At 73.1% G+C, this 57,671-nt stretch carries 47 protein-coding genes and 1 pseudogene (1 of these 48 only partly in view); 29 read left to right on the plus strand and 19 right to left on the minus strand.

The window, feature by feature from the left end; genetic code table 11:
- The first annotated feature begins 85 nt into the window (after positions 1-85).
- The gene (locus D1J60_RS26415; protein ID WP_125822760.1) at positions 86-658 is read left to right on the plus strand and encodes an HPP family protein; all 573 of its coding nucleotides are present in this window, start codon (positions 86-88) and stop codon (positions 656-658) included.
- A 70-nt stretch (positions 659-728) separates the two neighbouring features.
- Here the strand turns inward: D1J60_RS26415 and D1J60_RS26420 are convergent, their stop codons facing one another.
- From D1J60_RS26420 to D1J60_RS26430, 3 genes are all read right to left on the minus strand, one after another.
- Positions 729-1,154 carry a hypothetical protein gene (locus D1J60_RS26420; protein WP_125604784.1) on the minus strand — a complete coding sequence of 142 codons (426 nt, stop codon included), beginning with the start codon at positions 1,152-1,154 and terminating at the stop codon, positions 729-731.
- A gap of 216 nt (positions 1,155-1,370) precedes the next feature.
- Entirely contained in the window at positions 1,371-2,033 is a 663-nt protein-coding gene (locus D1J60_RS26425) for a response regulator transcription factor (protein ID WP_125822761.1), read from the minus strand.
- The gene (locus tag D1J60_RS26430; protein ID WP_125822762.1) at positions 2,030-3,205 is read right to left on the minus strand and encodes a sensor histidine kinase; all 1,176 of its coding nucleotides are present in this window, start codon (positions 3,203-3,205) and stop codon (positions 2,030-2,032) included. The genes D1J60_RS26425 and D1J60_RS26430 overlap by 4 nt, the downstream gene beginning before the upstream one ends.
- A 208-nt stretch (positions 3,206-3,413) precedes the next feature.
- Here D1J60_RS26430 and D1J60_RS26435 point away from each other — a divergent pair, with 208 nt between their 5' ends.
- The 3 genes from D1J60_RS26435 (at position 3,414) to D1J60_RS26445 (ending at position 6,106) form a co-directional block, all read left to right on the plus strand.
- Complete coding sequence (locus D1J60_RS26435) at positions 3,414-4,331, plus strand: ATP-binding cassette domain-containing protein (protein WP_206436573.1); 918 nt, start codon at positions 3,414-3,416, stop codon at positions 4,329-4,331.
- On the plus strand, positions 4,331-5,155 hold the full coding sequence (locus tag D1J60_RS26440) for an ABC transporter permease (protein WP_125822764.1): 825 nt from the start codon (positions 4,331-4,333) through the stop codon (positions 5,153-5,155). Before D1J60_RS26435 ends, D1J60_RS26440 begins: the two co-directional genes overlap by 1 nt.
- A gap of 126 nt (positions 5,156-5,281) precedes the next feature.
- Complete coding sequence (locus D1J60_RS26445) at positions 5,282-6,106, plus strand: serine protease (RefSeq protein WP_125604786.1); 825 nt, start codon at positions 5,282-5,284, stop codon at positions 6,104-6,106.
- A 53-nt stretch (positions 6,107-6,159) separates the two neighbouring features.
- On the opposite strand, the gene D1J60_RS26450 is transcribed toward D1J60_RS26445, so the two are convergent.
- Complete coding sequence (locus D1J60_RS26450; protein ID WP_125822765.1) at positions 6,160-6,711, minus strand: SMI1/KNR4 family protein; 552 nt, start codon at positions 6,709-6,711, stop codon at positions 6,160-6,162.
- A gap of 198 nt (positions 6,712-6,909) precedes the next feature.
- Between D1J60_RS26450 and recA the strand changes: the two genes are divergently transcribed.
- The 3 genes and pseudogenes from recA to D1J60_RS26465 all read left to right on the plus strand — a co-directional run bounded on the left by recA (position 6,910) and on the right by D1J60_RS26465 (position 11,380).
- Positions 6,910-8,019 (plus strand): recombinase RecA, encoded by a 1,110-nt coding sequence (gene recA, locus D1J60_RS26455; protein WP_125604791.1) that lies wholly within the window; start codon positions 6,910-6,912, stop codon positions 8,017-8,019.
- Positions 7,929-8,594: pseudogene (gene recX, locus D1J60_RS26460) on the plus strand (recombination regulator RecX); the annotation flags it as partial. The gene recA and the pseudogene recX, both read left to right, overlap by 91 nt.
- Before the next feature lie 242 nt (positions 8,595-8,836).
- Positions 8,837-11,380 carry an FtsX-like permease family protein gene (locus tag D1J60_RS26465; protein WP_125822766.1) on the plus strand — a complete coding sequence of 848 codons (2,544 nt, stop codon included), beginning with the start codon at positions 8,837-8,839 and terminating at the stop codon, positions 11,378-11,380.
- A gap of 296 nt (positions 11,381-11,676) precedes the next feature.
- On the opposite strand, the gene D1J60_RS26470 is transcribed toward D1J60_RS26465, so the two are convergent.
- From D1J60_RS26470 to D1J60_RS26500, 7 genes are all read right to left on the minus strand, one after another.
- Positions 11,677-12,060 carry a rhodanese-like domain-containing protein gene (locus tag D1J60_RS26470; protein ID WP_206436574.1) on the minus strand — a complete coding sequence of 128 codons (384 nt, stop codon included), beginning with the start codon at positions 12,058-12,060 and terminating at the stop codon, positions 11,677-11,679.
- Entirely contained in the window at positions 12,057-12,593 is a 537-nt protein-coding gene (locus tag D1J60_RS26475) for a cysteine dioxygenase (RefSeq protein ID WP_125602864.1), read from the minus strand. The genes D1J60_RS26470 and D1J60_RS26475 overlap by 4 nt, the downstream gene beginning before the upstream one ends.
- Positions 12,594-12,789: 196 nt before the next feature.
- Positions 12,790-14,361 carry an FAD-dependent monooxygenase gene (locus tag D1J60_RS26480; RefSeq protein ID WP_125822768.1) on the minus strand — a complete coding sequence of 524 codons (1,572 nt, stop codon included), beginning with the start codon at positions 14,359-14,361 and terminating at the stop codon, positions 12,790-12,792.
- A 200-nt stretch (positions 14,362-14,561) separates the two neighbouring features.
- Positions 14,562-15,452 (minus strand): amino acid ABC transporter permease, encoded by an 891-nt coding sequence (locus D1J60_RS26485; protein ID WP_125822769.1) that lies wholly within the window; start codon positions 15,450-15,452, stop codon positions 14,562-14,564.
- Complete coding sequence (locus D1J60_RS26490) at positions 15,449-16,123, minus strand: amino acid ABC transporter permease (protein WP_125822770.1); 675 nt, start codon at positions 16,121-16,123, stop codon at positions 15,449-15,451. The genes D1J60_RS26485 and D1J60_RS26490 overlap by 4 nt, the downstream gene beginning before the upstream one ends.
- An 84-nt stretch (positions 16,124-16,207) precedes the next feature.
- Entirely contained in the window at positions 16,208-17,062 is an 855-nt protein-coding gene (locus tag D1J60_RS26495) for a glutamate ABC transporter substrate-binding protein (RefSeq protein ID WP_125822771.1), read from the minus strand.
- 98 nt (positions 17,063-17,160) lie between these two features.
- Entirely contained in the window at positions 17,161-17,946 is a 786-nt protein-coding gene (locus tag D1J60_RS26500; RefSeq protein WP_125602859.1) for an amino acid ABC transporter ATP-binding protein, read from the minus strand.
- Between the two features lie 277 nt (positions 17,947-18,223).
- Between D1J60_RS26500 and D1J60_RS26505 the strand changes: the two genes are divergently transcribed.
- Positions 18,224-18,928 (plus strand): response regulator transcription factor, encoded by a 705-nt coding sequence (locus tag D1J60_RS26505; RefSeq protein ID WP_125822772.1) that lies wholly within the window; start codon positions 18,224-18,226, stop codon positions 18,926-18,928.
- Positions 18,929-18,940: 12 nt separating this feature from the next.
- On the plus strand, positions 18,941-20,353 hold the full coding sequence (locus D1J60_RS26510; RefSeq protein ID WP_125602857.1) for a HAMP domain-containing sensor histidine kinase: 1,413 nt from the start codon (positions 18,941-18,943) through the stop codon (positions 20,351-20,353).
- Here the strand turns inward: D1J60_RS26510 and D1J60_RS26515 are convergent.
- Together D1J60_RS26515 and D1J60_RS26520 are read right to left on the minus strand one after the other, a co-directional pair.
- The gene (locus D1J60_RS26515) at positions 20,350-22,452 is read right to left on the minus strand and encodes an endo-beta-N-acetylglucosaminidase (protein ID WP_125822773.1); all 2,103 of its coding nucleotides are present in this window, start codon (positions 22,450-22,452) and stop codon (positions 20,350-20,352) included. The genes D1J60_RS26510 and D1J60_RS26515 overlap by 4 nt on opposite strands.
- Positions 22,453-22,553: 101 nt before the next feature.
- Positions 22,554-23,789, minus strand: a complete 1,236-nt coding sequence (locus D1J60_RS26520; RefSeq protein ID WP_125822774.1) for a glycosyl hydrolase — start codon at positions 23,787-23,789, stop codon at positions 22,554-22,556.
- A 334-nt stretch (positions 23,790-24,123) separates the two neighbouring features.
- On the opposite strand from D1J60_RS26520, the gene D1J60_RS26525 reads away from it, so the two are divergent.
- Positions 24,124-25,047 carry an ROK family protein gene (locus tag D1J60_RS26525; RefSeq protein WP_125824195.1) on the plus strand — a complete coding sequence of 308 codons (924 nt, stop codon included), beginning with the start codon at positions 24,124-24,126 and terminating at the stop codon, positions 25,045-25,047.
- Here the strand turns inward: D1J60_RS26525 and D1J60_RS26530 are convergent.
- A complete protein-coding gene (locus D1J60_RS26530) occupies positions 25,037-26,032 on the minus strand; it encodes a TAXI family TRAP transporter solute-binding subunit (RefSeq protein ID WP_125602845.1) in 996 nt (331 codons plus the stop codon). The genes D1J60_RS26525 and D1J60_RS26530 overlap by 11 nt on opposite strands.
- Positions 26,033-26,136: 104 nt before the next feature.
- Between D1J60_RS26530 and miaB the strand changes: the two genes are divergently transcribed.
- Positions 26,137-27,657, plus strand: coding sequence for a tRNA (N6-isopentenyl adenosine(37)-C2)-methylthiotransferase MiaB (miaB, locus tag D1J60_RS26535; RefSeq protein ID WP_125822775.1), 1,521 nt, complete (start codon positions 26,137-26,139; stop codon positions 27,655-27,657).
- A gap of 34 nt (positions 27,658-27,691) precedes the next feature.
- The gene (locus D1J60_RS26540; protein ID WP_125822776.1) at positions 27,692-28,414 is read left to right on the plus strand and encodes a hypothetical protein; all 723 of its coding nucleotides are present in this window, start codon (positions 27,692-27,694) and stop codon (positions 28,412-28,414) included.
- Positions 28,415-28,505: 91 nt separating this feature from the next.
- Here the strand turns inward: D1J60_RS26540 and D1J60_RS26545 are convergent, their stop codons facing one another.
- Positions 28,506-28,751: an antitoxin gene (locus D1J60_RS26545; protein ID WP_125822777.1), complete on the minus strand. Its 246-nt coding sequence runs from the start codon at positions 28,749-28,751 to the stop codon at positions 28,506-28,508.
- A gap of 22 nt (positions 28,752-28,773) precedes the next feature.
- Complete coding sequence (locus D1J60_RS26550) at positions 28,774-29,025, minus strand: hypothetical protein (protein WP_125822778.1); 252 nt, start codon at positions 29,023-29,025, stop codon at positions 28,774-28,776.
- A 185-nt stretch (positions 29,026-29,210) separates the two neighbouring features.
- On the opposite strand from D1J60_RS26550, the gene miaA reads away from it, so the two are divergent.
- The 6 genes from miaA to hflX all read left to right on the plus strand — a co-directional run bounded on the left by miaA (position 29,211) and on the right by hflX (position 37,571).
- Positions 29,211-30,149, plus strand: a complete 939-nt coding sequence (gene miaA, locus D1J60_RS26555; protein WP_125822779.1) for a tRNA (adenosine(37)-N6)-dimethylallyltransferase MiaA — start codon at positions 29,211-29,213, stop codon at positions 30,147-30,149.
- A gap of 198 nt (positions 30,150-30,347) precedes the next feature.
- The gene (locus D1J60_RS26560) at positions 30,348-30,863 is read left to right on the plus strand and encodes a hypothetical protein (protein WP_125602847.1); all 516 of its coding nucleotides are present in this window, start codon (positions 30,348-30,350) and stop codon (positions 30,861-30,863) included.
- A gap of 94 nt (positions 30,864-30,957) precedes the next feature.
- Positions 30,958-31,833, plus strand: coding sequence for a diaminopimelate epimerase (gene dapF, locus D1J60_RS26565; protein WP_125602840.1), 876 nt, complete (start codon positions 30,958-30,960; stop codon positions 31,831-31,833).
- Positions 31,834-31,973: 140 nt separating this feature from the next.
- Complete coding sequence (locus D1J60_RS26570) at positions 31,974-34,052, plus strand: HD domain-containing protein (RefSeq protein ID WP_125822780.1); 2,079 nt, start codon at positions 31,974-31,976, stop codon at positions 34,050-34,052.
- Between the two features lie 234 nt (positions 34,053-34,286).
- On the plus strand, positions 34,287-35,801 hold the full coding sequence (locus tag D1J60_RS26575) for a M1 family metallopeptidase (protein WP_125822781.1): 1,515 nt from the start codon (positions 34,287-34,289) through the stop codon (positions 35,799-35,801).
- Between the two features lie 264 nt (positions 35,802-36,065).
- Positions 36,066-37,571, plus strand: coding sequence for a GTPase HflX (hflX, locus tag D1J60_RS26580; protein ID WP_125603890.1), 1,506 nt, complete (start codon positions 36,066-36,068; stop codon positions 37,569-37,571).
- Between the two features lie 136 nt (positions 37,572-37,707).
- Here the strand turns inward: hflX and D1J60_RS26585 are convergent, their stop codons facing one another.
- Positions 37,708-38,883: a hypothetical protein gene (locus D1J60_RS26585; RefSeq protein WP_125603891.1), complete on the minus strand. Its 1,176-nt coding sequence runs from the start codon at positions 38,881-38,883 to the stop codon at positions 37,708-37,710.
- 510 nt (positions 38,884-39,393) lie between these two features.
- On the opposite strand from D1J60_RS26585, the gene D1J60_RS26590 reads away from it, so the two are divergent.
- The 5 genes from D1J60_RS26590 (at position 39,394) to D1J60_RS26615 (ending at position 48,358) form a co-directional block, all read left to right on the plus strand.
- A complete protein-coding gene (locus D1J60_RS26590; protein ID WP_125824196.1) occupies positions 39,394-40,671 on the plus strand; it encodes a diaminobutyrate--2-oxoglutarate transaminase family protein in 1,278 nt (425 codons plus the stop codon).
- 1,006 nt (positions 40,672-41,677) lie between these two features.
- A complete protein-coding gene (locus D1J60_RS26600; RefSeq protein WP_347147198.1) occupies positions 41,678-43,627 on the plus strand; it encodes an IucA/IucC family protein in 1,950 nt (649 codons plus the stop codon).
- A 31-nt stretch (positions 43,628-43,658) separates the two neighbouring features.
- A complete protein-coding gene (locus D1J60_RS26605) occupies positions 43,659-44,330 on the plus strand; it encodes a GNAT family N-acetyltransferase (protein WP_125822782.1) in 672 nt (223 codons plus the stop codon).
- A 142-nt stretch (positions 44,331-44,472) separates the two neighbouring features.
- A complete protein-coding gene (locus D1J60_RS26610; protein WP_125822783.1) occupies positions 44,473-46,335 on the plus strand; it encodes an IucA/IucC family protein in 1,863 nt (620 codons plus the stop codon).
- A gap of 52 nt (positions 46,336-46,387) precedes the next feature.
- Positions 46,388-48,358 (plus strand): ATP-dependent DNA helicase, encoded by a 1,971-nt coding sequence (locus D1J60_RS26615; protein ID WP_125602042.1) that lies wholly within the window; start codon positions 46,388-46,390, stop codon positions 48,356-48,358.
- A gap of 117 nt (positions 48,359-48,475) precedes the next feature.
- Here D1J60_RS26615 and lexA read toward each other — a convergent pair whose 3' ends face one another.
- Positions 48,476-49,267, minus strand: coding sequence for a transcriptional repressor LexA (lexA, locus tag D1J60_RS26620; RefSeq protein WP_125602045.1), 792 nt, complete (start codon positions 49,265-49,267; stop codon positions 48,476-48,478).
- Between the two features lie 555 nt (positions 49,268-49,822).
- On the opposite strand from lexA, the gene nrdR reads away from it, so the two are divergent.
- The 6 genes from nrdR (at position 49,823) to D1J60_RS26650 (ending at position 56,702) form a co-directional block, all read left to right on the plus strand.
- Entirely contained in the window at positions 49,823-50,338 is a 516-nt protein-coding gene (gene nrdR, locus D1J60_RS26625) for a transcriptional regulator NrdR (protein WP_125602048.1), read from the plus strand.
- 137 nt (positions 50,339-50,475) lie between these two features.
- Positions 50,476-53,367, plus strand: a complete 2,892-nt coding sequence (locus D1J60_RS26630) for a vitamin B12-dependent ribonucleotide reductase (RefSeq protein WP_125822784.1) — start codon at positions 50,476-50,478, stop codon at positions 53,365-53,367.
- Positions 53,368-53,562: 195 nt separating this feature from the next.
- Entirely contained in the window at positions 53,563-54,405 is an 843-nt protein-coding gene (locus D1J60_RS26635; RefSeq protein ID WP_125822785.1) for an arylamine N-acetyltransferase, read from the plus strand.
- A 32-nt stretch (positions 54,406-54,437) separates the two neighbouring features.
- On the plus strand, positions 54,438-55,043 hold the full coding sequence (locus D1J60_RS26640) for a YdbC family protein (protein WP_125602057.1): 606 nt from the start codon (positions 54,438-54,440) through the stop codon (positions 55,041-55,043).
- 73 nt (positions 55,044-55,116) lie between these two features.
- Complete coding sequence (locus D1J60_RS26645; protein WP_125602061.1) at positions 55,117-55,776, plus strand: histidine phosphatase family protein; 660 nt, start codon at positions 55,117-55,119, stop codon at positions 55,774-55,776.
- Between the two features lie 11 nt (positions 55,777-55,787).
- Positions 55,788-56,702, plus strand: a complete 915-nt coding sequence (locus tag D1J60_RS26650; RefSeq protein ID WP_125822786.1) for an ADP-ribosylglycohydrolase family protein — start codon at positions 55,788-55,790, stop codon at positions 56,700-56,702.
- A 134-nt stretch (positions 56,703-56,836) separates the two neighbouring features.
- Here the strand turns inward: D1J60_RS26650 and D1J60_RS26655 are convergent, their stop codons facing one another.
- Positions 56,837-57,671: the 3' portion of an MFS transporter gene (locus tag D1J60_RS26655; RefSeq protein ID WP_125603346.1), read on the minus strand. Its footprint extends 719 nt past the window's final position; 835 of the gene's 1,554 nt are visible here — the last part of the coding sequence; its start codon lies beyond the right edge, outside the window; the stop codon is at positions 56,837-56,839.

A 57,671-nucleotide genomic window follows, 5' to 3' on the forward strand; every position in this document is an offset into this window, starting at 1 on the left:
AGGGGTGTCAACCGTTGGTTGTCACCTGGCGGTGCGTGGCTCGCGTATAGGGCCGTGATGCGGAGGGTGCGTAGACCTGGCCCTCATGAGTGTGGACACGAGTGACACGCGTACGGGCCGGGCCGCGAAGGCGGCCGGCCGCGCCCGCCCGGCCCTCCCGAACGCGCTGGCGGGACGCGCCCCGGCGCCCGCGTCGCCCGCCCGGGCCACCGCCCTGCACAGCGGCGGGGTCGCGGCGGCCGCGCTGCTCGCGCTCGTCGGCATCGGTGCGCTCCTGCACGAGCCGGTGCTGATCCCGCCGATCGCGGCGAGCGCGGCGATCGTCTACGGCGTGCCCGCGCTGCCGCTGGCCCAGCCGCGCAGCGTCGTCGCCGGGCACCTGCTGTGCGCGGCGGTGGGCTATCTCGGGCTGGCCCTGGCGGGGGACGCGCCGTGGGTGGCGGCGCTGGGGGCGGGGGTGGCGGTGGGGGTGATGACCCTGGCCCGGACCCCGCATTCGCCGGCGGCGGCGACCACCGTGGTGGTGGTGCTCCAGGCGCCGGATCCGGTGGTGTTCGTACCGCTGCTGGCGGGGGCGGCGCTGCTGCTGGTACTGGCCGGGATGGCCGCGTCGCGGGCCCGGCGGGGGGCGGTGCGCTACCCCGTGTACTGGTGGTGAGCCCGGTGGGCCGGGGCCCGGCGGGGAGGGAGCTGGGGACGGGTCCCCTCCGCCGCCGGGCCGTCAGGCGTCAGGCGGTGGGCTGGGTCTGATGCGTCAGCAGGCCGAGCAGCTGGTCCATCTCGCCGCGCCAGATGCGGTGCACGTTCATCCGGGTCGGTGCGGCCTGGCCGGGGAGCTGCATGCGGAAGGAGCTCCAGACGGCGTTGCGCTTGACCTCGGTGATGCTGCCGACGGCCTCGGCGGGCGATATCGCGAAGACGATCTCCTGGGGGCGGTTGCTCATCCGGCTCGCCTTGTGGAGCACCACGGCCTGCTCGGTGACGGTGACGAAGTAGTAGGAGAGGAACGCCTGGCCGATGAGGCCGAGCATGCTCATCAGCCACACGCTGGGGCCGGCGATGGCCTGGATCGTGACGATGGGCTTGTCGGTGGGGTTGGCCTGGGCGAGGGCTTCTGCCACCTGCTGCTGGATCGTGGCCTTCTTGATGGCCATGGGTCCTCCTGAGCGGAATTTTCACGGCCCCCGTCGTCGGGGGCACCGCAGGGTACCGGCCGTTCGGAGACCGCTCGACCCCAGCCCGGGGCGGCGGCCCATGCGCCCCGGTATGGGTTTCGGCGCCCGCCTCGTGGGGTGTTGGAATGGTTGATTCCTCTTCTGTGCCAAGCCGTGGGCGGGGCTGCCCGGTGCTGGGCGTCGACCAGGCCGCCGTCAGCGAGGCGGCGTGATGAGCCCCGTCTCGTAGGCGGTGATGACGAGCTGGACCCGGTCCCGGGCACCCAGCTTGGTGAGCAGCCGTGACACGTGCGACTTGGCGGTGGCCACGGTGATGAAGAGGTCCTCCGCGATCTCGGTGTTCGACCGGCCGTGTCCGACCAGGGCCAGCACTTCCCGTTCCCGTTCGGTGATGCCCTCGACCGGCCGTGCAGAGCGCTCCGGGACCGCTTCGGGGCGCCCGACGAAGTCGGCGATCAGACGGCGCGTCACGCCCGGCGCGATCAGTGCGTCACCGGCGGCGACCACACGGACCGCCGCGAGGATGTCGTCCAGAGCCATGTCCTTGACCATGAAGCCGCTCGCGCCGGCCCGGAGTGCGCCGTAGACGTTGTCGTCCTCGTCGAAGGTGGTCAGGACGAGCACCCGCGTCGTCGCCCGGTCGGCTGTGATCAGTCGGGTTGCCTCGATCCCGTCCATGCCGGGCATCCGGATGTCCATCACCACGACGTCCGGGTCGACGTCCTTGACCAGGCGGACCGCCTCGGCACCGGTAGCGGCTTCACCGACCACCTCCAAGTCGGGCTGGTCGGCCATGAGTACGCGCAGCCCGGACCGTACCAGCGGCTGGTCGTCGGCGAGCAGGATCCGGACGGTCACCGGGCCTCCACCGGGACTCCGACGGGTGCGGGCAGCGGCAGCCGGGCCGCCACCCGGAACCCACCCCCGGGGCGCGGGCCGGCGCTGAGGTGGCCGTGCAGCAGGCCGACCCGCTCCCGCATGCCGACGATGCCGAAGCCGTGGGTCGAGCCGTTCTCGGTGGCGCCGCGGCCGTCGTCGACGACCTCCACGGACAGCTCCTCGTCTCCGTAGCCGATGGCCACCCGGCAACGCCCGGTGCCCGCGTGGCGCACCACGTTGGTCAGCGCCTCCTGCACGATCCGGTAGGCGGACAGATCGATGTCGGCCGGCACGGGACGCTGCTCTCCGCTGCGGCGCACCTCGACGCACACCCCTGCATCCGCGGTCGCCGCCGCCAGCCGTTCGACGTCGGCCAGCCCCGGCGAGGGTGCGTGCGGTGACTGCTCCGAAGCGGTCGCGTCCCGGTCGGCCCGACGGAGCGAGACCAGCGTGCGCCGAAGGCCCGACAGGGTCTCCCTGCTGGTGGCCTCGATGGCGCGCAGGGCTTCGCGCGCCTGGGCCGGCTGGGTCTGGATGACCCGGCTGCCCACACCGGCCTGGATGGCGATGATGCCGATGCTGTGCGCGACCATGTCGTGCAGTTCCCGTGCGATCCGCAGCCGTTCGGCGGTCACCGCCTCGGCCACCTCCTGCGCACGCAGCGCCACCGCGTGCTCGCGTCGCTCGCGGCTCAGCAGACCGGCCATACAGCATGCGGCCATCGCCAGGACCGCGATCACCCCGTTGACGGTCAGGTTGTCCCCGTGCGCGAAGGCGCCGATCACCAGCAGTTGCACCGCGAAACACACGGCCACGGCGACGATCGAAGCCCGCCGTGCGCAGGTGGCGACGATGACGCCCAGCACGAGGTCCACCGCCACATACGACAGGAACTGGCCCTGGTACGACGGCGCGAGGCCCTCATGGACGGAGTCCGCAGTGCCCGCCACCACGGCCGTGGATCCGAAGAGTGCCATGGCCAGGGCCAGCTGAGGCATCCGCCGCACCACGCCGGCGAGCAGGCTCACGGCCAGGAGTGACCCGACAGCGTGGAGCGTGCCCGACGCCCGCGTCGCGCCCCCCACCAGCAGACCCACCATGAGGAGGTAGGAGGCACCCCCCGCCCAGGCCACGGCCTTCGTTCTCGTCATCGGCGGTGTGCCCTCTCGGGAACAAGGCCTCGGTGCGCGGCATGCGCGGGCAACGGAGTGATCGTTTCGGGGTTCACGCCGCGAGACTAACCGGCCGCCGCGGGCGCGGCATCGGCCTGGGGACTTACGCCCAGGGGCTAATCCGGACGCGCGATTGCCGCCCACGGCCCCATGCCCGGACGGGGGTCCTCTCGGCAGTGTGGGTGCCGTGATCGAAGTCAACGAACTCACCAAGCGCTACGGCAGCAAGACGGCCGTCGACCAGCTGTCCTTCACCGTGCGGCCCGGCCAGGTCACCGGGTTCCTCGGCCCCAACGGAGCCGGCAAGTCCACCACCCTGCGGATGATCCTCGGCCTGGACGCACCCACCACCGGCGCCGCAACCGTCAGCGGTGTCCCCTTCCACCACCACCCGCGCGGACTGCGGCACGTCGGCGCCCTCCTCGACGCCGGACAGGTCCACGGCGGACGCAGCGCCGCGGCCCACCTGTCCGCCCTGGCCCGCAGCAACGGCATCCCGCTGCGCCGCGTGGGCGAGGTGCTCCAGGAGGTGGGGCTGGCCGAGGTGGCCAAACGCCGCATCGGCGGTTTCTCCCTCGGCATGAAGCAGCGCCTCGGCATCGCCACCGCCCTGCTGGGCGACCCGCCCGTGCTCATGTTCGACGAGCCGATCAACGGCATGGACCCGGAGGGCGTGCTCTGGGTACGCCGGCTCTTCCGGCGCCTGGCCGGCGAGGGGCGCACGGTCTTCCTCTCCAGCCACCTGATGGCGGAGATGGAGAACACCGCCGACCATCTGGTCGTCATCGGCCGGGGCCGCCTCATCGCCGACGAGCCGCTACGGGACTTCGCGGCCCGCGGCACCCGCCGCAGCGTGGTGGTCGGGACACCGCAGGGCGCCGAGCTGGCAGCCGTGCTGACCGCGGCGGGCGCCTCGGTCGAGCCGGAGGGCTCGGCGGGCGCAGAGAAGCTCGCCGTGACCGGGCTGCCGGCGGACCGCATCGGAGCGCTCGCCTTCGAGAACCGCATCCGGGTGGACGAACTGACCACCCGTACCGCCTCGCTGGAGGCGGCCTTCATGGAACTCACCGCCGACAGCGTCGAATACCAGGCAGGACAGCCCTGATGACCACACTCGCCTCCGTCGCCCCGACCACCCCCGTCGTCGGCCCGCCCGTCCGCTTCCGGGACCTGATCGCCTCCGAGTGGATCAAGATGCGGTCCCTGCGCTCCACCCCGTGGACGATCGCGTTCACCGTCCTGTTCGTCATCGGGTCCGCCGCCGTGGCCACCCTTGCGGACAAGGCCGCGCGCTCCGGCCCCGCTGACTTCCTGCCCTTCGACGCCTACCCGGCGGCCGGCTACTGGACCCTGGTCCTCGTCGCCGGCAGCATGGGCGCCCTCACCATCGTCAGCGAGTACGGCAGCGGGCTGATCCGCACCACCACCGTGGCCGTCCCGGCCCGCGGCTCGGTGGTGCTGGCCAAGGCGGCCGTCACCGCCGCGTTGTGGACGGTGGTCGGCACGGCCGCCTCCACCGGTTCCCTCCTGGTCTCCCAAGCCATCCTGGACGGGCGCCATGCCGGTGTTCCGATCAACCACCCCGGGGTGTTCCGGGCGCTGGTGGCCTCCGCGTTGCTGGCTCCGGTCTGTGCCCTGGTCGGGCTGGGCCTCGGCGTTCTGCTCCGGCATGCCGCCGGGACCATGGTCGCCAGCGTCTTCACCCTGCTGATGCTGCCCACCATGTTCTCGGAGAGCAACCGCTGGTCGGCGGACGTCAAACACGCGCTGGTGTCGGCCGCCTGGCACCGCCTGGTCCAAACCTGGGAGCCGGATCCCGGCTCCCTGGGCTACTCCGCCACGATCCCCGGCTCCTGGATCGTGTACGCGCTCTGGCCCCTGATCACGGTCGCACTCGCCGTTCTCGTCGTGAGGCGCCGCGACGTGTGACCCTGCCCCCGGTGTGGCGGCCAACCGGGGAGGCCCTCTTGTGGGTTGGGGTCCAGGGTTTGAGAATGCGCATGACAATCGGAAGATCTTCGGTCGTCGCATCCTTCTCCAGAGGGGACCCCCCACATGAACAAGCCTCTCGCCGCCGTCGCGCTCTCCTTACTCCTGACCGGAGTGGCAGCGGCCCCGGCCATGGCCTCGGACGCCGCGCCCGCCGTCGCGGTCACGTACGCGGGCACGGTCGCGCTCAGCAACTGTTCCGGCTCCGTCGTGCGCACCCCGAACTCCCAGCCCGGCGACCCCGCACTCGTCCTGTCCAACGGCCACTGCCTGGAGACCGGCTTCCCGGCGGCCGGCGAAGTCCTCGTCAACCGGGCGTCCAGCCGTACGTTCTCCCTGCTCAACGCCTCCGGCTCGAAGGTCGCCACGCTGCGCGCCAGCAAGATCGCGTACGGGACGATGACGGACACGGACGTCTCGCTCTACCAGCTCACCAAGACCTACGCGCAGATCCAGAGCCAGTACGGGATAGCCGCCCTCACCCTCAACGACGCCCGTCCGACCCAGGGTTCGTCCATCAAGGTGGTGTCCGGGTACTGGAAGCGCACCTACAGCTGCAACGTCGACGGGTTCGCGTACCGCCTCAAGGAGGGCGCCTGGACCTGGAAGGACTCGGTCCGCTACACCTCGTCCTGCAACACCATCGGCGGCACCTCCGGCTCGCCGGTGATCGACACGACGACGGGCAAGGTCGTCGCCGTCAACAACACGGGCAACGAGGACGGCCAGCGCTGCACGGACAACAACCCGTGCGAGGTGGACGAGAGCGGCAACGTGACGGTCCGCCAGGGCATCAACTACGCCCAGCAGACCTACACCCTCGTCCCGTGCATCGGCCCCGGCAGCCAGATCGACCTGAACCGCCCCGGCTGCGCCGTCCCGAAGCCGTAACCCCTGCCCGTCGCCGGGGCCCGCGCGCGGGGCGGGCCCCGGTCGCGGTACCGCTACGGGCTCTCCAGCCAGGCCGTGTACCAGGAGCGGAAACCGGTGCTCACCGGGACGAAGCCGCCCCAGTCGGGGTCGATCTGCCAGACCTCGCCCCGGCGGGGGCCGTTCAGGACCAGCCTGAGGAACATGCCGCAGCCTTGTTCGGCGAGCGTGAGCGTGCCTGCCGTCAGCGCGCTCTGCGGGCCGCGGATGGGGCCGGGCAGGGGAGCGGTGAGGGGGAACGGCAGGGCGAGCCGGCCCGGCAGCCGGTCCTCCTGCCACTCGTCGTCCACGGCCCACTCCTCGCCGGCCTCCGGGCGGGGGGCGGTCAGCGGCAGCACCCCGTGACAGGGTCCTGCGGGGCCGTCGCCCACCTCCGCGACGAAGGACCGGTACTCCCCGGGCAGCCCGATGCCGTGGGACTCCTCGAACGCCCGGATCTCCGCCTCCGGCACCGGCGGCGCCAGCCCGTACCGGTGCGTGTCCGCCCCGAAACGCTCCCGCCCCGGGTCCCCCGCCGCCATCTCCCGTATCCGTGCGCGTACGCCGCGCGCGTCCCAGCCGCTCATCCCGGGACCGTAGCAGCGGGGCCGCGCCCGGCGCGGAACGGTGCCCGCCGGGCTGGGCGTGGCTCGCTTGACACGGAAATCGAACATCCATTCTGATGGGTTATCCACAGCCGATACGGGCGTGGGAGCGCATTGTCAGTGGCAGGCGTTAGCGTCAATGGCGTGAAGCGATCGACTCAAGCAAACCGGGTGGAACCCATGGCAGGCACCGACCGCGAGAAGGCTCTCGACGCCGCGCTCGCGCAGATTGAACGGCAATTCGGCAAGGGTGCGGTCATGCGCCTCGGCGACAAGCCGAACGACCCCATCGAGGTCATCCCCACCGGGTCGACCGCGCTGGACATCGCCCTCGGCGTCGGCGGTCTGCCGCGCGGCCGCGTGGTCGAGATCTACGGCCCGGAGTCCTCCGGTAAGACGACCCTGACCCTGCACGCCGTGGCCAACGCGCAGAAGGCCGGCGGCACCGTCGCCTTCGTGGACGCGGAGCACGCGCTCGACCCCGAGTACGCCAAGGCCCTCGGCGTCGACACCGACAACCTCATCCTGTCCCAGCCGGACACCGGTGAGCAGGCCCTCGAGATCGTCGACATGCTGGTCCGCTCCGGCGCGCTCGACCTGATCGTCATCGACTCCGTCGCGGCGCTCGTGCCCAAGGCGGAGATCGAGGGCGAGATGGGCGACTCCCACGTCGGTCTCCAGGCCCGTCTGATGAGCCAGGCCCTCCGCAAGATCACCGGTGCGCTGAACCAGTCCAAGACCACCGCGATCTTCATCAACCAGCTCCGCGAGAAGATCGGTGTGATGTTCGGCTCGCCCGAGACCACGACCGGTGGCCGCGCGCTGAAGTTCTACGCCTCCGTGCGCATCGACATCCGCCGCATCGAGACGCTCAAGGACGGCACCGAGGCGGTCGGCAACCGCACCCGTTGCAAGGTCGTCAAGAACAAGGTCGCGCCCCCCTTCAAGCAGGCCGAGTTCGACATCCTCTACGGCCAGGGCATCAGCCGCGAGGGCGGCCTGATCGACATGGGCGTGGAGCACGGCTTCATCCGCAAGGCCGGCGCCTGGTACACGTACGAGGGCGACCAGCTGGGCCAGGGCAAGGAGAACGCCCGCAACTTCCTCAAGGACAACCCCGACCTCGCCAACGAGATCGAGCGGAAGATCAAGGAGAAGCTCGGCGTGGGCGTCCGCAAGGACAGCGAGGGCACCGAGCCCGCCGCTGCCGCCGCACCGGCCGACGCCTCGGTGCCCGCCCCGGCGTCGAAGGCCAAGCCCGCGGCCAAGGCCGCCGTGGCCAAGAGCTGACCGTGCGGGAAGAGCAGGAGAGGGGCGGCAGAGCGAGGAGCGGCGGCCGTGAAGGCCGCCAGCAGCTGCCGCCCCAGAGTCCCGAGGAGCAGGCGCGGGCGATCTGCCTGCGCCTGCTCACCGGGATGCCGCGCACCCGGCGGCAGCTGGAGGATGCCCTGGCGAAACGGGGCATCCCCGAGGAGGTGTCGCAGGAGGTCCTCTCCCGGTACGAGGAAGTGGGCCTGATCGACGACGCCGCCTTCGCCGGGGCCTGGGTGGAGTCCCGGCACCGCGGCCGGGGCCTGGCCCGCCGGGCGCTCGCGCAGGAGCTCCGGACCAAGGGGGTGCACACCACCCTCGTCCAGGAGGCGCTGGAACAGCTGGACTCCGAGCAGGAGGAGCAGACCGCCCGGGAACTCGTGGAGCGCAAGCTCCGCAGCACCCGCGGCCTGGAGCGGGACAAGCGGATCCGGCGCCTCGCCGGCATGCTCGCCCGCAAGGGATACCCGGAGGGCATGGCCCTGCGGGTGGTCCGGCGCGCACTGGAGGCCGAGGGCGAGGACGCCGACGACCTGGGGTACCCCGGGGACTGAGCCGGGCCCCCGGGCGGGGGGCCTGAGCGGCGGGGCCGAGCGGGGGGCCTGAGCGGCGGGGCGAGCCGCGGGCCTGAGCCACGGCCCCGGGCGGCGGGGCCGAGCGGCCGCCCCGAGAGGCAGGGCCGGGCGGCGGGCCCGAGCGCGGGGACGGCCGGGCCCCGGGGGTGGGGGTAGCCCCCGCACGAGGACGCCGGAGCGCTCCAGTGCCCGAAAACCGGGGCGCGGCCAGAGTTGACCGCATGATGCTGCGCTACGCCCTTCAGACCGTCCGGGACCGCAAAGCCGGCTTCCTCGGCGCCTTCGTCGCGCTCCTGTGCGCGGCGGCCCTGATCACCGCCTGCGGCACCCTCCTGGAAACCGGACTCCGAGGCCGGATCGCCACCGAGCGCTACGCGGCTACCCCGGTGGTCGTCTCCGCCGACCAGAACGTCCACCAGACGACGGTCAAGGAGAAGAAGGGCAAGACCAAGACGAAGCACAAGGCCAAGCCCGTCGCCGAGCGGGCCTGGCTCCCGGCCTCCGCCCTGGAGACCGTACGTGCCGTCCCCGGCGTCGAGCGGGCCGTGCCCGAGCTGACCTTCCAGGCCGTCCCGGTGCTGGGGGCCCCGGCCGACCCGGCCAGGCCCTCGTACGGGCACGCCTGGACCTCCGCGGTCCTCACCCCCTTCACCCTCGCCGAGGGCCGCGCCCCCCAGGGCGGCGACGAGGTCGTCGTCGACCGCACCCTCGCCACCCGGGCGGGACTGGCCGCCGGAGCGCGGCTGACCGTACAGGCCACCGGCGAGCCGAAGACCTACACCGTCAGCGGCATCGCCCGGACCGCCCACGGCGACCTCCGCCGGCAGACCTCCCTGTTCTTCAGCGACACCGAGGCCGAGCGGCTCGCCGCCCGCACCGGCCAGGTCACCGCCATCGGCGTACTGCCCCGGCCCCGAACCGACGCCGGCCGGCTCGCCGGACAGGTCCGGGAGGCACTGGCCGCCACCCCGCAGGGCGCCACCGCACAGGTCGCCGCCGGGGACGACCGCGGCCCCGTCGAATTCCTCGACGCCGCAGGCGCACGCGTCAAGCTCGTCTCCATGGGCGGGGCCATGGGCGGCACCTCGCTGCTCGTCGCGGTCCTCGTGGTCGTCGGCACCTTCGCCCTCTCCGTCCAGCAGCGCCACCGCGAACTCGCCCTGCTGCGCGCCATCGCCGCCACCCCGAAGCAGCTGCGCCGCATGATCGGCCGCGAAGCCCTGCTCGTCGGGCTCGCCGCCGGCCTCGCCGGCTCCCTCGCCGGACTGCCCCTCGCCGCCTGGCTGCACGGACGCTTCGTCACCAGCGGAGTCGTCCCGGCCACCCTGGAGCGCACCGCCGGGATCTTCCCGATGTTCGCCGCCGTCGCCGCCAGCCTGCTCGGCGCCTGGGCCGCCGCCCGGATCACCGGCCGCCGCATCGCCCGCATCCGCCCCGCCGAAGCACTGGCCGAAGCCGCCGTCGAACGACCCCGCCCCTCCTGGATCCGGACCCTCGCGGGCCTGCTCCTGCTGGCGGGCGGAGCGGTGCTGGTCGTCGTCCTCGGCTCGCTGCGCACCGAACCCGCCGCCACCCCGGTGACCTTCCTGGCCGTCGTGGTACTCGCCGGCGCGGTGTCGTTGCTCGGCCCGCTCCTCGTCCGGCTCGCGACCGCGCTGCTCGCCGGCCCGCTGCGGCTGGCCGGCCCCGGCGGCCGACTGGCCACCGCGAACCTGCGCGGCAACGCCACCCGCATGGCCTCCGCCGTCACCCCGCTCACCCTCCTCATCGGCATGACCTGCACCGTGCTCTTCGTCACCCCGACCCTCGGCGACGCCGCCCGCGCCCAGGCCCGCGAAGGGGTCCGCGCCCAGTGGGTCGTCACCGCGCAGGGCCCCGGTGTGAGCCCCGCCACCGCCGAGCGGATCCGCCGCACCCCGGGCATCACCGCCGCCACTGAGATCGTGCACACCTCGGTACGGGTCGGCCTGACCAAGTACGCGGCCCAGGGCGTCACCCCGGCCGGCCTGACCCGTACCTGGGACCCGCGAGTCACCCGCGGCAACCTGGACGGCTTCGGCGAGAACAGCGCCGCCGTCAGCGAACTCGCCGCCGACCAGCTGGGGCTGAAGCCCGGCAGCCCGCTGAAGCTGACGCTGGGCGACGGGACCCCGGTGACGCTGACGGTGTCCGCCGTGTACGGGCGGGGCCTGGGCTTCGGCGACCTGACGCTGCCGCACGCACTGGTGGCCGCGCACGTGGACAACCCCCTCGCCGGGAACGTGCTCGTCGCGGCGGAACCCTCCGTCGGCCGGGAGCGGCTGGCCGCGCCGGGCCTCGCGGTGCTGTCCGCGGCGCAGGCCGACGCGGCCCGGGCCGAACGGCAGGCCGCCGGAGCCGAGATCAACCTGCTGGCCATGGGCCTGGTGCTGGCCTTCACCGCCATCGCGGTCGTCAACACCCTGGCGATGTCCACCGCCGAGCGGTTCCGGGAGTTCGCGATGCTGCGGCTGGCCGGGGCGAAGCGGCGCCAGGTGCTGAGGATGCTGCGCACGGAGGCCCTGGCCGTGCTGCTGATCGGGGCGGTGCTCGGGTCGGGGATCTCGCTGGCCGTGCTGACCGCGTTCAGCGTGGGCATGACGGGGGCGGCCGCGCCGGCGGTGCTGCCGCTGGTGTACGGCGTGGTGGTCGGCGCGGCCGGGCTGCTGGCCCTGGCCGCCACCGCCCTGCCGGGCCGGGCCGCGCTGCGACTCCGCCCGGTGGACGTGGCCACGTCCAGGTCCTGACCGGGGCCGCGGGCGCCTCTCGGCCGGGGGCCGGCGCGGGTGCCGGGGCTGCGGGGCCGCTGCGCGGGGCTGGTCCCCTACCCGCCCTTCGCCCGTTCCCCGGGGCTGCGCCCCGGCCCCCTGGGGGCTCCGTCCCCAGACCCCCGCGCCTCAATCGCCGGCGGGGCTACAAGTAGCCCCGCCGGCGATTGAGGCGACGGGCGCGCAGCGCCCGTACGGGGTCAGGGGCAGCGCCCCTGGGAACGGTGGAAGGGCGGGCAGGGGACCCAGCCCCGCGCAGCGGTGCGAGGACCGCGTCAGGAAAGAACCGGCAGGCCCGCCGCGCGCCACGCCTGGAAGCCGCCCGTGAGGTCGGTCGCCCGCCGCAGCCCCAGCGCGTGCAACGACGCCGCGGCCAGCGAAGACGCGTAGCCCTCGTTGCAGATCACCACCACCCGCAGGTCGTGCGACACGGCTTCCGGGAGCCGGTGGGAGCCCTGGGGGTCCAGCCGCCACTCCAGTTCGTTGCGCTCCACGACCACCGCCCCCGGGATCAGCCCGTCCCGCTCGCGCAGCGCCTGGTAGCGGATGTCCACCAGCAGGGCCCCGTCCTGCGACGCCTCGTACGCCTCCTGCGGGCCGATGCGCTCGTACGTGGCGCGGACCCGCTCCAGCAGCTCGTCGATGCCCACGGCGCTCACTGCCAGTCCGCCGGACGCTCGACGTGCTCCAGCCGCAGCACCGGACCGCTGCGGCTGTACCTGCGGATCAGCGGGAGCGGCGGGTAGTACGCGTGGACGGACACCGCGTGCTCCGAGGCGGACTCGTTGAGCACCTCGTGGACGTGGTGCTCGCCGAAGGCCCGCCCGCTGCCCGCGCCGAGGCCGCGGGTGCGGTCCACTTCGGGGGCCAGCTCCAGGCTCTGCCAGCCCTCCGAGGGCAGCCGCACCGTCAGGGAGTGCTCCGTCAGCCGGCCCCGCGCCGTGGCGAAGGCGCCGCGGGACTCGGCGTGGTCGTGCCAGCCGGTGCCGGTGCCCGGCGGCCAGCCGATCAGCCAGGCCTCGCTGCCGCCCGGACCGTCGAGCCGGATCCAGGTCCGGCCCTCGGGGTCGAGGGGCAGCGAGTCGACGATCTCGGGGTCGGCGGCGGTGCGCAGGGCGAAGTCGAGGAGTTCCGCCGCCGTCGGGGCGGACGACGGGCGCGCGGGGGCGTGCGTGGGCAAGGGGGAAGGCATGGAGGTGACCGTCCTGGGTTCGCGAAGGTGCGCGCGCCGGCCGGCAGGGCTCAGGGGCGCGCGGAGGGAAGGCGAATCAGCAGGAGGGGCGACACACGCAGCCCGCGTAGCGGAGCAGGTCCATGTGAACCCTCCGCCACAGGCGTACGTCGTTGCCGGTCATGTCCGTGAGTGAACCACGTGCCCCCGAGAACGGTCAATCGATCACAGGAGCGGGTGTGGCGGGGGCGCCCGCCGGGGCGCCGGCCCGGACGGCGTCGGCCGCCGCGTAGAGCTCGGCCGGCCGGACGCCCGCGAAGGTGGCGGACAGGTGCCCGTCCGGGCGCACCAGCAGCACGGTGTGCGCGGGCGCCCCCGGGTAGGCGTCGGCCACCAGCAGGTCGGCCGGGACGGGCAGCGCGCTCACGGCCGCCGCGAGGCGGGGCATCACCCCGGCGCTCTGCCAGTGCCGCCGGTCCCAGACCCCGGTGCCCGGCGCGACCAGCAGCACCAGCAGCCGGCCGCGCCCCAGCAGGTCGCGCAGCGGGACGGTGGCTCCGTCGGGCGCGGTCACGGGCACGTTCGCCACCGGCCCACCCGGCTCGGTCGCCGTCGGGACCTCGCGTACGGCCACGGGCGGCGCGTACACGGGCTGCGCGCCCAGCGGGCCGCGCCCCAGGTGCCCGTCGGTCAGCAGGGTCTCGGCGGAACGGCCCGTCCCCGGCAGCAGGGTGCGCAGCCCGCCCCCGCCGCGCAGTACGGGCACGGCCTGGTCGGCGGCGCGGAGCCGGGCGGCGACGGCGGTGCGCCGTTCGCCCTCGTAGCTGTCGAGCAGGGCCGCGGAGGCGCCCTGGTGCCAGGCCAGGGCCAGCTTCCAGGCGAGGTTCTCCGCGTCGCGCAGCCCCTCCTCGACGCCCTGGGTGCCGACGGCGCCGAGCAGGTGCGCCGCGTCCCCGACGAGGAAGGCCCGGCCGTCGCGCCAGCGCAGGGCGAGCCGGTGGTGGAGGGTGTGCACGCCGGTGTCGATCAGGTCGTACGGGGGAGTCGTGCCGCCGCACCACAGGGCCAGGGTGTCCCGGATGAGGGTGACGAGCGCGTCGGGCGTGACGAGTTCCCCGCGCGCCGGCAGCAGCCAGTCGAGCCGCCACACCCCGTCGGGCAGCGGCCGGGCGGTGATCTCCTCGGGCCCGGACGGGGGGTTGCGGTGCAGCAACGCCTCGCCCGGCCAGGGCAGTTCGGCGCGCAGCGCGGCCACGGCGCGCCGCTCGACGGCGGTCCGGCCGGGGAAGCGGATGCCGAGCAGCTTGCGCACGGTGGAGCGGGCGCCGTCGCAGCCGGCCAGGTGGCTGCCGCGCCACCAGCTGCTCTCGGTGCCCCGGGTGCGGGCGGTGACCCCGTGGTCGTCCTGCTCGAAGGAGTCCAGCTTGGCACCGGTGACCAGCTGCACCAAGGGGTGCGCGGCGGCGGCGGCGCGCAGCCCGCGCACGAGGGCGTGCTGCGGCAGGTGCAGAGGGGGCTGCTGGTCCTCGAAGGTGATCCGCCGGGTCTCCTGGCGGCGCTTCATGGTGCGCCAGGCCGCGTACTGGGCGCCCTCGTCGCGCAGGGTCGTACAGCCCAGCCGGTGGACCATGGCGGCGGTGTCGGTGTGCAGCACGACACTGCGGGCGGGCCGTGGCTCGTCCTTGCCGGGCCCCTCGTCGAGCAGCACGCTGGGCACGCCGTGCCCGGCCAGGGCGAGGGACAGGGACAGCCCGACGGGCCCCGCGCCGACGACGATCACCGGGTCCATGATGCGGCTCCCGATGTCCGGTATGTGATCACAGAACGTATGCAACCCACTGGAGGTTCCGGCGTCAAGTGACACCCGGCCGGGACAGCACTGTGTGGTGCGGCGGAGGATTCCGCCGCACCACACGGGCTACGCACGATGACTGACCCTACGTCAGCCCTCCGGCGGCCTTCCGGCCGGGCCGGAGCGGGTTTCGACCGTCAGGCCCCGGCCGAGTTGTTCCCGGTGGCCATGTCGTTCACGTCGGCCACGCCGACCACCGCGCCGGTGCTCTTCTTCGACTTCCGCAGCCGTCCCTCCAGCCAGGAGGCGAAGGAGGTGAGGGCGAAGTTCACCGCGATGTAGATCAGGGCGATCACGACGAGCGTGGCGATGGTGTTGGCGTAGTTCGCCGAGATCTGCCGGTTCGTCGCCAGCAGCTCGGTGAGGCCGAGCAGTGAACCGCCGAGCGCGGTGTCCTTGAGGATCACCACGAGCTGGCTGACCAGGGCGGGCAGCATCGCGGTGACGGCCTGCGGGATGAGGACGTAGACCATGGTCTGGCCCTTGCGCATGCCGATCGCCTTCGCGGCGTCGGTCTGGCCGCGGGGGAGGGACTGCACGCCCGCGCGGACGATCTCCGCGATGACGGCCGCGTTGTACAGGACCAGCCCGGTGATCACGGCGTACAGCGGCCGGAGGTCCGAGGAGACGGCGGGGACGAACTTCACGAAGAAGGCCGAGCCGAAGACCATCAGCATCAGGACCGGGATGGCGCGGAAGAACTCGACGACCGCCCCGACCGGCACGCGCACCCAGGAGTGGTCGGAGAGCCGGCCCATACCCAGCAGGGCGCCGAGCGGCAGCGCGATCACCATGGCGATCGCCCCGGCCTTCAGGGTCTCCAGCAGACCCGGGATCAGGTACGTGGTCCAGATCCGGGCGTCAGTGACGAAGGGGGTCCACTTGTCGGCGTCGAGCTGGTTCTTCTCCGCCATGACGGAGAGGATCCACCACGCGGCGAGCGCGAACAGGGCCAGGAAACCGGCCGTGTAGATCCAGTTGCGGGCCTTGGCCTTGGGGCCGGGGACGTCGTACAGCACGGAGCTCATCGCTTCACCGCCACTCGCTTGGCCACCCAGCCCAGCAGCAGACCGGTCGGCAGGGTCAGCAGGCAGAAGCCGAGGGCGAAGATCCCGAACACGGCGAAGAGCGCGTCCGCCTCGTTCTCGATCATTTCCTTCATCAGCAGGGCCGCTTCGGCCACGCCGATGGCCGCGGCCACCGTGGTGTTCTTGGTGAGCGCGATCAGTACGTTGGCGAGCGGCGCGATGACCGCCCGGAAGGCCTGGGGGAGCACGATCAGGGTGAGCACCTGGAAGAAGCTCAGACCCAGCGCGCGGGCCGCCTCGGCCTGGCCGACGGGCACGGTGTTGATGCCCGAGCGCAGCGCCTCGCAGACGAAGGTGCCGGTGTACGCGGTCAGCGCGAGGACGGCGAGCCGGAAGCCGGTCTCCTTGAAGGTCTCGCCGCCGAGGTTGATGCCGAGGGTCTGGCTGAGGCCCAGCGAGCTTCCGATGATCAACAGGGTCAGCGGGGTGTTCCGGACCAGGTTGACGTACGCGGTGCCGAAGGCACGCATCAGCGGGACCGGGCTGACCCGCATCCCGGCCAGGACGGTGCCCCATATGAGGGAGCCAACCGCCGAGTAGAGGGTGAGCTGAACCGTCACCCAGAAGGCTCCGAGCAGGTCGTACTGCCCGGAATCAAGAAAGTCGAACACGTTGCCCTGCGCTCTCCCCAGGATGGCCGGTGGAGTACGCCGCCGCCCGCGGACGGGCGGGCGGCGACGCACCCCACCGGGAAATCAGCTGCCTTCGGTGATCTGCGGGGCAGGCTCGTTCTTGTAGCCGGCCGGGCCGAGGTTCTTCTTGATGGCCGCTTCCCAGGAACCGTCCGCGACCATCTTCTTGAGCGCGGCGTTGATCTTGGTCTGGAGCTCCTTGTCGCCCTTCTTCAGACCGATGCCGTAGTTCTCGTTGCTCATGCTCAGGCCGACGAGCTTGAACTTGCCCTTGTTCTTCTCCTGCGCGGCGTAGCCGGCGAGGATCGAGTTGTCCGTGGTCAGCGCGTCCACGGACTTGTTCTCCAGCGCGGTGAGGCACTCGGAGTAGCCGCCCTGCTCCAGCAGGTCGGCGTCCTTGGCCAGGTCCTTCTTGATGTTCTGCGCCGAGGTCGAGCCCGTGACGGAGCAGAGCTTCTTCTTGTTGAGGTCCTCGACCTTGGTGATCGAGGAGTCGTCGGCACGGACCAGCAGGTCCTGGTGGGCCAGGAAGTACGGGCCGGCGAAGTCGACCTTCGCCTTGCGCTTGTCGTTGATCGAGTAGGTGGCGGCGATGAACTTCACGTCGCCGTTGGAGATCAGGTTCTCGCGCTCGGCGCTGATGGCCTGCTTCCACTCGATCTGGTCCGGCTGGTAGCCGAGCTCCTTCGCCACGTAGGTGGCGACGTCGACGTCGAAGCCCTCGAACTTGCCGTCCGGGGTCTTGAGGCCCAGACCCGGCTGGTCGAACTTGATGCCGATGACGATCTTGTCCGACTTGGAGCCCCCGGAGGCACCGGCGTCGCTCGCCGTGTCCTTGCTGCCGCCGCCACAGGCGGTCGCCGTCAGGGCGAGAACGACGGCCGTGGCAACAGCAGCGCCGGTCTTGAGAACCTTCATGGTGAACTTCCCTCGGGTGAGACGTTGTTGAACGACGAGCAGGACACGTCGTGGGCGACGGCACGAGCCGTCGATCGGATCACTACCAGACGAGAGCGTCAGTGGTGCAGGATCTTCGAGAGGAAGTCCTTGGCGCGGTCGCTCTTCGGGGCGCTGAAGAACTGCTCCGGGGTGGCCTGTTCGACGATCTTGCCGTCCGCCATGAACACGACGCGGTCGGCCGCCGAGCGGGCGAAGCCCATCTCGTGCGTGACGACGACCATCGTCATGCCCTCGCGGGCGAGCTGCTGCATGACCTCCAGCACCTCGTTGATCATCTCCGGGTCCAGCGCCGAGGTGGGCTCGTCGAAGAGCATCACCTTCGGGTCCATCGCCAGCGCCCGGGCGATCGCCACGCGCTGCTGCTGGCCACCGGACAGCTGCGCCGGGTACTTGTCGGCCTGTGCGCCGACGCCCACCCGGTCCAGCAGGGCCTTCGCCTTCTCCAGGGCCGTCGCCTGGTCCGTCTTGCGGACCTTGAGCTGACCCAGCATCACGTTCTGCAGCACCGTCTTGTGTGCGAACAGGTTGAACGACTGGAAGACCATGCCCACGTCCGCGCGCAGCCGGGCCAGTTCCCTGCCCTCGGCCGGAAGGGGCTTCCCGTCCAGCGTGATGCTGCCCGAGTCGATGGTCTCCAGCCGGTTGATGGTCCGGCACAGCGTCGACTTGCCCGAGCCCGAGGGCCCGATCACCACGACGACCTCACCGCGGGCAATGCTCAGATCGATGTCCTGAAGCACGTGCAGCGCGCCGAAGTGCTTGTTGACGTTGCTCAGTACGACCAGGCCGTCCGCGGCACCGGCCGCATCCTCCACGTCCTTGGTCACTGATACTCCGCTCATCGGCTTCTTGCTCCGTCCTCCGTCGGTTGGGAGGAATGTAGTGACGAGATGAGCACACCGTCAGCACATCTGAGGGAGAATTGAGCATAACGAAACGGCCTCGCGCCGATACGCTCCGTACCCGCTACCCACGAAGGGTGCGATGTACTCGTACCGGGTGCATAACGGAAGACTCGCCAGGCCGGAACCCTCTTGACGTGGGACTCCGCCATGGGCGTGGATGCAAGGTGACCATGTGTACGGAAGCTGAAGCCGAAGAATCGGGAAGGGGGACGCCATGAGGCTGCTGCTCGTCGAGGACGACGACCACGTCGCCGCCGCCCTGGCGGCGATCCTCGCCCGGCACGGCTTCCAGGTGACCCATGCCCGCAACGGCGAGGAGGCCCTCCAGGCGCTGCTGCCGGCCGGCGCCAAGCCCTTCGGCGTGGTCCTCCTGGACCTGGGCCTGCCCGACCAGGACGGCTACGAGGTCTGCGGCAAGATCCGCAAGCGCACCTCGACGCCCGTCATCATGGTCACCGCCCGGGGCGACGTGCGCTCGCGCATCCACGGCCTGAACATGGGCGCCGACGACTACGTGGTCAAGCCGTACGACACCGGGGAACTCCTCGCCCGCATCCACGCCGTCGCCCGGCGCACCGGCGCCGCCGACGAGGCCGCCGCCACCCCCGAGACCGCCCCCGGCACGGTCCGGCTCGGCGCCGTCGCCGTGGAGCTGCCCACCCGCCGCGTCACCGTGAACGGCACCGACGTACCACTCACCCGCAAGGAGTTCGACCTGCTGGCCCTGCTCGCACAGCGTCCCGGCGTCGTCTTCCGCCGCGAGCAGATCATCAGCGAGGTGTGGCGCACCAGCTGGGAGGGCACCGGCCGCACCCTCGAGGTCCACGTCGCCTCGCTGCGCTCCAAGCTCGGCATGCCCGCGCTCATCGAGACCGTCCGCGGGGTGGGCTACCGGCTCGTCACCCCGGCCGTCCCCTAGCGGGGCCCCGCCGTGCGCACCCGGCTCCTCCCGCTCCTGGTCGTCCTCATGGCGGGCGTCCTGATCGCGCTCGGACTCCCGCTCGCCGTCAGCCTGGCCGCCGCCCAGCAGCAGCGGGTGGTGCTCGACCGCATCGACGACAGCGCCCGCTTCGCGGCCCTCGCGCAGTTCGTCATCGACGCCGAGGGCTCCGGAGCCACCGGCGCCGACGAACGCCGCAACACCCTCCAACTCGAACTCGCCCGCTACCAGGAGCTGTACGGCGTCCGCGTCGGCATCTTCTACCGCGACGACAACGCCATGGTCCGCGCCCCCGGCTGGTGGCAGCTGCCCGACTCCAAGGAAGGCAAGCGCGCCTTCGACGACGCCCTAGCCGGCCGGCGCAGCCACGACCCCGGCCAGGTCTGGCCCTGGCAGACCAACGGCAAACTCCTCGTCGTCTCCCCGGTCGTCCTCGACGGCGACGTCGTCGCCGTCGTCGCCACCGAATCACCCACCGACCAGATGCGCGCCCGGACCCTGCGCGGGTGGGCGGTCATCGCCGCCGGGCTCGCCGCCGCCATGCTGGTCGCCTTCGGCGCCGCCCTGCGCCTGACCAGCTGGGTGCTCAAGCCCGTGCGGACCCTGGACGCCGCCGCCCACGGCATCGCCACCGGACGGATGAACTCCCGCGTCGCCGCCGCGAGCGGCCCGCCGGAACTCAGACGCCTGGCCCGGTCGTTCAACGAGATGGCCGACAACGTCGAAGAGGTACTGGAGCAGCAGCGGGCGTTCGTGGCGGACGCCTCCCACCAGCTGCGCAACCCGCTCGCCGCACTGCTCCTGCGCATCGAGCTCCTCGCCCTCGAACTCCCCGAGGGCAACGAGGAGATCGCCTCCGTGCGCACCGAGGGCAAACGCCTCGCCCAGGTCCTGGACGACCTGCTGGACCTGGCGCTGGCCGAACACGCCTCCGCCGAGATCAGGCTCACCGACATCGGCGAGCTCGCCGCCGAACGGGTGGCCGCCTGGCGCCCCTACGCCGAGGAGAAGGGCGTACGGCTCACCGAGGCGGGCCGCAGCGCCGTCACCGGCTGGGCGGACCCCATCGCCCTGTCCAGCGCCCTCGACGCCGTCATCGACAACGCCCTGAAGTTCACCCCCGCCGGGGAGCAGGTCGAGGTGTCGGTCTCCGCCGAGGGGCGCAGCGCGCTCGTCGTCGTCGCCGACCGGGGGCCCGGCCTGACCGAGGAGGAGCTGCTGCGCGTCGGCGACCGCTTCTGGCGCAGCGGCCGCCACCAGAACGTGAAGGGCTCCGGTCTCGGCCTGTCGATCTCCCGCGCCCTGCTCGCCTCGGGCGGCGGATCCATCTCCTACGAGACGAACCCGCCGCACGGGCTGCGCGTGACGGTGGCCGTGCCCCGCACCGACCCCCAGGAGGGTTAGGGCCAGGGCAGTTCGGTACGGGCCGCCGGGGAGGCGGCGTACGTCTCGTCCACCGTCCGGAGTTCCAGGACGGCCGCCCGCTCCCCGTCCGCCCGGACGAGCAAGGGGACGTGGAGGGCGGCCGCGCAGGTGCCGGCCAGGTAGCGGCGGGTGCCGTCGGGGAGGAGGCGGTGGAGCTCGTAGTGCCGGACCGGCCCGGCCGCCCGGTCCCAGCGCAGGCGGAGCGCCGCACGGCCGGCGCCCTGCCCGCAGACGGCCTCCACCCTCAGGTGCGAGGGCGGGGCCGGGGGCCGCCGCGCGGTGGTGTCGCGTACCGTCAGGGCCCCCAGACGCCAGGACACCGCCGCCTTCCCGGGCGCGGTGATCCGTACGGCAAGGGCGTACGCGGTCCTCCCGGCCAGGCGCGCGAGGGGCACGCGGGAGGTCCGCCAGCCCTGGCCGGGGCCCGCCGTGCCGGCCGGCAGCCAGGTGTACGGCACCGGCGCGCCCGGGGCGGACGGCTCGCGGACGGCGACGCCGAGTTCCACGGACACCGGCCCGGCGCCGGCACCAGCGTGGACCAGCTCCGCGACCGCCGAGCCGGGCAGGGGCAGGCGCGTCGAGTGCAGGCCCACGGCCACCGGGGCGGTGAGCGCCCCCGCCACCAGCAGGCTGGAGCCACCGCGCCAGGCGTCCGCGAAGTCCAGGGTCACCGACGGGCGCGCCCCGGCGGTGTCCACCACCCAGCGCCGGCCCGGGAGCCGGTCCTGGAGCGCCAGGTGGTTCCACGGCTCCTCGGAGGTGACAGCGCCGCCCTCGTACCAGCGCAGCCCGTGCCCGGTGTTGAAGGAGCAGCCGAACGGCAGCCCGGCGACCGTGGAGCGGTCCGCGGTGAACGTCGCCGGCGCCCGCCAGGCGGCCTGCGGCGCCGGCCGGGACGGGTCCCCCGACTCGCCCGTCCAGAACCGGTCGTCGGCGCGGTGGAACGCGCCGGGGGAGCGGTCCGCGAGGTGGTCGCGGGTCCACTCCGGCCGGTAGAGGCCCAAGCTGACCACGTGGTCGCGGTCGCGCGGGACGACGGCGTCCCAGTCGACGGCGGAGTCCCAGCCCCTGGACTCCACGTCCACCGCCGCCCACAGCTCGTGGCGGCTGCGGCCGAGCCGGCCGGCGAGGGCGCCCGAGTCGGCGAGGGTGCGCGCCGTCCAGCGGAAGTCCACGAACACCGTGTCCGCGACGGGTCCCGAACGGTCCTGGAAGAACTCCTGGTTGAGCGCGTTGAGGGCGCCCTGCCAGCCCACCCGGCCGGTGACGTTCATCGCGTCGTACCAGGTGATGCGCAGCCCGTGCGGGGAGCCCGCCGCCCGCAGCGCCCGCAGGAACTCCCGCATGCGGGTGGCGAGGACGCTGTCCCCGCCGTCCGTCTCGGCGTTGACGAACCAGCCGTCGAAGCCGTACGCCACCGCCACCCGGACCAGCTGCTCCGCGACCGGGAACCGGCCGTCGGGCTCCCGGCGCACCAGGTCGCGCGTCCACTGGAGGTCGCCGCCGTAGGGGACGGGCGGCAGGAAGACGTTGCCCAGCACCCGGACCCCGTTGCGGTGGGCGGCGTCGACGACGGGCGCGTTCGGGGCCAGCACGAGGCCCTCGCCGGCGGAGCCGCCCCAGAAGACCAGCTCGTCGAGGTAGGCCCAGTGCGTCAGGGCGTAGTGGTCTGCGGTCGCCGAGCCCTGGGAGGGATTGCCGGAGGTCGGCCCGAACGAGACCAGCGCCGCTATCCGGGCCTGGCCGGCGCGGGCACCGCGGTGCGCGGGCACGGGGGTGAAGCGCGGGGCGAGCGGCACGGTCGCGGTGTTGTGGGCGAGGTCCGGGTCCGACTCCGGGCTCCAGTCGCCGAGCGAGCGCCAGACGACGCCGGGGGCGGGGGTGCCGTGGGGGAGGGAGCCGGGGAACCAGTAGGAGGCGTACGGGGTCAGGTCGCCGCCGGGCGGGGTGGCGGGGGCGGCGGCGGCCGCCGCCGGGGTGGGTGCGCCGAGGAGCGGGGCTCCGGAGGCGGTGGCGGCTGCGGCGGCCAGGAGGGTGCGTCTGGCCGGGCGTAAGGGGGCGTGGCCGGAGTCGGACATCGGGGGCTCCTCACGGTGCGGCTCGGGCGGGGGTGGGGCCGGGGGAGGGGCGGCCGGGGGCGGGCGAAGGCGGGGCGGGCTGGGCGGCCGGGGGCGGGCCGTCAGTCCACGTCCTCGACGCGGAGCACCCGGGCGATGCCCCGGCCCACAAGGTGGTCCGGCTCCTCGGCCCGGTCGGACAGGACCACCGCCGGGCGGGCGCCCCGCGCCGTCAGGGCGGCCCAGGCTTCGAAGAACGGGCCGCCCGGGGCGCAGGCCGAGCGGCCGCGGGACTCGTCCAGGACGAGCGCGGTGTCGCGTACGGGCGGGCGGTGTTCGCGGCCCCGCCAGGCCGCCGCGACGCGGGCCAGGACGGTCCCGGCGGGCTTGGGCCGGCGGTCGTTGGTCAGCAGGCCCAGGCCGTACTCCAGCTCCGGGAAGTCCGCGAGCTTCCGGGACACGTCGTGCGAGCACCACCAGGTCACCCCCCACAGCCCGGGGCAGTCCAGGGCGGCCTCCAGCGTGGCGGCCGTGAACCGCGCGGCGTGCTCCGGGGGGATCAGCGGCGCCGGCGCCCCGACCTCCTGGAGCCACACCGGGCGCGCCGGGTCCTCGGCCCAGGCCTTCGACAGCTCGACCAGGTACGCCGCGTGGTGCTCGGTGGCCGTCCCGGTCCGGCCGTGGCGCTGCGCGGTGCCGTTGAACACCCACGAGTGCACGGCGGTGGCCGCGCCCAGCCGGGCCGCCTGGGCCGGGGTGAAGGGGTGCCCGTCCTGGTACCAGGCGGCGTCGTACTCGGCGTGCACGTGCGGCCGTCCCGGGGCGCCCCGCTCGCAGGCGGCGAGCATCCGCTCCAGCCAGCGTCCGGCCTGCTCGGGGGTGACGGGGTCGGGGTCGGGGTGAGGGGGGCCCGAGAACTGGTTGATCTCGTTGCCCACCGTCATCCCGAGGAAGTTCGGCCGGCCGACCAGGGCGGCGGCGAGGGTGCGCAGGTACTCCTCCTGTGCCGCGACGGTCTCCGGGTCGGTGAAGAGGTTCCGCCGGTGCCAGGTCCGCATCCAGGAGGGCAGGAAGTCGAAGCTCGACAGGTGTCCCTGGAGGCCGTCCACGGCGACGTCGAGCCCGCGCGCGGCGGCCGCGTCGGCGAGGGCGACGAGCTGCTCGACGGCGCGCGGCCGGATCAGCGCGCGGTTGGGCTGGAAGAGCGGCCACAGCGGGAACACCCGTACGTGGTCCAGGCCCAGGGCGGCGATCGAGTCGAGGTCGGCCCCGACCTCGGCGAGGTCGAAGTCCAGCCAGTGGTGGAACCAGCCGCGTGCCGGGGTGTAGTTGACGCCGAAGCGCAGGGTGCGGTGCATGGCAGGGTCCCGGGTTCTCGGGGAATGCGCCGGACGCCCCCAAACTGCCCGGCCTCACGGGGCCCGGTCAACAGCGCCTTTGCCGCCGGGCGGCCGGAACCGCGTCCGTGACACCGCCGGGTTCGGGCGGCTCGCGGCCGAGGAGCTCCTAGCCGACGGCCCGCCCCGGGCCGGGGGAGCGAGCCGCGCCGGCGGGAACCCCGCGGGAGTACGGCCCCTCCGGCGGCGGCATACTGAAATCCGACCCCCTGGCAGGAGCGCCTCCGTGACCACCCCCACCTCAGCCTTGCCCGTGCCGCGCGGCGCCGCCGCGGCCGCCGTCGCCGGACCGACCGTGGCGATCGACATCGGCGGCACGAAGATCGCCGGGGCGCTGGTCCACCCCGACGGCGCGATGACCGCGGTCACCCGGCGTCCCACCCCGCGCGGGACGGACGCCGACGGGGTCATGGCGGCGGTCGCCGAGGTCGTCGCGGACCTGGCGCGGGACCCCCTGTGGGGGGAGGCCGTCCGCTGCGGCATCGGCAGCGCCGGCCCCGTGGACACCTCGCGAGGCACCGTGAGCCCGGTCAACATCGGGGCCTGGCGGGAGTTCCCCGTGCAGGAGCGGACCGCCGCCGAGCTGGCCGCGCACGGGGCCCGGATCCCGGTCGTCCTGGCCGGCGACGGCGTGGCCATGACGGCCGCCGAGCACTGGCTCGGTGCCGCCCGGGGGCACGCGAACGCCCTGTGCATGGTGGTCTCCACCGGGGTCGGGGGCGGGCTGATCCTGAACAACCAGCTCCACCCCGGTCCCACCGGCAACGCCGGTCACATCGGCCACATCAGCGTCGCGTTCGACGGCGAGCGGTGCGTCTGCGGCGGCCACGGCTGCGTCGAGTCCCTCGCCTCCGGGACCGCCATCGCCCGCTGGGCCCTCGCCCAGGGCTGGACCGGCCCCGACCCCACCGCGGCGGGCGTCGCCGCCTCCGCCGCGGCCGGCGACCCGGTGGCGCTGGCCGCCTTCGACCGGGCCGGGCGGGCCCTGGCCGCGGCCATCGCGGCCACCGCCACCCTGGTCGAGACCGACATCGCGGTGATCGGGGGCGGGGTCGCCGCCAGCGGGGACACCCTCTTCGAACCGATCCGGCGGCACCTGGCCTCGTACGCGACCCTGTCCTTCGTCAAGGGCCTCCGGGTCGTCCCGGCCACCCTCGGCACCCACGCCGGACTGATCGGCGCGGCCGCCGCCGCGATGATGCTGCTGCCTACGGCTTGACCGAGCGGTAGTACCGCCGGGCCCCCTCGTGCAGGTCCAGCGGGTCCGTGTAGATCGCCGTCCGCAGGTCCACCAGCTGCGCGGCGTGCACCTCGTGCCCGATCCGGTCCCGGCTGAGGATCACCGTCCGCGTGAACTGCTCGGTCAGCTCCGTGCCCGTGTCCTCCCGGGTCACCAGCAGGTTCGGCACCGCCAGCGTGGCCACCGCCGAGGTGTTGCGGGCCCGCGCGTACGCGTCCTGCGGCATCACCGCGGCGCGGTAGTACCGGGCCGGGCTGCCGCTGGCCTGGAGCTGCTCGACCAGGTCGCCCAGCTGCACGAGCCGGATGTCGAAGCGCTCCGACAGCTCGTGCACGGCGTTCGTCGGGAGCCCGCCCGACCAGAAGAAGGCGTCGATCCGCCCCGCCTCCAGCTCGGCGGGCATGGTGTCGATGCCGATCCCGACGGGGCTGATGTCCTTGCGCGGATCCAGCTTGGCCGCCTTCAGCAGCCGTTCCGAGACCAGCCTGACCCCGGAGCCGTCCTGCCCCACCGCGACCCGCTTGCCCCGCAGGTCGCGGACCGACTGCACGGGCGAGCCCGCCGGCACCACCAGCTGCACGTAGTCGTCGTAGAGCCGTGCGCAGCCGCGCAGCCGGTCGGCGCCCGGCTTCCCGTCGGCCCGGTACTTGGACACCGCGTCCGCCGTGGCGATCGTGAAGTCGGCCTGCCCGGCGGCGACCCGCTGGAGGTTCTGCTGCGAACCCTCGCTGGGCTCCAGACGCACCTTGACGCCCGGCATGTCCTGCGCGAGCGCCCCCTCCAGCAGCTGCCCGTAGCGGTGGTACACACCGGTACGCACCCCCGTGCTGAAGGTCAGCCCGCCCTTGAGCTCCGGCTCCCAGAAGGGCTTCGGCCACCACAGCAGCCCCCCGAGCACGGCCAGTACGGCGACCAGGCCCAGGAGGAGGCGGCGCCGGCTGATGCGGGGAGGTACGAGGGGCATGACGGGATCCTCCCACCCGCCCCGCCCGCCTGTCACGGCCGGTCCGGTCCGGGCGGGGACACCGGGCGACCGGAGGGCCCTCCGGCACCGCCTACCCTTGTTCCATGACCAGCAGCGGCGACCGGAGCACGGCAGTGGTGGACCCCAAGGGAACTTACGAGGTGCGCACCTACGGGTGCCAGATGAACGTGCACGACTCCGAGCGGCTCTCCGGTCTGCTGGAGGACGCCGGCTACGTCCGCGCGCCCGAGGGCTCCGACGGCGACGCGGACGTGGTCGTCTTCAACACCTGCGCCGTCCGCGAGAACGCCGACAACAAGCTGTACGGCAACCTCGGCCGGCTGGCCCCGATGAAGACGAAGCGCCCCGGCATGCAGATCGCCGTCGGCGGCTGCCTCGCCCAGAAGGACCGCGACACCATCGTCAAGAAGGCCCCCTGGGTCGACGTGGTCTTCGGCACGCACAACATCGGCAAGCTGCCGGTCCTCCTGGAGCGCGCCCGCGTCCAGGAAGAGGCCCAGATCGAGATCGCCGAGTCGCTGGAGGCCTTCCCCTCCACCCTCCCGACCCGCCGCGAGTCCGCGTACGCCGCCTGGGTCTCGATCTCCGTCGGCTGCAACAACACCTGCACCTTCTGCATCGTCCCGGCGCTGCGCGGCAAGGAGGAGGACCGCCGCCCCGGCGACATCCTCGCCGAGGTCGAGGCCCTGGTCGCCGAGGGCGTCTCGGAGATCACCCTGCTCGGCCAGAACGTCAACGCCTACGGCTCCGACCTCGGCGACCGCGAGGCGTTCAGCAAGCTCCTGCGCGCCTGCGGGCAGATCGAGGGCCTGGAGCGGGTCCGCTTCACCTCCCCGCACCCCAAGGACTTCACCGACGACGTCATCGCCGCCATGGCCGAGACCCCGAACGTGATGCCGCAGCTGCACATGCCGCTCCAGTCGGGTTCGGACCCGATCCTGCGGGCAATGCGCCGGTCGTACCGGCAGGAGCGTTTCCTCGGGATCATCGAGAAGGTCCGCGCCGCGATCCCGCACGCCGCGATCTCCACCGACATCATCGTGGGCTTCCCCGGCGAGACCGAGGAGGACTTCCAGCAGACGATGCACGTCGTGCGCGAGGCCCGCTTCGCCAGCGCCTTCACCTTCCAGTACTCCAAGCGCCCCGGCACCCCGGCCGCGGAGATGGAGGGGCAGATCCCCAAGGAGGTCGTCCAGGACCGCTACATGCGCCTGGTCGCCCTCCAGGAGGAGATCTCCTGGGAGGAGAACAAGAAGCAGGTCGGCCGCACCCTGGAGGTCATGGTCGCCGAGGGCGAGGGCCGCAAGGACGGCGCCACCGCCCGGCTGTCCGGCCGCGCGCCCGACAACCGCCTCGTCCACTTCACCAAGCCCGACGAGGACGTCCGCCCCGGCGACGTGGTCACCGTGGAGATCACCTACGCGGCCCCGCACCACCTCCTCGCCGAGGGCCCCACGCAGTCCGTGCGCCGCACCCGCGCCGGGGACGCCTGGGAGAAGCGCAACGCCGCCCCGGCGCAGCCGGCGGGCGTCCTGCTCGGCATCCCGTCCATCGGCGTCCCGGCCCCGCTGCCGCCGGCCGTCTCGGGCTGCGCGATCGACTGACCGGAGGAGGGCGGAGGCGGCTAGGCTGCGGATCATGCTCGTAGCCGCCGCCGTCTGCCCCGCCCCGCCGCTCCTCGTGCCGGAGGTCGCCGCGGGCGCCGCCGCCGAACTCGGCGACGCCCGTACCGCCTGCTCCGACGCCCTGGCCGTGCTCGCCGCGGCCCGGCCCGACCTGCTGGTCGTGGTCGGTGCGGCGGCCGAGGGCGGTGGCTACGACCAGGGCACCCCCGGCGGCTTCGCCGGCTTCGGCGTGGACCTGACCGTCACCCTGGGCCCGGACCCGGCCGGACCGCCGAGCGGCGAAGTCACCGGCGCCGTCCTCCCGCCCTCCCTCGCGGTGGCCGGCTGGCTGCTCGGGCAGGCCCGCTGGGCGGCGGCCCCGGTCGCCGGGGTGGCCGTCGCCGAGGACCTCCCGACGAGCGGCTGCGGCCTGCTGGGCGCGGACCTGGGCCGCTCCGCGGACCGGGTGGCCATGCTGGTCATGGGCGACGGGAGCGCCTGCCGGACCCTGAAGGCCCCCGGCTACCTGGACGAACGGGCCGCCGCCTTCGACGCCGCCGCCGGACGCGCCCTGGGCGCCGCCGACACCGGCGCGCTCGCCGCGCTGGACCCGGCTCTCGCCGCCGAGCTGCTGGCCGCGGGCCGGGCGCCGTGGCAGGTGCTGGCCGGGGCCGCGGAGGGCGCGGGCCTGGACGGCCGGCTGCTGTACGAGGACGCCCCGTACGGCGTCGGCTACTTCGTGGCCGCCTGGTCGTAGCCGGCGCGGGCGCGGGGCCCGCCCGCAGGCACGTACGCCGTACGACGGAGGGGCGCGGGACCGTCCGGTCCCGCGCCCCTCCGGTACCGCGTCAGGGAGCGGCCGGCGGCGTCGGCCCGCCGGGGGTGTCCTTGTGCGCGATCTTGCCCAGGGCGTCCTTGGCCTTGTCCGCGCCGGTCGTGATCCGGGCGCTGTACTTGCCATGGGTCTTGGAGTCCACGACCTTGGCGACCTTGTCCAGGCCCTCGCCGATCCTGCCCTCGTGCTGCTGCGCGAGGTCGCCGACCTTCTCCTTCGCCGGAGCGAGCTTGGCCTTCAGATTGTCCATGAACCCCATGGGTCACCTTCCAGTGGCGTGACTACGTGCGGGCGCCCTCGCCGGCCCCGCTGTCCGCGGCCGCCTCCACCGACTGCTGCTTCGGGATCTCCACGGCCTCCGCCGCGGCGGTCCCGGCCGCAGCAGATCCGGCTTCCCCGACCTCAGCGACCTCCTCGGCCCCCACGGCCGGCTCGGTCTTCGCGTCCAGCGCCTCCGCCGTCCCGGCCTCGGCGGCGGCCGGTTCGGCCACTACCTCTTCCTTGCGACGAAAAATCCGGTCAAAAACGCCCATGTCTGCTCCCATAACGTTACTCGTGCGGGTGAAGTTCCGCCCTAGCCGAACCGGTGTCCACCACAGGGGCGCCAGGCGCACGCCGGGCCGGAACCTCTTCAGGGCAACGACCCCGCCCGCACCCCGTCACCTCACCCGATCGGGTACATGACGGTGTCTTGACCGGGGGCTGCGAGACTGTGTCGGTGAGGAATGCAGCCCCCGCCCCGCGGGTCATCGCCGTCGTCGGTCCCACCGCGGCCGGAAAGTCCGACCTGGGCGTCGCCCTGGCCCGCCACTTCGACGGCGAGGTCGTCAACGCCGACTCCATGCAGCTCTACCGGGGGATGGACATCGGCACCGCCAAGCTGACGCTCGAGGAGCGCGGCGGGGTCCCGCACCACCTCCTCGACATCTGGGACGTCACCGAGACCGCCAGCGTCGCCGAGTACCAGCGCCTGGCCCGCGCCGAGATCGACAAGCTGCTCGCCCAGGGCCGCACGCCCGTCCTCGTCGGCGGATCCGGCCTCTACGTCCGCGGCGCCCTCGACGCCATGGAGTTCCCCGGCACCGACCCCGAGGTACGGGCCCGGCTGGAGGAGGAGGCGACCCTCCGCGGCCCCGGTGCCCTGCACGCCCGCCTCGCCGCCGCCGACCCGGCCGCCGCCGCCGCGATCCTGCCCAGCAACGCCCGCCGTATCGTCCGCGCCCTGGAAGTCATCGAGATCACCGGCAAGCCCTTCACCGCCAACCTGCCCGGCCACGAGTCCGTCTACGACACCGTCCAGATCGGCGTCGACGTGGCCCGCCCCGAACTCGACGAGCGCATCGCACTGCGCGTGGACCGCATGTGGGACGACGGCCTGGTCGACGAGGTCCGCGCCCTGGAGGCCCAGGGCCTGCGCGACGGCATCACCGCCTCCCGAGCCCTGGGCTACCAGCAGGTACTGGCGGCCCTCGCGGGCGAATGCACCGAGGACGAGGCCAAGGCCGAGACCGTGCGCGCCACCAAGCGCTTCGCCCGCCGCCAGGACTCCTGGTTCCGTCGCGACCCCCGCGTGCACTGGCTCAGCGGAGCCGCCGCCGACCGGGGGGAACTCCCCGGACTCGCGCAGTCGTTGGTCGAACGAGCGGTCACAGCCTGATCACGTGATTGCATCGGGAAGCCCCGTGTGCCCGTCGCGGGCCCGGGTCCGTGCCATCATCAAACTTCTGAACAGTGGCGTACGAAGTCCGAGTGGGGAGGGCGCGTGGCTATGGAGGCCGGCCCTCGTGACACGGGGCGGGACGACACCAGGCGGGGAGCGGACCCGATGCTCCGAAGCGGGCCAGGCGAGCCTGGCGTGCCCGCCGGTCCCGGCACGCCGGACGCCCCGGCGGGCCCCGGCGGCACCGGGAGCGCGGGGAGTGCCGGGAGTGCCGACACGGCCGCTGACGGTCTCGGCCTGCCCGCCGAACCGGCCCGGCTGAGCCCCGACGGCCCCGACGCCCCGGAGCCCGGCACGGAGGCGGCCGCCGGCCCCGAGTTCGAGGTCGAGCTGCGCCCGCAGCGCCGCCTGCGCATCTGGCAGATCGCCCCCATCGTGATGCTGGCGGCCGCCGGCTCCCTGATGTTCGCCTTCCCCCTCGCCTTCGAGTTCGGGGACGGGGGCGCCGTCGTCGCCATGCTCGGCTTCCTCATCAGCTCCTGCGCGGGCGGCTGGGGCATGATGGCCGCGCGCCGCGTCGGCTACACCTGGCCCGGGCTGCCGCCGCGCGGCAGCGGCCGCCGCCCCGACTGGCGGATGGCCGCGCTGTACGCGCTGGTCGCGCTGGCCGTCGTAGCACTCGCCGTGTACCGCGTGGCCCGGCTGCGCTGACCGCGCCGCCCGGCCGCCACCCCCCGGCGGACCCGGCCTGACCGCATGCTGATCCCGCAGGCCACGGCCGTGGACCGCTCGGTACCATGGGCGGGTGACGCACACCACCCTCTCCTTCCTCAAGGGTCACGGGACCGAGAACGACTTCGTGATCGTCCCCGACCCGGACAACGCCGTCGACCTGCCCCCGACCGCCGTCGCCGCCCTGTGCGACCGCCGGGCCGGCATCGGCGCCGACGGTGTGCTGCACGTGGTCCGCTCCGCCGCCCACCCCGAGGCCGCGCACATGGCCGACGAGGCCGAGTGGTTCATGGACTACCGCAACAGCGACGGCTCCGTCGCCGAGATGTGCGGCAACGGCGTCCGCGTCTTCGCCCGCTACCTCCAGCACGCCGGGCACGTCGAGCCCGGCGACCTCGCCGTCGCCACCCGCGGCGGCGTCAAGCAGGTCCACCTCGACAAGACCGGCGACGTCACCGTCTCCATGGGCCGCGCCCTGCTCCCCGAGGGCGACGTCACCGTCTCCGTCGGCGAGCGCACCTGGCCCGCGCGCAACGTGAACATGGGGAACCCGCACGCCGTCGCGTTCGTTGAAAGTCTCGACCACGCCGGCGACCTGTACAGCCCCCCGCCGTTCAGCCCCGCCTCCGCCTACCCCACGGGGGTCAACGTCGAGTTCGTCGTCGACCGCGGCCCGCGGCACGTCGCCATGCGCGTCCACGAGCGCGGCTCCGGCGAGACCCGTTCCTGCGGCACCGGCGCCTGCGCCGTCGCCGTCGCCGCCATCCGCCGGGACGGAGCCGACCCCGCCGAGACCGGTCAGCCCGTCTCGTACACCGTCGACCTGCCCGGCGGCACCCTCGTCATCACCGAACACCCCGACGGCCGCGTCGACATGACCGGACCCGCCGTCATCGTCGCCTCCGGCGAGTTCGAAGCCGCCTGGCTCACCGAAACGGCTTTCGCCTGAAGATTCCCTCTCATGGGTGATCCGTTTCACGCTGAGCGAGAGGTGGACTGCGCCACGTGGTGGGGTCGGTAACATCAGGCACCGGCCCTGAGGGCTCACCCCATGCCCACCACCGCCGGTCGAAGCCGCCGGAGGTGCCCATGAGTGCAGAGGCCACGAACCCCGAAGCACATGCCGAGATGCGCCCTGAGCTGCGCAGACGAGGCCGTAGCCGACTAGATCTGCGCCGCCTGGGACGTGCGGCCCTGCTCGGGCCCACATCCCGCGACCGCCTGCCCGACGCCATCGGGCACGTAGCAGAAGCCCACCGTGCCCACCATCCGGACGCCGACCTGTCCATCCTGCGGAAGGCCTACCTGCTCGCGGAGCACTCCCACCGCGGCCAGATGCGCAAGAGCGGTGAGCCGTACATCACACATCCGCTCGCCGTCACCCTCATCCTCGCCGAACTCGGCGCCGAGACCACCACCCTGACGGCCTCTCTGCTGCACGACACCGTCGAGGACACCGATGTGACCCTCGAGCAGGTCCGGGAGGAGTTCGGCGACGAGGTCTGCTTCATCGTCGACGGCGTCACCAAGGTCGAGAAGATCGACTACGGGGCCGCCGCCGAGCCCGAGACCTTCCGCAAGATGCTCGTCGCCACCGGCAACGACGTCCGCGTCATGTCCATCAAACTCGCCGACCGGCTGCACAACATGCGCACCCTCGGCGTGATGCGCCCCGAGAAACAGGCCCGCATCGCCAAGGTCACCCGCGACGTCCTGATCCCGCTCGCCGAACGCCTCGGCGTCCAGGCCCTCAAGACCGAGCTGGAAGACCTCGTCTTCGCGATCCTGCACCCCGAGGAGTACGAGCACACCCGCGCCCTCATCGCCGCCCGCGCCGGCCAGGACGACCCCCTCGCCGCCATCGCCGACTCCGTCCGCACCGTCCTGCGCGACGCCGGCATCGCCGCGGAGGTCCAGGTACGCCCCCGGCACTTCGTCTCCCTTCACCGCATCTCCCGCCAGCGCGGCGAACTGCGCGGCTCCGACTTCGGACGCATCCTCGTCCTCGTCGCCGAGAACGCCGACTGCTACGGGGTGCTCGGCGAACTCCACACCTGCTTCACCCCGGTCGTCTCCGAGTTCAAGGACTTCATCGCCGTACCGAAGTTCAACCTCTACCAGTCGCTGCACACCGCCGTCGCCGTCCCCGAGGGGTACGTCGCCGAGGTCATCGTCCGCACCCGCCAGATGCACCGCGTCGCCGAAGCCGGCGTCGTCGCCCTCGGCAACCCGTACGCCACCGCCGAGGCCGCCGCCGCCGACTGCGACGAGGAACGAGTCGACCCCACCCGCCCCGGCTGGCTCTCCCGCCTCCTCGACTGGCAGCAGTCCGCACCCGACCCCGACACCTTCTGGAGCGTGCTGCGCGCCGAACTCGCCCAGGACCGGGAGATCACCGTCTTCCGCGCCGACGGGGGCACCCTGGGCCTGCCGGCCGGCGCCAGCTGTATCGACGCCGCCTACGCGCAGCACGGCGAGGCGGCCCACGGCTGTATCGGCGCCCGCGTCAACGGGCGCCTCACCTCCCTCTCCTCGCCGCTCTCCGACGGCGACACCGTCCAGCTGCTCCTCGCGCAGGACGCCTCCTCCGGACCCGCCGCCGACTGGCTGGACCACGCCAGGACCCCGGCCGCCCGGATCGCCATCGGCAGCTGGCTCCAGACCCACCCCGACGGCCCCGGCCCCGCCACCGCCGCACCCCGGGCACCGCTGTCCGTGCCGGGGCTGCGCGGCGGCGGGGGCAACGCCGTCGCCGACCTCCCCGACGCGCACGTCCGCCTCGCCGGATGCTGCACCCCGGTACCGCCGGACGCGGTCGCGGGATTCCTCGTACGCGGCGGGGCCGTCACCGTCCACCGGGAGCACTGCCCGGCCGTGGCCCAGATGCGCTCCCTGGGCCGCACCTCGGTCGCCGTGCACTGGCGGGCCACCGCCGACTGCCGGGTCACCCTCACCGCCGAATCGTTCGGGCGCCCGCACCTGCTGGCCGACCTGACCGAGGCCATCGCCCGGCTGGGGGTCGAGGTCGTCTCCGCCACGGTCGAACCGCCCGTCGAACAGCGCGTCCACCACAGCTACACGCTCCAACTGCCCGACGCGGCCGTGCTGCCCGCCCTGATGCGGGCGATGCGCGACGTACCCGGCGTGTACGACGTCAGCCGGGTGTAGAGGGGGCCGGGGGCCGGGGGATCGGGGGCGGAGTCGGGGGAGCAGGGGGGACGGGGCGGCTTTCGGGGAACCCGGGGGATCGCGGGGGTCGGCAGGGGATCGCGGGGGCAGCGCGCGCCGGGGCGCGTACGCGGGGGCGTACGGAGTCCGCCGCCAGGCTCCTCCCGCCCCGTTCGGGTGGAGTCGTCGCGCGCCGCTCGCGGGCCCGGGACACGCGCTGGTAAGCGGTGGTGGATGCAGCTCACCTCCCCGCGCCTGCGCGCCTCCCTGCTCGCCGCGGCCTCCCTCACCCTCGTCGCCGCCGTGCTGCCCCCGCCGAAGCCGCTGGGCATCGGTGACCGGCTCTTCCCCGAGCTGGGCAACCCCGGCTACGACGTCCTCTCGTACGACCTCTCCCTCACGTACAAGGACAACCGCAGCCCCCTCGACGCCGTCACCGCCATCGAGGCACGCAGCCTGGAACCGCTGGAGCGGATCAACCTCGACTTCACGCACGGGACGGTCGCCTCCGCCGAGGTGAACGGGCAGCCCGCGCGGTTCGAGTCCGCCGGGGAGGACCTCGTACTGACCCCCGCGCACCCGGTCCCCGCGAGCGCGCCGCTGCACATCACCGTCCGGCACACCAGCGACCCGCGCGGCCGGGCCTCCGACGGCGGCTGGGTCGTCACCGAGGACGGCCTCGCCATGGCCAACCAGGCCGACGCCGCCCACCGGGTCTTCCCCTGCAACGACCACCCGGCCGACAAGGCCTACTTCACCTTCCGCGTCACCGCCCCCGACGGGTACCGGGCCGTGGCCAACGGCCTGCCCGGCGCGCTCCCGGCCGCACGGGCGGGCGGCACCACCGAGTGGACCTACCGGACCCTGCACCCGATGGCCACCGAGCTCGCCCAGGTCTCCATCGGCCGCTCCGCCGTCCTCCACCACACCGGACCGCACGGCCTGCCCCTGCGCGACGTCGTCCCCGCCGCCGACCGGGAACGGCTGGAGCCCTGGCTCGCGAAGACCGCCGGGCACGTCGCGTGGATGGAGGAGCGCGTCGGCCGGTACCCCTTCGAGAACTACGGGGTGCTGATCGCCCGCGCGAGGACCGGCTTCGAGCTGGAGACCCAGACCCTCTCGCTCTTCGAGCACGGCCTGTTCGCCGGGGAGACGGCCGGCTACCCCGACTGGTACGTGGAGTCCGTCATGGTCCACGAGCTCGCCCACCAGTGGTTCGGCGACAGCGTCACCCCGCGCACCTGGTCCGACCTGTGGCTCAACGAGGGACACGCCACCTGGTACGAGGCCCTGTACGCGGACGGGCTCGGCAAGTACCCCCTGGAGCGGCGGATGCGCGAGGCCTACCAGCGCTCCGACCAGTGGCGGGCCCAGGGCGGCCCCCCGGCCGCCCCCAAGGCCGCCGCCCCGGGACAGAAGATCGGCCTGTTCCGGCCCGTCGTCTACGACGGGGCCGCGCTGATCCTCTACGCCCTGCGCCAGGAGATCGGCGCGGCGGCCTTCGACCGCGTCGAGCGGCGCTGGGTGGCGGAGAACAAGGACGGCATCGCCGGCACGGACGACTTCGTACGCCTGGCCTCCCAGGAGGCCGGACGCGACCTCACGGCCTTCCTGCGACCCTGGCTGTACGGGGAGACCACCCCGGCGATGCCCGGGCACCCGGAGTGGGGCGGGCCGGCGGCCGCTGCGGCCCCGGCCCCGGGGAAGGCCGCGGCTCCGGCCGCGGCTCGGGCAGCGGGTAAGCCGTAGCGGCGGAAAACGGTATGACGGCCGGGGAACGGGCATGACACCATCGACGAGGCCGACGGGGGGAAGCCCCCGAAAGGCCCCGGCGGGGCGTCCTGCCCCGCGGAATCCGGCATCGGGGAATCCGGCTCCGGGAATCACCGGGCGGGACCACACGTTGGACGTGACAGCGCTGTGTCACGCACAGCGGTACCTTTGGCCCTGGCCGAGCCGGCCCGGCCGCCCTGACCGGCCGGTGCGACACCATCGAATCGACGTAAGGATCCAATGACCTCCTCTTCTTCCCCTTCCCAGGACCCGCGGGACGCGCAGGACGTGCGGGACCCGCAGCGCTTCACCGAGAGCCTTCGGGCCGATGCCCTGATGGAAGAGGACGTCGCCTGGAGCCACGAGATCGACGGAGAGCGGGACGGCGACCAGTTCGACCGCTCCGAGCGCGCGGCCCTGCGCCGCGTCGCCGGTCTCTCCACCGAACTCGAGGACGTCACCGAGGTCGAGTACCGCCAGCTCCGCCTGGAGCGCGTGGTCCTCGTCGGTGTCTGGACCTCCGGGACGGTGCAGGACGCCGAGAACTCCCTCGCGGAACTCGCCGCCCTCGCCGAGACGGCGGGCGCCCTCGTACTCGACGGCGTCATGCAGCGCCGCGACAAGCCCGACCCGGCCACCTTCATCGGCTCCGGCAAGGCGCGCGAGCTGCGCGACATCGTCCTCGAAAGCGGGGCCGACACGGTCGTCTGTGACGGCGAGCTCAGCCCCGGCCAGCTCATCGCGCTGGAGGACGTGGTCAAGGTCAAGGTCGTCGACCGGACCGCCCTCATCCTCGACATCTTCGCCCAGCACGCCAAGTCCCGAGAGGGCAAGGCACAGGTCGCGCTCGCGCAGATGCAGTACATGCTGCCGCGACTGCGCGGCTGGGGCCAGTCGCTCTCCCGGCAGATGGGTGGCGGCGGCGGTGGCGGCATGGCCACCCGAGGCCCCGGTGAGACCAAGATCGAGACCGACCGGCGCCGCATCCGCGAGAAGATGGCGAAGATGCGCCGGGAGATCGCCGAGATGAAGACCGGCCGGGACATCAAGCGGCAGGAACGCCGCCGCAACAAGGTCCCCTCGGTCGCCATCGCCGGCTACACCAACGCCGGCAAGTCCTCCCTGCTCAACCGCCTCACGGGCGCGGGCGTACTGGTGGAGAACGCCCTGTTCGCCACCCTCGACCCGACCGTGCGCCGGGCCGAAACCCCCTCCGGCCGCGTCTACACCCTGGCCGACACCGTGGGCTTCGTCCGGCACCTGCCCCACCACCTCGTCGAGGCGTTCCGCTCCACGATGGAGGAGGTCGGCGACTCCGACCTCATCCTGCACATCGTGGACGGCGCGCACCCGGCACCGGAGGAGCAGCTGGCGGCGGTGCGCGAGGTCATCCGCGAGGTCGGCGCGGTCAACGTGCCCGAGATCGTGGTGATCAACAAGGCGGACGCCGCCGACCCGCTCGTCCTCCAGCGGCTGCTGCGCATCGAGAAGCACTCCATCGCCGTCTCGGCCCGCACCGGCCAGGGCATCGAGGAACTCCTCGCCCTCATCGACGCCGAGCTGCCCAGGCCCGCCGTCGAGGTGGAGGCCCTCGTGCCGTACACCCGCGGCGCGCTGATCGCCCGGGCCCACGCCGACGGCGAGGTGATCTCCGAGGAGCACACCCCGGAGGGCACCCTGCTCAAGGCGCGGGTCCACGAGGAACTGGCGGCCGAACTGGCGCCGTACGTGCCCGCCAAGCACTGACGCCGCCGGCACACGCCGCACGGCCACCCATGACGGAGGGCCCCCGCAGCAGCGGGGGCCCTCCGTCACTTCCTCAGGCCATGCTCTCGGTCATGCCCTGGGTCATGCCCTGGGCCATGTCCTCACGTCCGGCCGGTCACTTGAACTTGGCGCTCACCGCGTTGTAGATGCCCTTGGCCTCGGGACCGAGCTTCGGCCCGGCCAGCCAGCCCGCCTTCGCCGGACCGATCGAGGTGTTCGACACCAGCGCCGGCTTGCCGTCGGCACCCGCCGCCACCCAGCCGCCACCGGACGAACCGCCCGTCATCGTGCAGCCGATCCGGTACATCACCGGGTCGGCCTGCTTCAGCGCCAGCCGGCCCGGCTTGTCCGCGCACTGGAACGCCTTCTGCCCGTCGAACGGAGCCGCGGCCGGGTAGCCCGTCGCCGTGATGCTCGCGACCTTGCCCACCGCCGGAGCGTTGAACTCCACCGGCAGCGCCGTACCGACCGTCTCCTCAAGCGACTTGCCGCCGCCCTTCTCCGGCGTCACGTGCAGCACCGCGAAGTCGTACGGGGCACCCGCGCCGCCCGTCGGACCGCCCGTCGCGATCCACTGGTCCGAGGTCTGCGCCCAGTCGCTCCACCACACGCCGTACGGGGCGACCTGCTCGCGCGGCGCGCCCTTGAGCGCCGCCGCCGGCTTGCCCGCGTTGTTGTAGGACGGGACGAAGGCGATGTTGCGGTACCAGCCGCCGGCCTTGCCCGCGTGCACGCAATGGCCCGCCGTCCAGACCATGTTGGACTTGCCCGGGTGGGCCGGGTCCTTCACCACGGTGGCCGAGCAGACCATCGAGCCCTCGGGACCGTCGAAGAAGACCTTCCCGGACGCGGGGACGCTCGAGTGGTACGGCGAAGCCGCCGGCTGCGCCGCCACCGGAGCCGGGGTCGGGTCGGTGACGCCCTGGTCCTTGCCGGCGTCCGGGTCGACGGCCGGGCGCTGCGGCTGCTCGGCGTCACGCATCCGGTCCGGGTCCCAGAGGCCGTCGATGATCGGGTTGACGTAGTCGCCCGCCTCGCGGAGCCAGTCCTCCTTCTTCCAGTTCTTCCACGCGCCCCCCTTCCACTTCTCCAGGTCGAAGCCGTGCTGCTTGAGCCTCTCCTTGAGCTCGTCGGGGATCTTTATGCCGTCCGCCGCGCCGGACGGCGGGGGCGCAGCCACGGTCGGCTTGGCGTCGGCGCCGGCCTCACCGTCGCCGGGTCCGCAGGCCGAGGCGGTCAGCGCGAGCGCGGCCGCGCAGAGGATCGCGGTGACCGGTCGGTTCGGTCGCATGTCGTAAGCCCCCAGGAGTTTCGAGGTGTTGGGACGGATTCGATCGGGGTGGATCGCAGCACCCCACTATGCCGCCGTGGCATAGGACGGCGGGCGCCGGGTCGATGGTTCCTGCCGGGCAGGCCCGGCCGAACCGCAAGGATCTTCGGTGCACCCGTGATCCGAAGCCGTCACCGTCGTTGGTACGTACGGGGGATGGTGCAGCAGCGTTCGTGTTCGAGGCGCAATCCGGAAGAGCAACCCGCGGGAGGACCGACAGTCGTGGCCGTGACCGAACCGACCGCAACCGTTACCGCTACGGCGACCGCAGCCGACGCCCCGGCCCTGATCGCAGCCGGGGGCGTGGCCGAGGCCGGGGGCGAGGCTGCATCGGCGGCTGAGGGTGTGGCCGGGGCCGGGGCCGGGGCCGGGGGTGTGGACGGGGCCGACGCGGCACCACGGACGCAGGCACCCGCGGCCGGGGCACACGTCCCGGCGCAGGGCGGACGCGGGCCCGCCTCCGCCGAGGGCATCCTGCGCAGGCAGGCACTGCGGGAGTCCGCCGCCCGGACCTACGCCCGCTCGCTGCCCATCGTCCCCGTACGCGCCCGGGGGCTGACGATCGAGGGCGCCGACGGGCGGCGCTACCTCGACTGCCTCTCCGGCGCGGGCACCCTCGCCCTCGGGCACAACCACCCCGTCGTCCTCGAAGCCATCCGCGGGGTCCTCGACTCGGGGGCGCCGCTGCACGTCCTCGACCTGGCCACCCCGGTCAAGGACGCCTTCACCACCGAGCTCTTCGAGAACCTGCCCCCGGAACTGGCCGCCGACGCCCGCGTGCAGTTCTGCGGGCCCGCCGGGACCGACGCCGTCGAAGCCGCCCTGAAACTGGTCCGGGCCGCCACCGGACGCACCGGGCTGCTCACCTTCACCGGCGCCTACCACGGGATGACCGCCGGAGCCCTGGAGGCCTCGGGCGGCGCCGGCGACGTACGGGTGACCCGGCTGCCCTACCCGCAGGACCACCGCTGCCCGTTCGGGGTCGGCGGCGCCGAGGGCGCGCGGCTCGGGGCCCGCTGGACCGAGACCCTGCTCGACGACCCCAAGGGCGGGGTACCGCTGCCCGCCGCCATGATCGTCGAGCCCGTGCAGGGAGAGGGCGGGGTCCACCCGGCTCCCGACGCGTGGCTCCGCCGGATGCGGGAGATCACCGCGGCCCGGGGCATCCCGCTGATCGCGGACGAGGTGCAGACCGGGGTGGGCCGCACCGGTGCCTTCTGGGGCGTCGACCACGCCGGGGTGGTTCCCGACGTGATGGTCCTGTCCAAGGCCATCGGCGGCAGCCTCCCGCTGGCCGTGATCGTCTACCGGGCCGAACTGGACGTCTGGGCCCCCGGCGCCCACGCCGGAACGTTCCGCGGGAACCAGCTCGCCATGGCCGCGGGCACCGCCACCCTCGCCTACGTCCGCCACAACGGCCTCGCCGAGCGCGCGGCCTGTCTGGGGGAGCGGATGCTGACCGCACTGCGCGGCCTGGCGACGGAACAGCCGTGCGTCGGCGACGTACGGGGCCGCGGACTGATGCTCGGCGTCGAACTCGTCGACCCCGACACCGGCGCCGCCGCACCCGCCCTCGCCTCCGCCGTGCGTCAGGAGTGCCTGGACCGCGGCCTGATCGTCGAGCTCGGAGGCCGCCACTCCAGCGTCGTCCGCCTGCTGCCCCCGCTGACCCTCACCGACGAACAGGCCGCAGCCGTCCTGGACCGGCTGGCCGACTCCGTCCCCGCCGCCGCCCGCCGGCCCCACTGACCGCACCCCGAAGGACCCCCCGATGCCCGACCCCTCCACCACCCCACCCCCGCCCCTCCCAGGCCCCCCACCCACCACCCCGCCCCCGGCCGCTGCGGCTCCAGCCGCCACCGCGCCCCCGTTCCCAGCCGCCACCCCGCCCTCGGGCCCCGCCGCTGGCCCGGCCCGCGTCGGCACCCCGGTCCCGACCCTGGGCCCGGCCGTCACCCCGGTCCGGAGCGCCGCTGCGGGCCCGGCCCGCGCCGACACCCCGGTCCCGGCCCCGGCCCCGGCCGTCACCCCGGTCCGAGGCGCCGCTGCGGGCGCGTTCCCGGCCGCCACCCCGGCTGCCGCCGCGGGCTCGGGCCAGGCCGCCACGACGCCCCCGTTCCCGGCCGCCGCCGTGGCCCCGGGCCCGGCCGTCCCCCCGCACCCGGCTACCGCCCCAGGCACCGCCGCGGCTACCGTTGCGGGCGCGGGCCCGGCTGCAACGGCACCTCCGTTCCCAGCCGTCGCCCCCGCGGCCGCGGGCGCCCCCGCGGCCCCGGTCCCGGCCGTCACCCCGGTCCCGGACGGCGCTGCGGCTGCGGTGTACCCGGGCCTGCCCGCCACCGCGGCCCCGGTCTCGGCTGCGACCTCGGGTTCGCCCGCCGCCCTCGACGGGCCCCCGGCCTCCCCGGCCCCGCCTCAGGCCGCCGCTCCCTCGGCACCGACCGCCCCGGCCCCGCCTCAGTCGGCCGTCGCGCCCCTGGCGCCCAACGGCCCAGCGGCTCCCCTCCCGCCGGCCCCGCCCGCTGCTGCGATCCCTCCGGCCCCCACCCCCCTCGCCCGGCTCACGCCCGCCACCCCTGCGGCCGCAGACGCGGCGGGCCCGGACCAGTCGGCGGCCGGGCTCGGCGACGCCCCGGCTCAGGGCGTCGCGGCCCCCGACCAGCAGCCGCTCCCGGTGCGGCCGGGCACGCCCGCCCCGGCGCGGCCGGACGGTCCCGGCAGGCCGTCCGCCCCCGGGCATCCCGAGGCGCCCGCCGTGCCCCAGCCGCCCGCGGCGTCACCGGCCGCGGACCGGGATCCGGCGGCCCCCGGGCGGCTCCGGGCCGGAGCGGAGGCCGGTGCTGTAGCCGGGGTCCCGGCGGCGCAGGCCACCTCGGCCCACGTCCCGGCGGGCACCGTGCCCCGGCAGAAGGACGGCACCCTCCGCCCGCGCGTGGGCGGCACTGGCCCCGCCGGCCCCGACCCGGCGGCGCTGCCCGACCTGCTGGACCACCCCGACCCGGCCACCGCGGCCGAGTCCGCGACGGTGGAGAACCTACTGCGGTGCTGGGTCCGCGAGAGCGGCATCGGCCGCCCCGACGGGCCCGTCGGAACCCTGCTCCGCGTCCCCCTCCCCGCGTCCGGGGCCGCGCTGCTCGTCCCCGTCCGGTACTGGTCCCCGGCAGGCTGGCACCGGTTCGGCGCCGCCCGCCTCGAAGGCGCCCCCGCCCACGCCCCCGCCGTGGACGCCGTCACCCTCGCCGGCCTGCTCGCCCGCGAGGGCGACGTCCGCAGCGGCACCGACCTCGTCGGCCGGGTCGCCGACTCGGTGCGCCGCACCACCGAGTTCATCGCCGACCGCCGTCAACGCCCCACCGGCCCGGCCCCCGTCGCAGGCGACCGCTTCCTCACCGCCGAACAGTCACTCCTCCTCGGTCACCCCCTCCAACCGGACCCCAAGAGCCGCGAAGGACTCTCGGAGGCCGAAGTACGCCACTACTCACCCGAACTCCACGGCTCCTTCCCCCTGCACTGGATCGCGGTCGCGCCCGACGCCCTGGCCACCGACTCCGCCTGGACCGAACGGGGCCGTCCGGTGTCCGCCGCACAGCTCCTCGCCCGCCTCGCCCCCGGCCTCCCCCTGCCCGCCGGCACCACCGCCCTTCCCCTGCACCCCTGGCAGGCCCGAGACCTCCTCCAGCGCCCCGCCGTCACCGCCCTGCGCGACGCGGGACTCATCACAGACCTGGGCCCCCACGGCACCCCCTGGTACCCCACCTCCTCCGTCCGCACCGTCCACCGCCCCGGCGCCCCCGCGATGCTCAAGCTTTCGCTCGGACTGCGCATCACCAACTCCCGCCGGGAGAACCTCCGCAAGGAACTCCACCGTGGCGTCGAGGTCCACCGGCTCCTGCGCACCGGTCTCGCCGAGCAGTGGCAGACCGCCCACCCCGGCTTCGACATCGTCCGCGACCCCGCCTGGATCGCCGTCGACGCCCTGGACGGCACCCCCGTCCGCGGATTCGACGCCGTACTGCGCCACAACCCCTTCCACTCCGACGACGACGCCGTGTGCGTCGCCGCACTGACCTCCCTCCGCCCGTGGCCCGGCCGGACCACGATGCGCTCCCGGCTGGCCGACACCCTCTCCCGGCTCGCGGTGACCACCGGCCGGCCCGTCGCCGCCGTCGCAGCCGAGTGGTTCCTGCGCTACCTCGACCACGTCGTCCTGCCGGTACTCGCCTTCGACGCCCTCGCCGGCATCGCCCTCGAAGCGCACCAGCAGAACACCCTCGTGCTCCTCGACCGGGCAGGCTGGCCCGTCGGCGGCCGCTTCCGCGACAACCAGGGCTACTACTTCCGCGACTCCCGGCGAGCCGAACTGGAACGCCGCCTCCCCGGCATCGGGGGCGACAGCGACACCTTCGTCCCGGACGCCGTCACCGACGAACGCTTCGCCTACTACCTGGGCATCAACAACGTGATCGGCCTCATCGGGGCCTTCGGATCGCAGCGGCTCGCCGACGAGCGCGTGCTCCTTGCCGCCTTCCGCCGCTTCCTCGGCAAGGCCTCGGGCCTCGGCCCGGTCCCGGCACGGCTCCTGGACTCGCCGACCCTGCGCTGCAAGGCCAACCTCCTCACCCGCCTGGGCGGGCTGGACGAGCTCGTGGGCCCCGTCGACACCCAGTCCGTCTACGTCACCATCACCAACCCCCTCCACGACTGACGCGCTCCCACCGACACCGAGAAGGGCCCCGATGCCTCCTACGGACACCACCACCAGCGCCGGCGGCCCCGCCTCCCGGGAGGCCACCGCGCACCGCTTCACCGTCGGGCTGCTGCCGCTGCTCGCCGAGGCGGACCTCCTCGACTCACCGGCGGGCTGGGGTGCGGTCCCGACACCGGCAGGACTCTTCCGCCTCGAACCCGTACGGCCGGGCCGGGACCTGAAACTGCTCACCGGCTGGATGAACGACCCCGGCGTGGCCGCCTACTGGGAACTGGGCGGATCGCCCGCCGTCACCGAAGCCCACCTGCGGGCCCAGCTCGACGGCGACGGCCACAGCATTCCCTGCCTCGGCGTCCTCGACGGGAGCCCCATGAGCTACTGGGAGATCTACCGGGCCGATCTCGACCCGGTCTCCCGCCACTACCCGGCGCGCTCCCACGACACGGGTATCCACCTGCTCATCGGAGACGGCACGAACCGGGGCCGGGGCCTGGGCACCACGCTGCTGCGAGCCGTCACCGAGCTCGTCTTCGACAACCGCCCCCGATGCACACGCGTCATCGCGGAACCGGACATTCGCAACACCCCCTCCGTATCAGCATTCATGAACGCCGGCTTCCGCTATTCCACGGAAATCGAACTCCCCGATAAACGAGCAGCCCTGATGGTCCGTGAGCGGGCCCTGCGCAATCTGCTCTGATCCCCGCGCCGTGCCCGGTCATCACAGCCGGTGATCACAACCGGTCATCCTGGCCAATTCGGCATTCGGCATTCGGTTTTCACAGCTCTCATCTTCAGAACTCCGCGTCGTTCAGCAAGGTTCCCGATATCCGAGGAGTCCCGTGCCGAATTTCCCCGCGGCCCCCGACCCGGCCGACCACGCCGTCCCCCCGTCGCCCCAGCACCCGTGCACGCCCCCCGAAATCAACCGGCCCACCTGGGACTTCGCCGCACGCCGGCTGCTGGCCAAGATGCTCGGCGAGTTCGCGTACGAGGAGATCGTCCTCCCCGTCCCCGTCCCCGCACCCTCCGCCGCCGGTGACGCCTGGACCCTGACCCTCGACGACGGCAGCAGCCTGGGCTTCCGCGCCCGTCGGCGCGCCTACGGCAGCTGGCAGGTCACCCCGGACACGATCACGCTGACCCCGGCGGCCCCCTCCGCGGAGCCGCCGACCGCGTTCGGGGACCCGTACGGCTTCCTCGTAAGGGCCCGCACCCTGCTGCGCCTCGACGGACCGACCCTCGGCCACCTGATCCACGAGCTCAGCTCCACCCTCGCCGCCGACGCACGCCTCGACCACCACGCACTCACCGCCGACGTCCTCGCCGAACTGGACTACGCGGCGCTCGAAGGACACCAGACCGGCCACCCCTGGCTCGTCGCCAACAAGGGCCGTGTCGGATGGTCCGCCGCGGACGCCGCCGCCTGGGCCCCCGAGGCACGCACCCGGCAGCGGCTGCCGTGGCTCGCCGCCCACAGCTCCCTGGCCGAGTACCGGGGCACCGCCGGCCTGGAGGACCCGGCACGCCTCTACGCGGCAGAACTCGACCCCGCCACCCGCGCGGCCTTCGACGGGATCCTCCGCGACCGGGGCCTCGACCCGCTCCGCTACCTGTACCTCCCCGTACACCCCTGGCAGTGGGACGAGATCGTCCTGCCCCTCTTCGCGCCCGCCCTCGCCTCCGGCACCCTCGTGCCGCTCCCCGCCGATCCCGACGACAGGATCCCGCAGCAGTCGATCCGTACCTTCCTCAACCTCACCCGTCCCGACCGGCACAGCGTCAAACTCCCGCTGTCCGTCTTCAACACCACCGTCTGGCGCGGCCTGCCCAGCGACCTCAGCGTGGCCGCGCCCGCCGTCACCGCCTGGATCCACTCGCTCCGCGACGCCGACCCCTTCCTGCGCGACGAATGCCGGGTCGTACTGCTCGGAGAGGTCGCCTCGGTCACCGTCCGCCACCCCGTGTACGACGGGCTGCCCGAGGTGCCCTACCAGTACAGGGAGCTCCTGGGAGCGATCTGGCGGGAGCCGCTGGCGGGCCGGCTCGACCCCGGAGAACGCGCCCGCACCCTCGCCTCCCTCCTGCACGTCGATCCGCGCGGCCGCTCCTTCACCGCCGAACTCGTCGCCCGCTCCGGCCTCACCCCCGAGGCCTGGCTGCGCCACCTCTTCGCGGCCCTGCTGCCCCCGCTGCTGCACTTCCTCTACCGCTACGGCACGGTGTTCTCCCCGCACGGCGAGAACACCGTGGTGATCTTCGACGAGCGGGACGTCCCCGTCCGCCTGGCCGTCAAGGACTTCGTGGACGACGTCAACATCAGCAGTACCCCCCTGCCCGAGCACGCGTCCATGCCCGACGCGGTGCGGGCCGCGCTGCTCGCGGAGCCACCCGGCTTCCTCACCCAGTTCATCCACTCGGGACTGTTCATCGGCGTCTTCCGCTACCTGTCCGCCCTGTGCGACGACCGGCTCGGCGTGCCCGAGGACGCGTTCTGGTCCCTCGTGCGGGCGGAGATCCTCCGCCACCAGGCCCGCTTCCCCGAGGACAAGGAGCGCCACCGCCTCTTCGACCTGCTGACGGAGCGGATCGACCGGCTCTGCCTCAACCGGAACCGGCTCCACGCGGACGGCTACCGTGACCGCCCGGACCGGCCGGCCGCCGTCGTCCACGGCACCGTGCCCAACCCCCTGCACGGCCCCTGAAGAGTGATCGATGCGGTCGCTGTCGGTGGCGCCCCGTAGGGTTGGCAGTGCTATGACGAAGCCCTCCCTCACCGACCTGCTGCACGCCGCCGTCTCCGCCGTCGGCGGCACGGAGCGGCCCGGCCAGGTGGCCATGGCCGAAGCCGTCGCCGAAGCGATCGACGACAACTCCCACCGGCTGATCCAGGCCGGCACCGGCACCGGCAAGTCCCTCGGCTACCTGGTGCCGGCCCTCGCGCACGGCGAGCGCGTCGTCGTCGCCACGGCGACGCTCGCGCTCCAGCGCCAGCTCGTCGAGCGCGACCTGCCGCGCACGGTCGAGGCACTGCACCCGCAGCTGCGCCGGCGACCGCAGTTCGCCATGCTCAAGGGCCGGTCCAACTACCTGTGCCTGCACCGCCTCCACGAGGGCGTCCCGCAGGACGAGGAGGAGGGCCTCTTCGACCAGTTCGAGGCGGCCACCCCGACCAGCAAGCTCGGCAAGGACCTGCTGCGCCTGCGCGACTGGGCGGACGAGACCGAGACGGGCGACCGCGACGACCTCACCCCCGGCGTGTCCGACAAGGCCTGGAGCCAGATCTCCGTCTCCTCCAGGGAGTGCCTGGGCGCGACGAAGTGCGCGTACGGGGCCGAGTGCTTCGCGGAGGCGGCCCGTGAGCGGGCCAAGCTCGCGGACGTGGTCGTCACCAACCACGCCCTGCTCGCCATCGACGCCATCGAGGGCGCCCCCGTGCTCCCGCAGCACGAGGTGCTGATCGTCGACGAGGCGCACGAGCTGGTCTCCCGCGTCACCGGTGTAGCCACCGGCGAGCTCACCCCGGGCCAGGTCAACCGGGCCGTGAAGCGTGCCGCCAAGCTGGTCGACGAGAAGACCGCGGATTCCCTGCAGACCGCCGCGGAGACCTTCGAGCGGGTGATGGAGCTGGCGCTCCCCGGCCGTCTGGAGGTGGTCCCGGAGGACCTCGGCTACGCGCTGATGTCGCTGCGCGACGCCGCGCGCAACGTGATCTCCGCGATCGGCGCGACGCGGGACAAGTCCGTGCACGACGAGGACGCCGTCCGCAAGCAGGCCCTCGCCGCCGTGGAGAACGTCCACGCGGTGGCGGAGCGGATCACGCTCGGTTCCGAGTACGACGTCGTCTGGTACGAGCGCCACGACCGGTTCGGCGCCACCCTGCGGGTCGCCCCGCTCTCGGTGTCGGGCCTGCTGCGCGAGAAGCTCTTCGAGGACCGCTCGGTGGTCCTCACCTCGGCCACCCTCAAGCTGGGCGGCGACTTCAACGGGGTCGCGGCCTCGCTGGGCCTCTCCCCGGAAGGGGTGGAGGGCGAGGACGTGCCGGTGTGGCGGGGCCTGGACGTCGGCTCCCCGTTCGACTACCCGAAGCAGGGCATCCTCTACGTCGCGAAGCACCTGGCGACACCGGGCCGGGAGGGCACCCGCGGCGACATGATGGACGAGCTGGCGGAGCTGATCGAAGCCTCCGGCGGCCGCACCCTGGGCCTGTTCTCCTCCATGCGCGGCGCCAAGGCCGCCGCCGAGGAGCTGCGCGGGCGGCTCGACAACCCGATCCTGCTCCAGGGCGAGGAGACGCTCGGCGAGCTGATCAAGACCTTCGCGGCGGACCCGAAGACCTGCCTGTTCGGGACGCTGTCCCTGTGGCAGGGCGTGGACGTGCCCGGGCCCAGCTGCCAGCTGGTGATCATGGACAGGATCCCGTTCCCGCGTCCGGACGACCCGCTGATGAGCGCGCGGCAGAAGTCGGTCGAGGAGCACGGCGGCAACGGCTTCATGGCGGTCGCGGCCACCCATGCCGCCCTGCTGATGGCCCAGGGCGCGGGCCGGCTCGTACGGGCCTCCGGTGACCGGGGGGTGGTTGCGGTCCTGGACCCCCGCCTGGCCACGGCCCGGTACGGAAGCTTCCTGCGGGCCTCGCTGCCCGATTTCTGGTACACCACGGACCGCAATCAGGTCCGCCGCTCGCTGGCCGCCATCGACGCGAGCGCGAAGGCCGACGGCAAGTAGCGACCCGGGGCCCAGGCCCACTCCCCACCCGCGGGGAGGTGAGGGGGCCCGCGGGCATGGAACAGCTCCGGGACCGGCGCAGTGGGTCCCGGAGCTGGCTGAGGGGCGGCGGGCCGGTCAGACCCGTCGCAGCACGGCGACGACCTTGCCGAGGATCGTCGCCTCGTCGCCGGGGATCGGCTGGTAGGCGGCGTTGTGCGGGAGCAGCCACACGTGGCCGTCCTCCCGCTTGAAGCGCTTGACGGTGGCCTCGCCGTCCAGCATGGCGGCGACGATGTCGCCGTTCTCCGCGACGGGCTGGCGGCGGACGGTGACCCAGTCGCCGTCGCAGATCGCGGCCTCGATCATCGAGTCGCCGACGACCTTGAGGACGAACAGTTCACCGTCGCCGACGAGCTGGCGGGGGAGGGGGAACACGTCCTCGACGGATTCCTCGGCCAGGATCGGGCCGCCGGCCGCGATGCGGCCGACCAGGGGGACGTAGGAGGCGGCGGGCTTGCCGGTGGTGTCCGTGGGCTGCGAGCTGGGCTGGTCCGAGCCGCGCACCTCGTAGGCGCGGGGCCGGTGCGGGTCGCGACGCAGGAAGCCCTTGCGCTCCAGGGCCATCAGCTGGTGGGCCACGGAGGAGGTGCTGGAGAGGCCGACCGCCTGGCCGATCTCGCGCATCGACGGCGGGTAGCCGCGGCGCTGCACGGAGTCCCGGATGACCTCGATCACCCTCCGCTGCCGGTCCGTGAGTCCGGAGCTGTCGGCGCGGATGCCTGGAGGTCGCCCTGGCAGGGAGCGCGCGGGGCGTACGGCCTCCGCCTCCTGGTTCTGACTTGCGTCATTCATGGCATGCACCGGCTCGAGTCGGCTCTGGGAGCGGTTCTGGGCAGTGATGGTGGCACTGTCTGCGGTGGTGGTCACGTCGGCCCCTCTCGAAATGTTCTCCCTAGCTGGACAACGGTAGTAGCTTTCGAAAGGTTGCGCCAAACACACGTTCGAGTGAAAAATCGCGGATCCCCCACCTGGGTTAGATCGACGGGTGTATGGCGGCCGATTCGGGACCGCTATGGGTGATGGCCGGACGTCCGCGGGGCCCGTCGCAGCGCTCAAACGGAATGCGTTGTGCGCCGCCCGGCCGAACGTGGGTTCGGCTCCGCGTCCGCTCCTTACGGTACCCTTCCCGGTTGGATCGGCCGCGCCCGGGCGGGGCCCGGCGCTGGGCCCAGTGTGGCACCGGGAACCCCCGTATCCGGCCATCGGGCACCGCGACACGCGGAGTGGTGTAAATCCGGCCCAACCCAAGATCTAGTGGTTGGATGGGCGCGGCCACCCAGAAGTTGTGGTCCTCGGTCCGCCGAGGTCCGCGGGATCGCATATGCTTGTGGCTGCTTCACGAGCCCCCGGCGAAGACTCGCTCTCCGTCGTTGAGGGGCTCCGTGGGGTGATTCAGTCGTGCCAAGAGGAGGGTGAGGGAACATGCACTGCCCCTTCTGCAGGCACCCCGACAGCCGCGTCGTCGACAGCCGTACGACCGACGACGGAACGTCGATCCGCCGGCGCCGTCAGTGCCCCGACTGCTCCCGTCGCTTCACGACGGTGGAGACGGCCTCGCTGATGGTGATCAAGCGAAGCGGGGTCACCGAACCCTTCAGCCGTACCAAGGTCATCTCCGGCGTGCGCAAGGCGTGCCAGGGGCGGCCGGTCACCGAGGACGCCCTCGCCAAGCTCGGCCAGCGGGTCGAGGAGGCGGTGCGCGCCACCGGGAGCGCCGAGCTGACCACCCACGACGTGGGTCTGGCCATACTCGGCCCGTTGCAGGAACTCGACCTCGTCGCCTACCTGCGGTTCGCATCCGTCTACAAAGCGTTCGACACCCTTGAAGACTTCGAGACCGCCATCGCGGAACTGCGCGAGCCGCGGCCTCACCCCCATGAGTGCGAGCCCGGAGGGACCCCCGCGGTCGTCCCCGTGCCCGCCTCCGCCGCCGGCTGACCGCTCGGGGCCGCAGTGCAGCGCGGCCCTGCCCGGTCGGTGAGGCGAGATTCGTAGATACAAGACACACAGCACTGTGCCGCGGAATAGCGCTGGCACTTTAGGGCGTTTTTGCCCGCATATGGGAGGCAGGCGGCATGACAGAGACGGCGAGCAGCTCGGCACGTGGTTCCCGCGCCAAGGGGACCAAGGCCGCCAAGGGCGGCCTGCGGATCGAGCGCATCCACACCACCCCCGGCGTGCACCCCTACGACGAGGTGAACTGGGAGCTCCGTGACGTCGTCATGACCAACTGGCGCGACGGCTCGGTCAACTTCGAGCAGCGCGGCGTCGAGTTCCCCGACTTCTGGTCGGTGAACGCGGTCAACATCGTCACCAGCAAGTACTTCCGCGGCGCGGTCGGCACCCCGCAGCGCGAGACCGGCCTGAAGCAGCTCATCGACCGCATCGTGAAGACCTACACGAAGGCCGGCGAGGACTACGACTACTTCGCGTCCCCCGCCGACGCGGAGATCTTCGAGCACGAGCTGACCTACGCCCTCCTGCACCAGATCTTCAGCTTCAACTCCCCGGTGTGGTTCAACGTCGGCACGCCCCAGCCGCAGCAGGTCTCCGCCTGCTTCATCCTGTCCGTCGACGACTCCATGGAGTCGATCCTCGACTGGTACAAGGAAGAGGGCATGATCTTCAAGGGCGGCTCCGGCGCCGGCCTGAACCTCTCCCGCATCCGCTCCTCCAAGGAGCTCCTCTCCTCCGGCGGCAACGCCTCCGGCCCGGTCTCCTTCATGCGCGGCGCCGACGCCTCCGCGGGAACGATCAAGTCGGGCGGCGCGACCCGCCGAGCGGCCAAGATGGTCGTCCTGGACGTGGACCACCCGGACATCGAGGACTTCATCGCCACCAAGGTGAAGGAAGAGGAGAAGATCCGCGCCCTGCGCGACGCGGGCTTCGACATGGACCTGGGCGGCGACGACATCACGTCCGTCCAGTACCAGAACGCCAACAACTCCGTCCGCGTGAACGACGAGTTCATGACGGCCGTCGAGAACGGCACCCAGTTCGGCCTGCGGGCCCGCATGACCGGCGAGGTCATCGAGAAGGTCGACGCCAAGGCGCTCTTCCGCAAGCTCGCCGAGGCCGCGTGGGCCTGTGCCGACCCGGGCATCCAGTACGACGGTGTGATCAACAACTGGCACACCTGCCCCGAGTCCGGCCGCATCACCGCGTCCAACCCCTGCAGCGAGTACATGCACCTGGACAACACGTCCTGCAACCTCGCCTCGCTGAACCTGATGAAGTTCCTCAACGACGACGGCAAGGGCAACCAGTCCTTCGACGCCGAGCGCTTCGCCAAGGTCGTCGAGCTGGTCATCACCGCGATGGACATCTCCATCTGCTTCGCGGACTTCCCGACCCAGAAGATCGGCGAGAACACCCGCGCCTTCCGCCAGCTGGGCATCGGCTACGCCAACCTGGGCGCCCTGCTGATGGCGACCGGCCACGCCTACGACTCGGACGGCGGCCGCACCCTCGCCGCGTCGATCACCTCGCTGATGACCGGCACCGCGTACAGGCGCTCCGCCGAGCTGGCCGCCATCGTCGGCCCGTACGACGGCTACGCCCGCAACGCCGACTCGCACAAGCGCGTCATGAAGCAGCACGCCGACGCCAACGCCGTCGCGCCGCGCACCGACGACCTGGACAGCGCGATCTGGGCCGCGGCCACCGAGGCCTGGCAGGACGTCCTGCGCCTCGGCGAGAAGAACGGCTTCCGCAACGCCCAGGCCTCCGTCCTCGCGCCGACCGGCACCATCGGTCTCGCGATGTCCTGCGACACCACCGGTGTCGAGCCGGACCTGGCCCTGGTCAAGTTCAAGAAGCTCGTCGGCGGCGGCTCGATGCAGATCGTCAACGGCACCGTCCCGCAGGCCCTGCGCCGCATGGGCTACCTGGAAGAGCAGATCGAGGCGATCGTCTCCCACATCGCCGAGCACGGGAACGTCGTCGACGCCCCGGGCCTGAAGACCGAGCACTACGAGGTCTTCGACTGCGCGATGGGCGAGCGCTCCATCTCCCCGATGGGCCACGTCCGCATGATGGCCGCGATCCAGCCGTGGATCTCCGGCGCGATCTCGAAGACGGTCAACATGCCGGAGTCGGCGACCGTCGAGGAGATCGAGGAGATCTACTTCGAGGCGTGGAAGCTGGGCGTCAAGGCGCTCGCGATCTACCGCGACAACTGCAAGGTCGGCCAGCCCCTCTCCGCCAAGAAGAAGGAGGAGGAGAAGGCCGAGATCACCGAGAAGGCCGAGGAGACCATCCGCACGGCGGTCGAGAAGGTCATCGAGTACCGCCCGGTGCGCAAGCGCCTCCCCAAGGGCCGCCCGGGGATCACCACCTCCTTCACGGTCGGTGGCGCCGAGGGCTACATGACCGCGAACTCCTACCCGGACGACGGCCTGGGCGAGGTCTTCCTGAAGATGTCCAAGCAGGGTTCGACCCTCGCGGGCATGATGGACGCCTTCTCGATCGCCGTCTCCGTCGGTCTGCAGTACGGCGTCCCGCTGGAGACGTACGTCGCGAAGTTCACCAACATGCGCTTCGAGCCGGCCGGTATGACCGACGACCCGGACGTCCGCATGGCGCAGTCGATCGTCGACTACATCTTCCGTCGCGTGGCGCTGGACTTCCTGCCCTTCGAGACCCGCTCGGCGCTCGGCATCCACTCCGCCGAAGAGCGTCAGCGCCACCTCGACACCGGCTCCTACGAGCCGCTCGACGAGGAGGAGCTCGACACCGAGTCCCTCGCCCAGTCGGCGCCCGTCGCCGTGGCCAAGCCGGTGGCCAAGCCGGTGGCGATCGTCCCGGTCCCGGCCCCCAAGACGGCGCACAGCAACGCCGAGCTGGTCGAGATGCAGATGGGCGTCTCCGCCGACGCACCGCTCTGCTTCTCCTGCGGTACGAAGATGCAGCGCGCCGGCTCCTGCTACATCTGCGAGGGCTGCGGCTCCACCAGCGGCTGCAGCTGAGCCCGCGCGGGTAGCCGACGGCTGACCCGCCGCGCACGAACGAAGGGGACCGGCCCACGGCCGGTCCCCTTCGCCGTACCCCGCGCCGGGCAGCCCGTCACGGGGGGATCGCGCGCAGGGCCGGTCACGGCGATCATGGTGCGGGGCCCGGCGACGCCCGGGCGCGCGGAATTCACGGCGGGGGAGCGGGGAGCCATGTGGAGCGGTGAGGAACTGGACCTGGACGCGTACCTGGAGCGGATCGGCCTCGGTCCCGGGACGGGAGGGGCCGTACGGGAACTCCGGGCCGACCTGGAGACGTTGTACGCGGTGCACCGGGCCCACACCGCCGCCATCCCCTTCGAGAGCCTGGACGTCCTGCTCGGCCGCCCCGTCGAGCTGGAGCTCAAGGCCCTGCAGGACAAGCTCGTGCGCGCCCGCAGGGGCGGCTACTGCTACGAGCAGAACTCGCTGCTGGCCGCCGCCCTGGAGCGGATCGGCTTCGAGGTCTCGGGGCGCGGCGCCCGCAACCGCACCCGGGGCGACGCGCTGCTCGCGGTGACGCACGCCGTGCTCGTCGTCACCGTCGACGGCGAACCGTGGCTCTGCGACGCCGGGTTCGGCTACATGGGCCCGCGCGAGCCCGTCCCGCTCGCGCGCCCCGGCACCGCGGTCCGCCAGGGGCCGTGGGCGTACGCGGTACACGAGGAGGAGGAAGGGGTCCTCGTGCTCCGGGCCCGCCGCGGGGAGGGCTGGTGGGACCTGTACGCCTTCTCCCCGCAGCGGTACCACCCCGTGGACTACGTCGTGCTGAACCACTACAGCTCCACGCACCCCCGGTCCTCCTTCGCCGGGCAGACCATCGTCCAGCTCCCCGGGGACGCCGTGCGCAAGACGCTCGTGGGGCGCGAGCTGACGCGCCTGTTCCCCGACGGGCGGACGGAGCGGGAGCCGGTGGACCCCGGCCGGTTGCCCGCCCTCCTCGACCGGGAGTTCGGGCTTCGGCTGCCCGAGCGGGACGCGGCGGAACTGGTGCGGATCAACCGCTCCGGGGACTGACCCGGACCGCGCCCGGCCCGTACGATGGCGCGGTGCTGGTCAAGTGGATTCGCTGCACGGTGACGGACCGACGCGGGTTCGAGCGCGGGCAGCGCAAGTGGGCGGGGCTGCCCGGCGAACCGGGATTCCGGGGACAGGGCGGCGGCTGGAGCAGAGGCCGGCAGGGGGTCGCGCATGTCTTCGCGTTCTGGGAGAGCCGCTCCTTCTACGACTCCTTCATGGCCCGCTCGCACGACAGACTGGCCGCCTCGCAGAACGGCACCTACACCGATGCCCGGGTCACGCTCTTCGACCACCGCTTCGACGTGAAGACGGGCTTCGAGCCGCGCTTCAGCGACGCCGACGTGGTGCGGGTCGCCCACACCCGGGTGCGGGAAGGGCGCGTGGACCATTTCGCGCTGATGCAGGAGAAGGTGTGGAACCCCGCCATGGCGGGGTCGCCCGGCATGATCCGGGGTCTGTTCGGGGAGGCGCCCGGGCGGGAGTTCCTGGTGCTGTCCATGTGGCGGGCGGCGGCGGAGCACGGCAAGTACCGGCAGGAGCGGGTCGAGCGGCTCTCGCTGCGCGCCCAGACCGAAGCCGATGTGGAGGCGCTCACCGGGGACGTCGTCGACCTCGAACCCACCTGGACGGTATGACCGTAGGACAAGCGCCGTCCCCGACCGGCGTGGCCGGGGTGTGGCCGCCCCGGCGGCCGAATAGGGTCGGGGGATGGTTCGACCACGGCGCATCGTCCTCGTCCGGCACGGGGAATCGGAGGGAAACGTCGATGACACGGTCTACGAGCGGGAGCCCGACCACGCCCTGCGGCTGACCCGCACCGGCCACGAGCAGGCCGCGGCCGCCGGGGAGCGGCTGCGGGAGCTCTTCGGCGAGGAGAGCATCAGCGCGTACGTCTCCCCCTACCGCAGGACCCTGCAGACCTTCCGCGAGCTGCGGCTGGACCCGTCGCGGGTCCGCATGCGCGAGGAGCCCCGGCTGCGCGAGCAGGACTGGGGGAACTGGCAGGACCGCGACGACGTGAAGCTCCAGAAGGCGTACCGGGACGCCTACGGGCACTTCTTCTACCGCTTCGCGCAGGGCGAGTCGGGCGCCGACGTCTACGACCGCGTCGGCTCCTTCCTGGAGAGCCTCTACCGCAGCTTCGAGGCCCCCGACCATCCCGAGAACGTCCTGCTGGTCACCCACGGGCTGACGATGCGGCTGTTCTGCATGCGCTGGTTCCACTGGTCGGTGGCCGAGTTCGAGGCCCTGTCCAACCCGGGCAACGGCGAATACCGTGTCCTGCTGCTCGGGCCCGACGGGCGCTACCGGATGGACCGCCCGTTTGAGCGGTGGACCACACCCGAGCCTTATGACCTGGACGGCTAAAGTGACGCGCGATGACCGCTGATTCCACTTCCGAAACGCGTTACGCACGCGCCCTGTCCAGCCTCCGCGGGCTGGCCCTGGGGGACGCCCTGGGCTCCCAGTACTTCGTTCCCGTCAACTACCCGCTGCTGAAGCGGCGCGAGCTGCCGTCCGGCAGCCGGCCGTGGCAGTGGACCGACGACACCGAGATGGCCTGCTCGGTGGTGGCCGTCCTCGCCACGCACGGCCGCGTCGACCAGGACGCGCTGGCGGCCTCCTTCGCCGACCACCACGACTTCGACCGCGGCTACGGGCCCGCCGTGAACCGGATGCTGCGCCTGGTCAGGGAGGGCGAGGACTGGCGGACGCTGGCCGCCGAGCTCTTCAACGGCCAGGGCTCCTGGGGCAACGGCGCCGCCATGCGGATCGCCCCGCTCGGTGCCTGGTACGCGGACGACCCCGAGCAGGCCACGCACCAGGCGGAGATCTCCGCCTACACCACCCACCAGCACCGCGAGGCGGTGTGCGGGGCGATGGCGGTCGCCGCCGCGGCCGCGCTGGCGGCGTCCCCGGCGGGGCCGCCGACCGCCGAGGCCCTGCTGGACGGGGTGATCGCGCTGGTGCCGCGCAGCGCCGTCGGGGCGGGCGTGCGCAGGGCGCGGGACATGCTGGACTACGACGACGCGACGACGGTCGCGGCGGTGCTGGGCTGCGGGCGGCGTACGAGCGCCCACGACACGGTGCCCTTCGCGCTGTGGTCGGCGGCCCGGGCGCTGGACGACTTCGAGCGGGCGTTCTGGACCACCGCCCAGGTGGGCGGTGACGTGGACACCACCTGTGCGATCGTCGGCGGGGTACTGGGCGGGCGCGGGGACGCGGCGCTGCCGCAGGCGTGGCTGGACCGGACCGAGGCGCTTCCGGCGTGGCTGCCCGGGCTGCCCGGCTGACGGGTACCGGCTGCTGAGGGGTCCCGGCCGGGTGGTGGCTGTGCCGGGTGGGCGGGTGCCGGGCGCGGGGGTGGTTCCGCGCCCGGGGCTCCTCGTACGTCTGTCTGTGCAGGGAGAGGGGCCCGACGGCGAGCTCAGGCCGCGGGGCCGGCTTCGGCGGCGGTTCCGCTGAGGGCTTCCAGGTCGCTCTTGCGCACCCGGATCACCAGCAGCGCGGTGACCAGTGCGAGCCCCGCCATGGCGACGGCGGCGATGAAGGCGGTGGAGATGCCCCGGGTGAGGACGAGGTCCCCCCAGGGGTCCGGCAGCTGCCCGGTCTGCTTGAAGGCGGCCAGCTGTGCCGGTTCGGCGCGGGCCATGAAGTCCGGGACCTGCTTGGCGGCCTCGTCGCGGCCTGCGGTGCCGAAGACGGTGACCAGGATCGACAGTCCGAGCGAACCGCCCACCTGCTGGCTGGCGTTCAGCAGGCCGGAGGCCGCTCCCGCCTCGCGCGGTGCCACGCCGGAGACGGCGGTGAGGGTGAGCGTGACGAAGTTGAGGCCCATGCCGAAGCCGAACAGCAGCATTGGGCCGAGCACGCCGGACAGGTAGGTGCTGTCGGTGCGGATGAAGGTCAGCCAGGCCAGGCCGATGCCGGTGAGCGCCGATCCGGTGACCATGAACGGCTTGGGGCCCAGGCGCGGCAGGAAGCGCTGCGACAGCCCGGCGCCGGCGATGATCGCCACCGTCACGGGCAGGAAGCCGACGCCGGACTGGATGGGCGAGAAGCCCAGCACGTTCTGGACGAACTGGACGATGAAGAAGAACATGCCGAACATGGCGGCGGCGAGACCGAGCATGATCAGGTAGGTGCCGGCGCGGTTGCGGTCGGCGAACATCCGCAGCGGGATGATCGGTTCGGCGGCGCGCGACTCGATGAGGACGAAGAGACCGAGCAGGACGACGGCGGTGGCGAAGGAGCCGATGGTC

Source organism: Streptomyces sp. W1SF4, assembly GCF_003950035.1.
Classification (GTDB): domain Bacteria; phylum Actinomycetota; class Actinomycetes; order Streptomycetales; family Streptomycetaceae; genus Streptomyces; species Streptomyces racemochromogenes.

Excerpts from the sequence above, each read along its gene's own strand:
- D1J60_RS26440 (WP_125822764.1), top strand. The coding sequence starts at position 4,331 with ATGACCACACTCGCCTCCGTCGCCCCGACCACCCCCGTCGTCGGCCCG.
- D1J60_RS26630 (WP_125822784.1), top strand. The coding sequence starts at position 50,476 with ATGACAGAGACGGCGAGCAGCTCGGCACGTGGTTCCCGCGCCAAGGGG.
- D1J60_RS26545 (WP_125822777.1), bottom strand. The coding sequence starts at position 28,751 with ATGGGGTTCATGGACAATCTGAAGGCCAAGCTCGCTCCGGCGAAGGAG.
- D1J60_RS26520 (WP_125822774.1), bottom strand. The coding sequence starts at position 23,789 with ATGCACCGCACCCTGCGCTTCGGCGTCAACTACACCCCGGCACGCGGC.
- D1J60_RS26650 (WP_125822786.1), top strand. The coding sequence starts at position 55,788 with ATGACCGCTGATTCCACTTCCGAAACGCGTTACGCACGCGCCCTGTCC.
- D1J60_RS26445 (WP_125604786.1), top strand. The coding sequence starts at position 5,282 with ATGAACAAGCCTCTCGCCGCCGTCGCGCTCTCCTTACTCCTGACCGGA.
- recA (WP_125604791.1), top strand. The coding sequence starts at position 6,910 with ATGGCAGGCACCGACCGCGAGAAGGCTCTCGACGCCGCGCTCGCGCAG.
- D1J60_RS26615 (WP_125602042.1), top strand. The coding sequence starts at position 46,388 with ATGACGAAGCCCTCCCTCACCGACCTGCTGCACGCCGCCGTCTCCGCC.
- D1J60_RS26485 (WP_125822769.1), bottom strand. The coding sequence starts at position 15,452 with ATGAGCTCCGTGCTGTACGACGTCCCCGGCCCCAAGGCCAAGGCCCGC.
- D1J60_RS26575 (WP_125822781.1), top strand. The coding sequence starts at position 34,287 with ATGCAGCTCACCTCCCCGCGCCTGCGCGCCTCCCTGCTCGCCGCGGCC.
- D1J60_RS26465 (WP_125822766.1), top strand. The coding sequence starts at position 8,837 with ATGATGCTGCGCTACGCCCTTCAGACCGTCCGGGACCGCAAAGCCGGC.
- D1J60_RS26475 (WP_125602864.1), bottom strand. The coding sequence starts at position 12,593 with ATGCCTTCCCCCTTGCCCACGCACGCCCCCGCGCGCCCGTCGTCCGCC.
- miaB (WP_125822775.1), top strand. The coding sequence starts at position 26,137 with ATGACCAGCAGCGGCGACCGGAGCACGGCAGTGGTGGACCCCAAGGGA.
- D1J60_RS26420 (WP_125604784.1), bottom strand. The coding sequence starts at position 1,154 with ATGGCCATCAAGAAGGCCACGATCCAGCAGCAGGTGGCAGAAGCCCTC.
- D1J60_RS26585 (WP_125603891.1), bottom strand. The coding sequence starts at position 38,883 with ATGCGACCGAACCGACCGGTCACCGCGATCCTCTGCGCGGCCGCGCTC.
- D1J60_RS26495 (WP_125822771.1), bottom strand. The coding sequence starts at position 17,062 with ATGAAGGTTCTCAAGACCGGCGCTGCTGTTGCCACGGCCGTCGTTCTC.
- D1J60_RS26480 (WP_125822768.1), bottom strand. The coding sequence starts at position 14,361 with ATGGACCCGGTGATCGTCGTCGGCGCGGGGCCCGTCGGGCTGTCCCTG.
- D1J60_RS26415 (WP_125822760.1), top strand. The coding sequence starts at position 86 with ATGAGTGTGGACACGAGTGACACGCGTACGGGCCGGGCCGCGAAGGCG.
- D1J60_RS26635 (WP_125822785.1), top strand. The coding sequence starts at position 53,563 with ATGTGGAGCGGTGAGGAACTGGACCTGGACGCGTACCTGGAGCGGATC.
- D1J60_RS26540 (WP_125822776.1), top strand. The coding sequence starts at position 27,692 with ATGCTCGTAGCCGCCGCCGTCTGCCCCGCCCCGCCGCTCCTCGTGCCG.
- D1J60_RS26515 (WP_125822773.1), bottom strand. The coding sequence starts at position 22,452 with ATGTCCGACTCCGGCCACGCCCCCTTACGCCCGGCCAGACGCACCCTC.
- D1J60_RS26450 (WP_125822765.1), bottom strand. The coding sequence starts at position 6,711 with ATGAGCGGCTGGGACGCGCGCGGCGTACGCGCACGGATACGGGAGATG.
- D1J60_RS26645 (WP_125602061.1), top strand. The coding sequence starts at position 55,117 with ATGGTTCGACCACGGCGCATCGTCCTCGTCCGGCACGGGGAATCGGAG.
- D1J60_RS26505 (WP_125822772.1), top strand. The coding sequence starts at position 18,224 with ATGAGGCTGCTGCTCGTCGAGGACGACGACCACGTCGCCGCCGCCCTG.
- D1J60_RS26530 (WP_125602845.1), bottom strand. The coding sequence starts at position 26,032 with ATGCCCCTCGTACCTCCCCGCATCAGCCGGCGCCGCCTCCTCCTGGGC.
- hflX (WP_125603890.1), top strand. The coding sequence starts at position 36,066 with ATGACCTCCTCTTCTTCCCCTTCCCAGGACCCGCGGGACGCGCAGGAC.
- D1J60_RS26430 (WP_125822762.1), bottom strand. The coding sequence starts at position 3,205 with ATGACGAGAACGAAGGCCGTGGCCTGGGCGGGGGGTGCCTCCTACCTC.
- D1J60_RS26570 (WP_125822780.1), top strand. The coding sequence starts at position 31,974 with ATGAGTGCAGAGGCCACGAACCCCGAAGCACATGCCGAGATGCGCCCT.
- D1J60_RS26605 (WP_125822782.1), top strand. The coding sequence starts at position 43,659 with ATGCCTCCTACGGACACCACCACCAGCGCCGGCGGCCCCGCCTCCCGG.
- D1J60_RS26500 (WP_125602859.1), bottom strand. The coding sequence starts at position 17,946 with ATGAGCGGAGTATCAGTGACCAAGGACGTGGAGGATGCGGCCGGTGCC.
- D1J60_RS26550 (WP_125822778.1), bottom strand. The coding sequence starts at position 29,025 with ATGGGCGTTTTTGACCGGATTTTTCGTCGCAAGGAAGAGGTAGTGGCC.
- nrdR (WP_125602048.1), top strand. The coding sequence starts at position 49,823 with ATGCACTGCCCCTTCTGCAGGCACCCCGACAGCCGCGTCGTCGACAGC.